General features: G+C 53.4%; 46 protein-coding genes and 2 tRNA genes (2 of these 48 cut by a window edge). 35 read left to right on the plus strand and 13 right to left on the minus strand.

What is annotated here, in order from left to right; translation table 11 throughout:
• The 4 genes from AC1EKE_RS01470 to metK form a co-directional block, all read right to left on the minus strand.
• Positions 1-249: the 5' end (the start) of an adenylate kinase gene (locus tag AC1EKE_RS01470; protein ID WP_480307742.1), read on the minus strand. The gene continues 327 nt to the left of window position 1, outside the view; 249 of the gene's 576 nt are visible here — the first part of the coding sequence; it begins with the start codon at positions 247-249; its stop codon lies off the left edge, out of view.
• Positions 250-253: 4 nt separating this feature from the next.
• Complete coding sequence (locus AC1EKE_RS01475; protein WP_296160452.1) at positions 254-829, minus strand: phosphoribosyltransferase; 576 nt, start codon at positions 827-829, stop codon at positions 254-256.
• A gap of 65 nt (positions 830-894) precedes the next feature.
• The gene (locus AC1EKE_RS01480) at positions 895-1,623 is read right to left on the minus strand and encodes a tRNA1(Val) (adenine(37)-N6)-methyltransferase (RefSeq protein ID WP_480307743.1); all 729 of its coding nucleotides are present in this window, start codon (positions 1,621-1,623) and stop codon (positions 895-897) included.
• Positions 1,624-1,644: 21 nt separating this feature from the next.
• On the minus strand, positions 1,645-2,943 hold the full coding sequence (gene metK / locus AC1EKE_RS01485) for a methionine adenosyltransferase (protein WP_297126612.1): 1,299 nt from the start codon (positions 2,941-2,943) through the stop codon (positions 1,645-1,647).
• Positions 2,944-3,482: 539 nt separating this feature from the next.
• Here metK and bamJ point away from each other — a divergent pair.
• The 3 genes from bamJ to AC1EKE_RS01500 all read left to right on the plus strand — a co-directional run bounded on the left by bamJ (position 3,483) and on the right by AC1EKE_RS01500 (position 6,506).
• Positions 3,483-4,073, plus strand: coding sequence for a BamJ family beta-barrel-assembly machinery protein (gene bamJ / locus AC1EKE_RS01490; protein ID WP_480307745.1), 591 nt, complete (start codon positions 3,483-3,485; stop codon positions 4,071-4,073).
• Between the two features lie 64 nt (positions 4,074-4,137).
• Positions 4,138-5,013 carry an FKBP-type peptidyl-prolyl cis-trans isomerase gene (locus AC1EKE_RS01495; protein ID WP_297126609.1) on the plus strand — a complete coding sequence of 292 codons (876 nt, stop codon included), beginning with the start codon at positions 4,138-4,140 and terminating at the stop codon, positions 5,011-5,013.
• 179 nt (positions 5,014-5,192) lie between these two features.
• The gene (locus AC1EKE_RS01500; protein WP_296164840.1) at positions 5,193-6,506 is read left to right on the plus strand and encodes a hypothetical protein; all 1,314 of its coding nucleotides are present in this window, start codon (positions 5,193-5,195) and stop codon (positions 6,504-6,506) included.
• A 76-nt stretch (positions 6,507-6,582) separates the two neighbouring features.
• Here the strand turns inward: AC1EKE_RS01500 and AC1EKE_RS01505 are convergent, their stop codons facing one another.
• Both AC1EKE_RS01505 and AC1EKE_RS01510 read right to left on the minus strand, forming a co-directional pair.
• Positions 6,583-7,095 carry a hypothetical protein gene (locus tag AC1EKE_RS01505; RefSeq protein WP_480307747.1) on the minus strand — a complete coding sequence of 171 codons (513 nt, stop codon included), beginning with the start codon at positions 7,093-7,095 and terminating at the stop codon, positions 6,583-6,585.
• Between the two features lie 123 nt (positions 7,096-7,218).
• Positions 7,219-7,289 (minus strand) — tRNA-Cys (locus AC1EKE_RS01510).
• Positions 7,290-7,474: 185 nt separating this feature from the next.
• On the opposite strand from AC1EKE_RS01510, the gene AC1EKE_RS01515 reads away from it, so the two are divergent.
• The 3 genes from AC1EKE_RS01515 to AC1EKE_RS01525 are packed head-to-tail and all read left to right on the plus strand — an operon-like array spanning position 7,475 to position 12,068.
• A complete protein-coding gene (locus tag AC1EKE_RS01515; protein ID WP_297126603.1) occupies positions 7,475-9,409 on the plus strand; it encodes an NAD(+) synthase in 1,935 nt (644 codons plus the stop codon).
• 38 nt (positions 9,410-9,447) lie between these two features.
• On the plus strand, positions 9,448-11,091 hold the full coding sequence (locus tag AC1EKE_RS01520; RefSeq protein ID WP_480307749.1) for an ABC-F family ATP-binding cassette domain-containing protein: 1,644 nt from the start codon (positions 9,448-9,450) through the stop codon (positions 11,089-11,091).
• Positions 11,088-12,068, plus strand: coding sequence for a hypothetical protein (locus AC1EKE_RS01525; RefSeq protein WP_297126598.1), 981 nt, complete (start codon positions 11,088-11,090; stop codon positions 12,066-12,068). Before AC1EKE_RS01520 ends, AC1EKE_RS01525 begins: the two co-directional genes overlap by 4 nt.
• Positions 12,069-12,089: 21 nt before the next feature.
• Here the strand turns inward: AC1EKE_RS01525 and AC1EKE_RS01530 are convergent, their stop codons facing one another.
• Positions 12,090-12,737 (minus strand): SprT-like domain-containing protein, encoded by a 648-nt coding sequence (locus AC1EKE_RS01530; protein WP_480307751.1) that lies wholly within the window; start codon positions 12,735-12,737, stop codon positions 12,090-12,092.
• 489 nt (positions 12,738-13,226) lie between these two features.
• On the opposite strand from AC1EKE_RS01530, the gene AC1EKE_RS01535 reads away from it, so the two are divergent.
• The gene (locus tag AC1EKE_RS01535; protein ID WP_480307753.1) at positions 13,227-14,018 is read left to right on the plus strand and encodes a GIN domain-containing protein; all 792 of its coding nucleotides are present in this window, start codon (positions 13,227-13,229) and stop codon (positions 14,016-14,018) included.
• 90 nt (positions 14,019-14,108) lie between these two features.
• On the opposite strand, the gene AC1EKE_RS01540 is transcribed toward AC1EKE_RS01535, so the two are convergent.
• Positions 14,109-16,673, minus strand: coding sequence for an adenosylcobalamin-dependent ribonucleoside-diphosphate reductase (locus AC1EKE_RS01540; protein ID WP_480307754.1), 2,565 nt, complete (start codon positions 16,671-16,673; stop codon positions 14,109-14,111).
• A gap of 234 nt (positions 16,674-16,907) precedes the next feature.
• On the opposite strand from AC1EKE_RS01540, the gene AC1EKE_RS01545 reads away from it, so the two are divergent.
• The 9 genes from AC1EKE_RS01545 (at position 16,908) to AC1EKE_RS01585 (ending at position 25,706) form a co-directional block, all read left to right on the plus strand.
• Entirely contained in the window at positions 16,908-17,420 is a 513-nt protein-coding gene (locus AC1EKE_RS01545; protein ID WP_480307756.1) for a hypothetical protein, read from the plus strand.
• A 2-nt stretch (positions 17,421-17,422) separates the two neighbouring features.
• Complete coding sequence (gene tgt / locus AC1EKE_RS01550; RefSeq protein ID WP_480307757.1) at positions 17,423-18,559, plus strand: tRNA guanosine(34) transglycosylase Tgt; 1,137 nt, start codon at positions 17,423-17,425, stop codon at positions 18,557-18,559.
• Positions 18,560-18,565: 6 nt separating this feature from the next.
• Positions 18,566-19,699 carry an LptF/LptG family permease gene (locus AC1EKE_RS01555; RefSeq protein ID WP_480307759.1) on the plus strand — a complete coding sequence of 378 codons (1,134 nt, stop codon included), beginning with the start codon at positions 18,566-18,568 and terminating at the stop codon, positions 19,697-19,699.
• A 1-nt stretch (position 19,700) separates the two neighbouring features.
• A complete protein-coding gene (locus AC1EKE_RS01560; RefSeq protein ID WP_480307760.1) occupies positions 19,701-22,067 on the plus strand; it encodes a primosomal protein N' family DNA-binding protein in 2,367 nt (788 codons plus the stop codon).
• A gap of 238 nt (positions 22,068-22,305) precedes the next feature.
• Positions 22,306-23,229, plus strand: coding sequence for a transcription antitermination protein NusB (locus tag AC1EKE_RS01565; RefSeq protein ID WP_480307762.1), 924 nt, complete (start codon positions 22,306-22,308; stop codon positions 23,227-23,229).
• A 35-nt stretch (positions 23,230-23,264) separates the two neighbouring features.
• On the plus strand, positions 23,265-23,591 hold the full coding sequence (gene yajC, locus AC1EKE_RS01570) for a preprotein translocase subunit YajC (protein WP_480307764.1): 327 nt from the start codon (positions 23,265-23,267) through the stop codon (positions 23,589-23,591).
• Positions 23,592-23,621: 30 nt separating this feature from the next.
• Positions 23,622-24,683 carry a YbbR-like domain-containing protein gene (locus AC1EKE_RS01575; RefSeq protein WP_480307766.1) on the plus strand — a complete coding sequence of 354 codons (1,062 nt, stop codon included), beginning with the start codon at positions 23,622-23,624 and terminating at the stop codon, positions 24,681-24,683.
• A gap of 1 nt (position 24,684) precedes the next feature.
• The gene (locus AC1EKE_RS01580) at positions 24,685-25,284 is read left to right on the plus strand and encodes a dephospho-CoA kinase (RefSeq protein WP_480307768.1); all 600 of its coding nucleotides are present in this window, start codon (positions 24,685-24,687) and stop codon (positions 25,282-25,284) included.
• A 2-nt stretch (positions 25,285-25,286) separates the two neighbouring features.
• Positions 25,287-25,706 carry a DUF5606 family protein gene (locus AC1EKE_RS01585; RefSeq protein WP_480307770.1) on the plus strand — a complete coding sequence of 140 codons (420 nt, stop codon included), beginning with the start codon at positions 25,287-25,289 and terminating at the stop codon, positions 25,704-25,706.
• A 67-nt stretch (positions 25,707-25,773) separates the two neighbouring features.
• On the opposite strand, the gene fmt is transcribed toward AC1EKE_RS01585, so the two are convergent.
• Genes fmt through alaS form a run of 5 tightly spaced genes read right to left on the minus strand, consistent with a single transcriptional unit; the run spans position 25,774 to position 32,849 of the window.
• Positions 25,774-26,754 carry a methionyl-tRNA formyltransferase gene (gene fmt / locus AC1EKE_RS01590; RefSeq protein WP_480307771.1) on the minus strand — a complete coding sequence of 327 codons (981 nt, stop codon included), beginning with the start codon at positions 26,752-26,754 and terminating at the stop codon, positions 25,774-25,776.
• Between the two features lie 4 nt (positions 26,755-26,758).
• Entirely contained in the window at positions 26,759-28,558 is a 1,800-nt protein-coding gene (locus tag AC1EKE_RS01595; protein ID WP_480307772.1) for a chloride channel protein, read from the minus strand.
• Positions 28,559-29,164, minus strand: coding sequence for an L-threonylcarbamoyladenylate synthase (locus tag AC1EKE_RS01600; RefSeq protein WP_297126566.1), 606 nt, complete (start codon positions 29,162-29,164; stop codon positions 28,559-28,561).
• A 2-nt stretch (positions 29,165-29,166) separates the two neighbouring features.
• Positions 29,167-30,207, minus strand: a complete 1,041-nt coding sequence (locus AC1EKE_RS01605) for a 3-dehydroquinate synthase (protein ID WP_480307774.1) — start codon at positions 30,205-30,207, stop codon at positions 29,167-29,169.
• Between the two features lie 5 nt (positions 30,208-30,212).
• Positions 30,213-32,849: an alanine--tRNA ligase gene (gene alaS, locus AC1EKE_RS01610; RefSeq protein ID WP_480307776.1), complete on the minus strand. Its 2,637-nt coding sequence runs from the start codon at positions 32,847-32,849 to the stop codon at positions 30,213-30,215.
• Between the two features lie 422 nt (positions 32,850-33,271).
• On the opposite strand from alaS, the gene AC1EKE_RS01615 reads away from it, so the two are divergent.
• From AC1EKE_RS01615 to AC1EKE_RS01705, 19 genes are all read left to right on the plus strand, one after another.
• A complete protein-coding gene (locus AC1EKE_RS01615; protein ID WP_480307778.1) occupies positions 33,272-35,155 on the plus strand; it encodes an amidophosphoribosyltransferase in 1,884 nt (627 codons plus the stop codon).
• A gap of 26 nt (positions 35,156-35,181) precedes the next feature.
• Positions 35,182-36,264, plus strand: a complete 1,083-nt coding sequence (carA, locus tag AC1EKE_RS01620; RefSeq protein ID WP_480307779.1) for a glutamine-hydrolyzing carbamoyl-phosphate synthase small subunit — start codon at positions 35,182-35,184, stop codon at positions 36,262-36,264.
• On the plus strand, positions 36,261-39,488 hold the full coding sequence (carB, locus tag AC1EKE_RS01625; protein ID WP_480307782.1) for a carbamoyl-phosphate synthase (glutamine-hydrolyzing) large subunit: 3,228 nt from the start codon (positions 36,261-36,263) through the stop codon (positions 39,486-39,488). Before carA ends, carB begins: the two co-directional genes overlap by 4 nt.
• A 269-nt stretch (positions 39,489-39,757) precedes the next feature.
• Positions 39,758-41,365, plus strand: a complete 1,608-nt coding sequence (gene pckA, locus AC1EKE_RS01630; RefSeq protein ID WP_480307784.1) for a phosphoenolpyruvate carboxykinase (ATP) — start codon at positions 39,758-39,760, stop codon at positions 41,363-41,365.
• A 276-nt stretch (positions 41,366-41,641) separates the two neighbouring features.
• Positions 41,642-41,714, plus strand: a tRNA-Pro gene (locus AC1EKE_RS01635).
• 375 nt (positions 41,715-42,089) lie between these two features.
• Positions 42,090-43,385: an L-serine ammonia-lyase, iron-sulfur-dependent, subunit alpha gene (locus AC1EKE_RS01640; protein WP_296164133.1), complete on the plus strand. Its 1,296-nt coding sequence runs from the start codon at positions 42,090-42,092 to the stop codon at positions 43,383-43,385.
• Between the two features lie 39 nt (positions 43,386-43,424).
• Entirely contained in the window at positions 43,425-44,999 is a 1,575-nt protein-coding gene (gene purH / locus AC1EKE_RS01645; protein ID WP_480307785.1) for a bifunctional phosphoribosylaminoimidazolecarboxamide formyltransferase/IMP cyclohydrolase, read from the plus strand.
• A 19-nt stretch (positions 45,000-45,018) separates the two neighbouring features.
• Positions 45,019-46,038 (plus strand): rod shape-determining protein, encoded by a 1,020-nt coding sequence (gene mreB, locus AC1EKE_RS01650; protein WP_296164137.1) that lies wholly within the window; start codon positions 45,019-45,021, stop codon positions 46,036-46,038.
• A 69-nt stretch (positions 46,039-46,107) separates the two neighbouring features.
• Positions 46,108-46,971 carry a rod shape-determining protein MreC gene (mreC, locus tag AC1EKE_RS01655; protein ID WP_480307788.1) on the plus strand — a complete coding sequence of 288 codons (864 nt, stop codon included), beginning with the start codon at positions 46,108-46,110 and terminating at the stop codon, positions 46,969-46,971.
• The gene (locus AC1EKE_RS01660; protein ID WP_296164501.1) at positions 46,968-47,495 is read left to right on the plus strand and encodes a rod shape-determining protein MreD; all 528 of its coding nucleotides are present in this window, start codon (positions 46,968-46,970) and stop codon (positions 47,493-47,495) included. The genes mreC and AC1EKE_RS01660 overlap by 4 nt, the downstream gene beginning before the upstream one ends.
• On the plus strand, positions 47,492-49,333 hold the full coding sequence (mrdA, locus tag AC1EKE_RS01665) for a penicillin-binding protein 2 (protein WP_480307790.1): 1,842 nt from the start codon (positions 47,492-47,494) through the stop codon (positions 49,331-49,333). Before AC1EKE_RS01660 ends, mrdA begins: the two co-directional genes overlap by 4 nt.
• 4 nt (positions 49,334-49,337) lie before the next feature.
• Complete coding sequence (gene rodA, locus AC1EKE_RS01670) at positions 49,338-50,816, plus strand: rod shape-determining protein RodA (RefSeq protein ID WP_480307792.1); 1,479 nt, start codon at positions 49,338-49,340, stop codon at positions 50,814-50,816.
• A gap of 1 nt (position 50,817) precedes the next feature.
• On the plus strand, positions 50,818-52,104 hold the full coding sequence (locus tag AC1EKE_RS01675) for an MFS transporter (protein ID WP_480307793.1): 1,287 nt from the start codon (positions 50,818-50,820) through the stop codon (positions 52,102-52,104).
• 6 nt (positions 52,105-52,110) lie between these two features.
• Positions 52,111-53,109: a glycoside hydrolase family 130 protein gene (locus tag AC1EKE_RS01680; protein ID WP_480307794.1), complete on the plus strand. Its 999-nt coding sequence runs from the start codon at positions 52,111-52,113 to the stop codon at positions 53,107-53,109.
• Positions 53,110-53,193: 84 nt separating this feature from the next.
• Positions 53,194-53,388, plus strand: coding sequence for a 30S ribosomal protein S21 (rpsU, locus tag AC1EKE_RS01685; protein WP_296165370.1), 195 nt, complete (start codon positions 53,194-53,196; stop codon positions 53,386-53,388).
• A gap of 347 nt (positions 53,389-53,735) precedes the next feature.
• Positions 53,736-54,350: a hypothetical protein gene (locus AC1EKE_RS01690; protein ID WP_480307795.1), complete on the plus strand. Its 615-nt coding sequence runs from the start codon at positions 53,736-53,738 to the stop codon at positions 54,348-54,350.
• Between the two features lie 6 nt (positions 54,351-54,356).
• Positions 54,357-55,271, plus strand: a complete 915-nt coding sequence (locus AC1EKE_RS01695; protein WP_297126534.1) for a DUF2764 family protein — start codon at positions 54,357-54,359, stop codon at positions 55,269-55,271.
• Positions 55,272-55,307: 36 nt separating this feature from the next.
• Positions 55,308-57,101 carry a V-type ATP synthase subunit A gene (locus tag AC1EKE_RS01700; protein ID WP_480307796.1) on the plus strand — a complete coding sequence of 598 codons (1,794 nt, stop codon included), beginning with the start codon at positions 55,308-55,310 and terminating at the stop codon, positions 57,099-57,101.
• Between the two features lie 13 nt (positions 57,102-57,114).
• A protein-coding gene (locus AC1EKE_RS01705; RefSeq protein WP_296161762.1) for a V-type ATP synthase subunit B crosses the window boundary here: on the plus strand, positions 57,115-57,671 show its 5' portion. The gene runs 799 nt beyond the window's last position; only the first 557 of its 1,356 coding nucleotides appear in the window; it begins with the start codon at positions 57,115-57,117; the stop codon falls past the right edge of the window.

Below are 57,671 nucleotides of genomic sequence, written 5' to 3' on the forward strand. Positions count from 1 at the left end.
GATGATCCCTGCATACTCACCGGGATCCTTGATATGCCCCTCCATGATACTCACGATGGTCTCATCGGGTACGAGGTGTCCCTCACTGATGAGCCCCTCCACCTTCTTCCCCAGGGGAGTACCCTTCTTGATCTCTGCACGCAGGAGATCCCCCGTGGAGATGTGGTTGAGATTGTAGTGCTCCTTGATGTGTGCACTCTGAGTACCTTTGCCGGAGCCGGGAGCCCCGAATATGATGATATTTAGCATGATATTATATATTGAGTGATTGATTCTTCTTCCGGAGAGACTCCTCATCGACCACGAAGATGTCATTGAGCATCCGACCGAAGCCATTGTAGTCCAGTCCGTGACCCACGATAAAGTCATCCGGGATTTCCTTCCCCACATAGTCCAGCACGAGTGATGCATCCTTGTGTGCATTGGGCTTATCCAGCATGACAGCGATGCGCACCTCCTCAGCGCCTCGGGAGAGATAGAGTTTCTTAATCTGTGTCAGGGTAAACCCGGTGTCCACGAGATCCTCTAGCACCACCACTATGCGTCCCTTGACATCGATCTGTGGAGCCATCACCTCCGTGAGCCGGCCCGTGGAGTGCATACCCGAGTATGAGCTGTACTTCGCAAAGGTCATCTCATAAGGCTTGTCCAGCAGATGAGCAATGTCAGAGCCAAACATAAATGCCCCATTGAGGATACAGACAAAGAGCGGATCTCTGTCTCCTACATCAGCGATGATCTCCTTAGCAACTCTCGCTATCTGAGGGTGCAGCTCCTCCTGTGACAGATAGGGCTTAAATGTCAGCCCACCCACCTCTATTGACTTCATGATTTACGTTCCTGAGATTAAAAAACAAATTTACCATAAAGTATGTGCTTATGCCACCTCTTTGATCAAAAGATCGTCAGAAAGTCTCGCATCAAGCCTGCATAGCGGTCGCTATACCCATCCCCTGTGGAGATGGTTAGTAGCTCCTCCGTGCAGTCGCTCTGTCCTCCACCGGTCCACAGTCCGATGACTCGCTTGCAAGCCTTTCCTGCTATGGTCTGTATGAGACAGCGGTGAACCATCTCCAGCCCGCAGGATAATGCTGCACGATCGTAGAGGGGTAGTGCGCTTGTCGGGAGGACCACCGCGATGTACCCACTCGGCGATAGCAGCTCTGTGGAGGTCCCGAAGAACACCTCCGGGGGCAACGTCCCGCTATGTCGGGCGATCTGTCGCCGCTCATCCCCGGGGAGATAGCTCCCATTGTGGTAGGGCGGGTTGCTAACGATCAGGTCGTACCCACGAGGCAAGGTACCAGAGCTTACTGAGCCGTAGTCCCCCTCCGTGAGGCTGAGTCGGGATGAGAATGGCGAACGAGCGAAATTGCGTCTCGCAGTCTCTGCAGCCCCGTGGTCAATCTCGATGGCAGTAACCTCTGCGGAGGAAAACATCTGAGCCATCATAAGTGCGATGACTCCCGTCCCGGTCCCCACATCAAGGATCTGCTGAGGCTGGATAAGACTCTTCCTCAGCCACTCGATGGTGTATGCACCCAGTAAGGTGCCATCGGTACCCACTTTCATGGCTGCTTTGCCCTGCTCGAGGTCAAAGCCCTTCATGCGGAAGACGGACATAAGCCTCCTTCAGATAGAAAATCAGAAGTGGAATGCGCCTCGGACCTTATCTACGAGATCCGTTTTCTCCCAAGCAAAGAGCTCCACCTCCTTAGTAAGCGTCCGGCCATTTCCGTCCGTGAAGGACTTCGTGGCTACTCGTGGTGTGCGGCCGATATGCCCATAGGCAGAGCTCTCCCGATAGATCGGTGCCTCCAAGTGAAGTGACTTGATGATGTGGTAGGGCCTGAGGTCAAAGAGAGAGGACAGCATCGAGGCGATCTCGCCATCCGTCTCGCGTACCCTGCTCCTGCCGTAGGTATCTACATAGATGCTCACCGGATCAGCCTGACCGATGGCATAGGCGACCTGGATCTTAATCTCATCGCTCACGCCGGCGGCTACCAAATTCTTGGCGAGGTACCGAGCTGCATAGGTAGCTGACCGATCCACCTTGCTTGGGTCCTTGCCGCTGAAAGCTCCGCCACCATGGGCAGCACGACCACCATAGGTATCTACGATGATCTTACGCCCTGTCAGACCGGTATCTCCGGCAGGTCCCCCGAGGACGAAGCGTCCGGTAGGATTGATCAGGTACTTTACCTGATCGTCGAGGAGGTTCTGGACCTTAGAGCTGTACTTCTCGATCAGCCTCGGGATCACAATACGCTGGACATCCTCCGAGATCTTCTCCTGCATCAGTCGATCAGCCTCCGCCTGGCTCATCCCATCGTGTGGCTTCACGAAGTCATCGTGCTGTGTGCTGAGGACAATAGTATTGACTCTCCTCGGTGTGCGATCGATATTGTACTCCAGAGTCACCTGTCCCTTGGCGTCCGGACGGAGGTAGGGCATCAGCTCCGGCTCCTCCTTCCGGATCTGCGAGAGGATCTGCAGCATCGAGTGAGCCAACTCAATCGGTAGAGGCATATAGTTGTCACTCTCGCAGGAGGCGTAGCCAAACATAATCCCCTGATCACCGGCGCCCTGATCCTCGTCTGCCTCGCGCACAACCCCCATATGGATGTCCGGGCTCTGCTCGTGTATGGCGCTGAGGATGCCGACCGACTGGGCATCAAAGCCATACTCTCCCTTTGTGTAGCCGATATCAGCGATCACTCCTCTCACGACAGACTGTAGGTCTACGTATGCGTCAGAGGTGATCTCGCCTGCTATGAGTACCTGACCTGCAGTCACCAGTGTCTCGCAAGCGACCTTACTCTTGGGGTCCTGGGCAAGGAAGTTGTCGAGGAGGGCGTCGGAGATCTGGTCGGCCACCTTATCGGGGTGTCCGTCGCTCACTGACTCGGAGCTGAAGAGATAGGTATCGGATGTTTTCATATATCAATGAACCAAATAGAATTGTATAGTGTCTGTAATCCGAGAAGAGACCTCACTCTGTCAGCACCCAATGCTCGAAGCCTCTCCCGGTCAGGTGCCACGGCTCGGGAGCGAGAGCTCCGACCGGTTCATTGACTCAAGAGTGCCTTTTAGCATTGTTTTAGCGTGGTTGCAAGCAGACACAAATCTCTCCACGTGATCTAATGTCGGTGCAAAGGTACGATATATTCTTGGCACAATGGGCTACTCGACTCATCGGTGTCCGGGATCCGAGAGAGATATGCGTTATGATCACCGTTTTAAGCCATCATTTCGGGGCAGAAGACAAGCTCAAACTAATATCGGTATTAGAGAAATCTATTACCGGTAATAGAGACGACTAATATCGGTATTAGATAAAACTCTTCATTAGGATACTTTTGCTATGATCCTCGAGCAACTTCCTGATGAGTTGGGGACGGTGTGAGAGTAGGGTGTTACCTTTTTTGTTATCTTTGTGGCGATTTTGACTATGCCAATTAATAATTATAACTCTACCAATGGATAAAGTAAGTTACTCGCTCGGACTGAGTCTCGGCAATAATCTCGTCAGTAGCGGCATCAAGGACCTCAGTGTCGAGGACTTTGTGCGCGGTCTCACTTGCGTCCTTGAGAGCGCTGAGCCGGAGATCACCTATGAGGAGGCTGAGGAGGAGCTGAAGAACTACTTCACCCGTCAGCAGGAGGAGCAGTTCCATAACAATAAGGCTGCCGGTCAGACCTATCTGGCTGAGAATGGAGCACGCGAGGGCGTGGTAACTCTCCCCTCAGGTGTCCAGTACGAGGTGCTTGTGGAGGGCAATGGTCCTAAGCCATCACCCACGGATACCGTTCGGTGCCACTACGAGGGATCTCGCACTGATGGCCAGATCTTCGATAGCTCTATTCGCCGAGGCGAGCCTGCGACCTTTCCGGTCAATGGCGTGATCAAGGGCTGGCAGGAGGTCCTGCCGATGATGCCTGTAGGCTCTAAGTGGAGAGTCGTGATCCCTGAGGAGCATGCCTACGGGAGCCACGGTGCTGGTCAGCTCATTGAGCCGTATATGGCGCTTATCTTTGAGATTGAGCTACTCGGCATAGGGGGGAAGTAAGTCCTTAATGGAGCTCTTTTATTGAGAAATAATTCAACTACACTTATTTATACACACAATCAACATGAAAAAGACCGTAGTAACGCTTCTCGTCGGCACGATTGCCGCTATGGGAGTGATGACGGGATGTGGCAATGGTCAGGGGACCGCTAAGCTGGTGACTCCTCAGGACTCTGCTGCATACTTCTTAGGTCTCTCGCAGACCATGCCCCTGCACGAGCAGTGGGATCAGTATCAGTATCAGGTGCCGGGTGACTCTGCGTCCAAGAAGGACCAGTTCATCAAGGGCTTCCGTGATGCACTCACCTCAGGCAGTGCCAAGGCAGCCTACTCCAATGGCTACCTTATGGGCTTCCAGCTCATCGACTCCTGGGAGGGCTTCAATGCCCGTATCCCCGGTGACTCTCTCGATAAGCAGAAGTTTATCGATGGTCTCATCGCAGGTCTCTCCGGCAAGGTAGATACTACCCTGACGATGGATGCCATCAATAACTATATGCAGGAGTACTTTGCCAAGGCGCAGAAGGTCGTCGAGGATCAGAATAAGAAGGCCGGTGCCGACTTCCTCGCTGCTAATAAGTCTAAGGAGGGTGTCGTGGAGCTGCCCAGCGGTCTGCAGTATCGTATCGACAAGCTCGGAGACGGCATCAAGCCCGCTGCTGAGGATACTGTAGTCGTTCACTACAAGGGGACCAAGCTCGATGGTACTGTTTTCGACTCCTCCTACGATCGTGGTGAGCCTGCGACCTTCCCCCTTACGGGAGTCATCCAAGGCTTCAGCGAGGGACTCCAGCAGGTGCCTGCCGGATCCAAGGTGACCCTCTGGATCCCCGGTGATCTTGCCTATGGTCAGCGTGGTTCGGGAGACAAGATTGGTCCGTTTGAGATGCTTACATTCGAGATGGAGCTTCAGGAGGTACGTCCCGCTGCTAAGAAATAAGCCGGGCATTTTGCCTTACTGATATGGCATTGTGTCTTTGATATAAGGGGTGTGTCGATTCGTTTCGGCACACTCCTTTTTGTCTTGTTGGTTTTTTTTACATTTGTGACGTGGTTATTGAGTTGCAATACAGGTTGCATAGATAGCCGATTATCTATCCTATTCGTTTCGTAAGTATTATGAAACAAGCATGTAATTTATCGATCCTGATGATCGGGCTTATGATGCTTCTCTCAGGCTGTGGCTTGATGAAGCTCTTCACATCGGAGCCCAGGGATGTCTACAAGGCGCAACTGGAGACCAAGGAAGGAGCCACCTATACCGGGTATCTCAGGATGCCAATGTCGGGGGACAAGGAGCTCAATCTCTTCGATGACCTTGCCCTCACCCAGTCAGCCGGCACCTTCAAGTCAGAGGATCTGAAAGGCATCGAGCTATGCAACCCCAAGAAATCGGACTCGAGCTATCGCTTTGAGTACAAGAAGTTCTCCGCCTTCCTGCGAAGCAATACCGCATGGATGGCTCTCGTAGATAGGGGACCTGAGCTTACGGCCTACCTCCTTGCCTCTTCGTACAAGATCGACGAGAATGGGGACATCTTCTTCATCGGTTACGAGCAGAGGACCATACGTAGTGGAGGAAGTATGTCTGTGGTAAAGCCCAGCTTCCCGCTATTCTTAGAGAAGCGTGGAGGCACCTTGAAAAAGGTCGCTCTGGTACACGGAGTCAACTATGAGGGATCTCAGTTTAGAGGCGGGGTGGTCAGATTCCTCGCTGATGATCCGGAGCTCTGTAGCTATGTGAGGGGACTGAAGTGGGAGTTTGAGGACATAGACAAGGTGGTGAAGTACTACGATCCTCATCGCAAGGGTGACCTGGTCATCAAGGATGACCGGGGTCAAGTCCTCGCTCTGCCACCACATAAGATGGTCACTGATGCGCTGTCGGGCGAGCTTATCTATACTGCGGATTTGGCTAAAAACCTAACGCCCCACTTTGGGATGGCCTCTTACCTCGGGCTCCGCTCATCACTCGGGACGTACTTCACCTATGGCGGGTCTGTAGGGTTCAATCAGCCCTGCCTCGTGGATGATACAGCTCTGATAACGGAGGATCCGAGCTTCTTGATGAAAGATCGCAAGGAAGTGGAGGTGCCTAAGGAGTTCATTAAGCGAGTGACCCTTTTTAGCTTCAATGCTTTTGCGGGTCTACAGGTACCGCTGGACCTGAAGTCTGTCTATGTCATTCCTTCCCTGAGTGGATGTGTTACCGGTGATCTTCACTCCGACTACAGCCTGATCAGTGTTGGACCACTCGTAAGGTGCGACTTTGGCATCCCCCTGAAGTATGGGAATATGCTCTTCTTCGGCGCCGGATACAAGTATGGCTTCCCCATCAAGGATGCAGATGAGATGGCGGCGGATAACTACAAGAATGTGACTCCTTATGGTCAGTCTCATACCGTCTTCCTGACCATCGGCTATATGTATTGACCCATAGATCTTAATTAATAAGGGCGCGAAAGAGTCTTCTCTTTTGCGCCCTTATTGTTTTTTGTTGACTACGGAATTAATGAAGACGGATGATAGCCGTATAAATCACAGCTTCAGGCTGACGGGAAGTAGGGTCGACCCTCTGTAGAGCCTCGGGAAGAGTCTCGACCCAGTCAATGAGGGGCACAATCCCCTCCTCTGTATAGCTCTCTCGAAGCCAGTCCTTTGCTCCGCTGAGGAGTAGGGTGATCATATCGTGTCTCAGCTCCTCTAGCACGCCATCGAGTCCCTCCATGACTAACCAGGCAGCCCCCTCGACAGTACCATCCTCTAAGTCAGCAAATCGAGTAAAGGTACCAATCCTGAGTCTTGGCTGTCGGTCAGGGGCCTGAGCCGTCCCTGCTTCTGTGATGAGATCGGAGTAGAGGCGGTCTGCCTCATCGTGCGCATAGGTCACCATCGGGAAGGACTCGCTGTAGCCCTTATGCCGAAAGAACTCTTCCCAGTTAGCTCGGTTGAGCAACCGTGCTGCCGACACATTATTAGCTGTCAGCTGAGTGTCTCCCCATTTGTCGTCTTTATCTATCATAGCTGTTGCTTCTCTTTGTGAGGGGACAATATACTTTATTTTGTGGAACTGTGCATTCTGACAGGATGGTCTGGATATGAAAAGAAAGGTCCCTAACGCTATGTTAGAGACCTTTCCTTAGAGAGGTGCCTGGCGGATTCGAACCGCCGTGAACGGATTTGCAGTCCGGTGCATAACCACTTTGCTAAGGCACCCTATTGTTCTTTGTGTTGCAAAGGTCACGAAAAAGTATGACATAGGCAAGTCATCAGCTCAGATGGAATGTTCCTCGAGGGCTTGGGAAAGTGAGAGTAAAGGGGTAACTTTGACGTGGAAGAGACCTACTATCACTCAGCTTAACCGATAGGTCTCACACACACAACTCACCTATATTAAGTTTATGAAATACGGATACATCAAGGTGGCTGCTGCCGCTCCCTTTGTGCGTGTCGCTGACTGCTTCTACAATATTGATCGGATCGAAGCTCTCGTCAGACGTGCTGTGGGTCAGAAGGTGGAGGTCCTTGGCTTCCCTGAGCTGTCGATCACCGGCTACACGGCCGGCGACCTCCTGCTACAACCCTTCCTGCTGGAGCAGGCGGAGGAGGCTGTGCTGGAGCTTGCCAATCGCACCGCCGACACAGACATCCTTTTCTTTGTCGGTATGCCTCTGAGGGCAGAGGAGAAGCTCTACAACGCTGCCGTCGGCATACAAGGAGGGCGTATCTTAGGTGCCATACCGAAGACTTTCCTGCCTAATTATAGGGAGTTTCAGGAGAAGCGCTGGTTCTCTAGCTCCTATGAGCTCGCCTACTCGACTATTGAGATCGGGGACCAAGAGGTGCCCATTGGTCACGACCTGATCTTCCGTCATAAGGACGTCGGTATCGGGGTGGAGATCTGCGAGGATATGTGGGCACCGATCACTCCCGGAGTCCGTCTTTCGCTCCATGGGGCTCACATCATCTTTAATCTCTCGGCAAGTAATGAGAATGCCGGGAAGAACTCCTACCTCCGTGCGCTGATCTCCGGGCTCTCCTCTCAGGCGATCAATGGATATGTCTATAGTAGTTGTGGTCATGGTGAGAGCTCGACAGACCTGGTTTACACCGGTAAGGCATTTATAGCGGAGAATGGTACGATCCTGAAGGAGATGGAGCGCTTTGACCTAAGCGAGAAGCTGATCGTCAGTGACATTGACATCGCTCGCATCAGAACTGAGCGGATGCTCAATAGCACCTTCCGCACTGCGGCTACGAAGTATGCGACAGAGAAGCTTATTGTCGTCCCCTTTGACCTCTCAGAGCAGGATGACGACTATGTGATGACGCGCCCTGTGGAGCGCAATCCTTTTATGCCAGGCACAGTGGACCTTGAGGAGCGTAGTGATGAGATATTTAAGATCCAAGTGACCGGTCTTATGCAGCGCCTTCGTCACCTCAATAACCCGAAGATGGTCATCGGCGTGAGTGGTGGGCTAGATAGTACGCTGGCACTGCTCGTCTGCTGTCGTGCCTGCAAGGTACTTGGGCTCTCAACTCGCCAGATCATTGGCGTGACAATGCCTGCTGAGGCAACGAGCGACCGCACGAAGTCCAATGCGGACAAGCTGATGGAGCTTTTGGATATCGATAGTCGCGAGATTCCTATCAGCGCAGCAGCTATGGATCACCTGCGGCTGATCGGTCATGATGCAGCGACACAGGACACTACCTACGAGAATGCTCAGGCACGCGAGCGGACTCAGATACTGATGGATTTGGCAAATATGGAGGGTGGCATCGTCATCGGTACCGGAGATCTCTCTGAGCTGGCTCTTGGCTGGTGTACCTACAATGGCGACCATATGAGTATGTATGGCGTCAATGCCTCGATCCCCAAGACCAGCGTACAGATGATAGTCACTCACCTCGCCGGGCAGCCGGATGTGTCCCCGGAGCTCAGGAGGGTCTTGCTTGATATTGTGGCCACTCCGGTCTCCCCAGAGCTTACCTCTACCTCCCCGGAGGAGGGGCGGATTACCCAGCGTACCGAGGATCTGATAGGGCCATACGAGGTGCACGACTTCTTTATCTTCCATATGATCTACAGCGCTTACTCTCCCGCTAAGATCCTCTACCTTGCTCAGAATGCCTTTGGTGATGACTACACGAAGGAGCAGCTCAAGGAGTGGATGAAGATCTTCGTGAAGCGCTTCATCTCCCAGCAATTCAAGCGCAACTGTAGCCCCGATGGACCAAAGGTTGGTGCGGTCTCTCTCTCCTCGAGAGGCTGCTGGCGTATGCCGAGCGATGCCTCGGCTGATATGTGGCTGAATGAAATAGACAAATTTTGATACCTTTGTCGCCCACGTTAATATTAGGATGATTAGGAATGATTGAAGTCAACGATCTCGCCATACAATTTGGAGGGAAGACCTTATTTAAGGACGTTAATCTGAAATTCCTCCCGGGGAATTGCTATGGTGTTATCGGTGCCAATGGAGCAGGAAAGTCTACCCTGCTCCGTATGATCAGCGGAGAGCTATCACCCACGAGAGGCACCATTACCTTTGGACCAAGTGAGCGACTCTCCGTGCTGTCGCAGGACCACTTCGCTTTTGACGACGAGACGGTGCTCAATACCGTTATGCAGGGACATAGTACCCTCTGGGCAGTGAAGGAGGAGAAGGATGCACTCTACGCTAAGGAGGACTTCTCTGACGCTGACGGCATCCGTGCGGCAGAGCTGGAGGAGAAGTTTGCCCTTATGGAGGGGTGGAATGCAGAGAGTGATGCGGCTCAGTTGCTGAGTGGACTCGGCATCCCGGAGGAGCTCCATGGCGAGCTGATGGCTAACCTCAATGGTAAGCAGAAGGTGCGGGTGCTACTTGCTCGCGCCCTCTTCGGCAAGCCGGACAACCTGCTCCTCGATGAGCCGACCAATGACCTTGATATCGATACGGTGGCATGGCTGGAGGACTACCTCCAGGACGTCGACAATACCGTCCTGATCGTCAGCCATGACCGACACTTCCTCAATGCAGTCTGCACCGACACCGTAGATATTGACTACGGCAAGGTGACTCTCTATCCGGGTAACTATGACTTCTGGTATGAGAGTAGTCAGCTGGCGTTGAAGCAGCTCCAGCAGCAAAATAAGAAGATGGAGGAGAAGAAGAAGGAGCTGGAGGAATTCATCCGTCGCTTCTCCGCCAACGTGGCCAAGAGTAAGCAGACCACCTCGCGTAAGAAGATGCTCGATAAGCTCAATGTCGAGGAGATCAAGCCCTCCACGAGACGCTACCCGGGGATCATCTTTACTCCTGATCGTGAGGTGGGGAATAAGATCCTGACCATAGAGGATCTGGCAGTGAAGGCTCCGACGATCGATGGATCGGGCGAGGAGTTGCTCTTCTCCCGGGTGAGCTTCAATGTTGAGAAGGATGATAAGGTCGTCTTCCTCTCCCGTGACCCGCGAGCGATGACCGCTTTCTTCGAGATCATCAATGGAAATCGCGAGCCCCTCGAGGGACACTACGAGTGGGGGCAGACGGTCACATCCGCCTACCTACCGCTGGAGAACGGAAAGTTCTTCGACTCAACGATGAACCTTGTGGACTGGCTGGCACAATTCTCTGCGGACACCAATGCGGTCTACCTCAAGGGGTACCTCGGTCGTATGCTCTTCCGCGGAGAGGAGCTGGAGAAGCAGGTGAAGGTCCTGAGCGGAGGAGAGAAGATGCGTTGTATGATCGCACGGATGATGCTCACCAATGCCAATGTCCTTATCCTCGACTCTCCCACCAATCACCTGGACCTGGAGAGCATTCAGGCATTTAATAACACGCTGATCAACTTCCCCGGAAATATCCTTTTGGCGAGCCACGATCACCAGTTTATACAGACAGTTGCCAATCGTGTCATTGAGCTTGGCCCCAATGGCATCATCGATAAGCGATCTGACTTTGATACCTATCTGCAAGACCCCGTCGTGGCAGAGCAGAGGGCAAAAATCTATAACGAGAGCAAGGCATGATAAATGTAGGTATAGTAGGCAGCGAAGGGTATACCGTCGCAGAGCTGTACAGCCTCGTGATCAAGCATCCGGATGTGGATCTCCGGATGATCTACTCCCCATGGCGCAGCGGGATGAATGTCTCGGAGCTCTATCATGATCTCCACAGTATGCGAACTCTTCGCTTCACCGATGAGGCGGACTTTGAGGGGCTTGATGTCCTCTTTATCTGTCTGCCGAGCGGGATGTCGCGCACATTCTTGGAGAATCACCCTATGCCCGAGGGCATACGCGTGATTGACTTTGGGCATGAGAACCGCCACTCCGTTGATGCGGACAAGACCTTTGTCTACGGCTTAGTCGAGGCCTATAAGGACGAGATCGTCGATGCTCAGTATGTCTCTGTCCCCGGCTCCTTTGCCGAGGCCGTGGAGCTTCCCCTTCTGCCTCTAGCGCGGGAGGGTCTCCTCCAGAGCGACCTGCATATCCACTGCGTCTCCGGTAAGACTCAGGCGTTTGCTCGTCCGGAGAAGGACAAGGGGCTATCCTACGAGGCAATCTTTGACCAAATGCACGTCTACTCTCCTTTCTCTCATCACCAGCAGGACGAGATCTACAGGACGCTATCTGACCTACAAGAGGGGGGATTCCACAAGGAGATCAGTATGATCCCGATGCGTGGTGGCTTCAATAGAGGGATGTACTCGACGATATACATGAACTCCCCCCTCACTGCTGAGGAGGCGGAGAAAATGTATACCGACTTCTTTGACCCCTCTGCCTTTGTCTACATTAGGGACGAGTACCCGGACGTGAGAGACACGCAGAATACGAATAACACCCTCATCCACCTCGCCAAGCTGGATGACAAGTTGCTCATTGTCTCATCGATGGACAATCTGATGAAGGGGGCTGCCGGGACTGCGATCCATATCATGAACACCATGTTCCGTCTCGTCGAGACGACCGGACTGGAGCTGAAGTTTACCAGTTACTGATCTGGCACAGTCGCTCTCGGCTTATCTCCGGAGGTTATCCGGTATGGGTGTGGCGTCTGAGAGCTCCCGCTCCAGTTCATCGCTGTCTATCAGGTGAGCCGTGAAGACCCCTGAGACCGGGTAACGATTGAAGTAGGGGTTTCGGGTCATAAAGAAACGGATCTCACTCACCTCCGGAGACTTGATGACGGCATCGTAGTAACGCCATATGCGTTGGGCGATCAGGGGCAACACCTTGACCATAGGACCTTGGGTGGTAGTTAGTACCGCAACCACATGCCAGTGAGGACGGCGATCGATGTGATCGGTCGTTCCTCTCGGGAGACTGTGAGAGATACTTATGTGACGACCGCCCTCCTTATTGATCCTCTCCATCATCTGCCTAAAGAGTGTCCCATGAGGTGCATCATCACGCTTGCCTGAGAAGTCGATCGCATAGTGGATCATCTCGTGGAGCAGAGTGTCCTCATATACTTCACAAGGAAGATCCATCCGGACATTGATCTTGATCTGACGGGTCACACCGGAGGTACGCCGACGATGCACATACATTCCTGCGTAGCTCTTGACATCACTCAGCAGGATGGGAATAGGGGGTAGGGCGTCCCCGAAGAAGGTCTGATTGAACTCTCCAAATCTTTCCTCCAGAAAGTCAGCTGTTGGTCTCATACTGCAAAGTTACCCAAAGGAAGCCCCTCTCGCATACTTTGCACATAGGGCTGACGCATTTGAGCTTTTACATAAGTCATTCAACTCATCGCAAAGAGTGGGGAATAAATCACCCCTCCGAGTTGCACCGCAGTTCGTCCGTTCCGGCCGACTCGTCCGACTCGCCCGATAAGATAGCGTAACTGACGGAGAGACGCTCAAAAAGGTGCGTTTCGCATGGCTGTACAGCTTAAATGCGTCATCCCTGGAGTTTCAACCCCTCGGAGCCGGAGTTTCCTCCTGCGGGACTGGAGTTTCATCCCCTCGGGACCGGAGTCTCTCCCACAAGAGACTGCCCTGTGACCCCGGACCAATAGCGGTAATAGAATTCACCGAACTGTATCCAGTCAGGTAAGATACAATACTTTCTTCAAGCCCCTAAGATTCTTTTTTGGGTATGCCATTTATTCGCTTATATTTGACCATTCAATAACCCTTACAAACATTGTTATGAAATCGATGACTTTACCTCTTGTGGCGATACTCGCCCTGCTGCTCAGTGCTCCGCTAACGCAAGCCGGTACACCAGACAAGACGGTGACGCTAGGCTTTACACCCCTTGAGATAGAGATAGAGGATGGTATCGTCGCCCGGGTCGCTCGTGGCAACGATGAGCGGGTGGAGATCTACAGCGATGAGCCCGACGAGATCATCTGCAAGAAAGACTCAAGGAGCGGATCACTGGAGCTGAAGCGCAAGTCAAGGAGTGGCGACTTCCTCGGTAACTTGCCAAGGCGTAAGTGCATCGCCATCATTGTGACCAAGGATCCTTCTGCCATCAGAGAGATCTCGTGTGACTCCGGTGCCTCCATCAAGATGGATGATAAGGGTCTTCGCTTCAGCTCACTGTCGCTCTCTGCCGACTCGGGAGGTGAGATTCGTATCGAGGGCGACTGCCCCAGGATCGACATAGAGGCTGATAGTGGAGGTCGGGTCAGCGTGTCGGGAGTTTTCGATCGGCTCACAGCCTCAGCGGACTCCGGTGCCTCAGTAGCGATCCGAGGCGAGATAAAGCGAGGAAGCTTCAGTGTCGACTCCGGCGCAAGAATAAGTGCCCGTGGGAGGGCAGGCTTTGCCAATGTGGAGTGTGACTCTGCGGGGGTCTTTGATGGCAAAGATCTTATCGCAGATGGGGCAGCCCTTGAGGCAGATTCCGGCGGGGTGATCCGCATCACCTGCAGAGGAGAGTACAGGAGCGAGAAGGACTCTGGCGGTGTGATCAAGGTATCACGTCCCAAGTGACTCCCGTATATCCCTTATAATATAGCCCGAGGGGGTGTCGATCAGCTAAGATCGACACCCCCTCGGGATTTACGGATTACAGAACTAGTGTCAGCCGCACCTTGAGGTGCCGCAGTCCTTGCAGATAAGGCACCCCTCCTGGTAGACTAGCTGGTGGGAGCCGCAGTTGGGACAGGTCTGACCATCTGCCACGGTCCCGGATGTAATGTACCGCCTGAGAGCTCGCTCGACACCATTCTTCCAGGTGTTGATGCTCTCATTTCCGAGGTCAAGTCCACGGACGAGATTGACTACTTGGTCGATCGGCATACCATAGCGGAGGACGCTGGAGATGAACTTCGCATAGTTCCAGAACTCAGGATTGAACTTCTCATCCAGTCCGGCGACCGTAGTGCGCAGTCCACGCTTATTGGAGAACTCGAAGTCGTAGTGCTTGGATCCATCCGGTTCGTAGACCTTGATGATCTTACCCTGAGTGACACGCTTGGGGATATAGAGTCCCTCGTCCTCGTCATCAATACCGGTGAAGATCTCGTAGGGACGGCCGTCGCGCATACCGATAAAGGCGATCCAACGCTCCTTATTATTCTGGAAGCGAATGATGTCCGCCTCCAGCTCATCAGGACGCTTCAGAGGCTCCATGCCATCTGCAGTGAATGTGAGCGTAGGCAGCTCGGGCTCCTTTTTCTCCTCCTTCTTCTTTGTGGAGAGGAGCACACCGTCCCGTGAGCCCTCACGGTAGATGGTGCAGCCCTTGCAACCAGCCTCCCAAGCTGTGAGGTAGAGGGTATTGACGAGCTCTTCGTCTACGTCATTGGGGAGATTGACGGTGACGCTGATGGAGTGGTCCACCCACTTCTGCATAGCACCCTGCATCTTGACCTTGGAGACCCAGTCCACATCGTTGGCGGTAGCCTTATGGTAGGGCGAGCGCTCAACGAGAGCGTCGATCTCCTCCTGCGTGTACTCCTTGTCAGTGGGGATCCCGCTCGCTCTCATCCAATCCCTAAACTTGGGGTGATAGACGATAAACTCCTCAAAGACATCCCCCGTCTCGTCGGTAAAGGTGGGATGAGTGCTGTCCGCTACCTCATTGCTATTTACCTTGCGCCGACGCTTGTAGACCGGCATAAACACCGGCTCGATGCCGGATGTAGTCTGGGTCATCAGGCTAGTAGATCCTGTGGGGGCGATGGTCAGGCAGGCAATATTACGACGACCGTACTTGACCATATCCTCATAGAGCTTGGGGTCAGCCTCCTTAATGCGGAGGATAAAGGGATTGTCCTCCTCGCGTTTGGGGTCATAGATCTCGAAGGCTCCGCGCTCCTGTGCCATCGTGACGGAGCTACGATAGGCACTGAGAGCAAGCGTCTGCTGAACCTTGACGGCAAAGTCGATCGCCTCCTTGGTCCCATAGCGGAGACCAAGAGCTGCCAGCATATCCCCCTCACCTGTGATCCCAAGTCCGGTACGGCGTCCCTTGAGCGTCTTCTCCCGGATTTTCTCCCAGAGGTGGTGCTCGACATACTTGATCTCGTCGCTCTCCGGGTCACTCTTGATCTTGGCGAGGATGGTATCGATCTTCTCCTTCTCAAGGTCAATAATATCGTCCATCAGTCGCTGAGCGTAGCCGATATGCTCTCTGAAGAGGTCGAAGTCAAAGGAAGCATGGTCTGTAAATGGATCCTTGACGTACCCATAGAGATTGACCGCCAGCAAGCGGCAACTGTCGTAAGGGCAGAGCGGGATCTCACCACAGGGATTGGTAGAGACGGTCTCAAAACCGAGGTCCGCATAGCAGTCGGGGATCGACTCCTTAAGGATAGTGTCCCAGAAGAGAACGCCCGGCTCAGCGCTCTTCCATGCATTATGGATGATCCTGCCCCAGAGCTCGCGTGCCTTGATAACCTTGGTGTACTTGGGATCTCCCTCGCTGTCGACCGGGAAGCGGAGGGTAAAGTCCTTGTCGTCCCGCACTGCCTCCATAAAGTCGTCTGTGATGCGGACGGAGACATTGGCGCCTGTCACGGCTCCCTCCTCCATCTTAGCATCGATGAAGTCAGCGACATCAGGGTGCTTGATAGAGCAGGAGAGCATAAGAGCGCCACGACGACCATCCTGTGCTACCTCGCGGGTAGAATTGGAGAAGCGCTTCATAAAGGGGACAAGCCCGGTAGAGGTGAGGGCCGAGTTGCGGACTAATGACCCCTTGGGGCGGATGCCGGACATATCATGTCCCACTCCGCCACGACGCTTCATCAGCTGCACCTGCTCCTCGTCAATCTTGAAGATCGCCCCATAGCTATCGGAGGGGCCGTCGAGACCGATCACAAAGCAATTGGAGAGAGAGGCAATCTGCAGATTGTTGCCGATACCGGTCATAGGGCTACCCTGTGGGACCAAGTATTGGAAGTGGTCCAGCAGATTTACTACCTGACTCTCGGTAAGTCCATTAGGATACTGTGCTTCGATCCTCGCTATCTCCCGAGCGATCCGGTGGTGCATGTCGAGAGGAGACTTCTCGTAGAGATTGCCGTCGGCATCCTTCAGCGCGTACTTCGTGGTCCACACCTTAGCTGCCAGCTGATCTCCTCCAAAGTACTCCAGAGTGGCTTCGTACGCCTCGTCGTACGAGTATGTTTTCTGAGTCATGAGTGAGACTTGACTTATAGGGTTGAGTAAAATTTTTCCTCACAAAGATACTCTATTTTTGTTCTAATGGAAGACTTATACTCTCCAGTTTTGGATAACTTTTTACTTCACATCGCTACAGAAGTTTACCACTTCGTGGCACTCAGTGTCATAACCCGCTTCCTCAAAATATCCGTTCCGAGAGGGAGGAGTTTTTAGTACCTTTGTGCTAGTAATAATAGCTCTGATCATCCTATGTGTCCAAATCATCCCACAGAGCAGTCGAGAGATATTGCTCCTGCTCTGAAGTATATCTGTGAGTCCTTGCACTGCGAGGCTAGGCTAATATCGAGACGGCTCCTGCTCAGCGATGCTGAGTGCGAAACGTTGACGTCCGGTCCTCAGGAGCAGCTTCCTGAGGGAGCTTCCGGAGCGTTACTCTCTGTCGCAGTGGAGTCCGATCGACTCCGGAGCTTAGTAGACAAGTCTCAGGACCCATACAACCTTCATCTCATCCCATACTCCTTCCGGAGCAGCGGGGATGCGACGCTCCGCTCGGCGCTCTCGTGTGCTGAGCTGATCGCTGCTATGGAGCAGGGAGAGCTGGACCCGAGGGACGAGGGAGTGATAAAGGAAGTGAAGGGCTCGCTGGACGCCCTACGGGAGACAGTGGCGGTGGCTTCGATGACCGGACTGCCGATGCCGGTGATGTCAGCTGCACTGCACTTCTTCCTACAGATAGCGTATCGAGAGGAGAGACAGAAGTAAGGATGAGTATTTCACTGGATCTGCAGGCTCAGGACACAGGATCAGACGCACGTGCCGGTGTACTGCACACGCCACACGGAGACATACACACACCGATATTTATGCCGGTGGGTACGGTCGGCTCCGTCAAGGCGGTCCATATGCGGGAGCTTAGAGAGGAAGTGGGTGCGGAGATTATCCTCGGCAATACCTATCACCTCTACCTGAGACCCGGGACGGATGTGCTGAGGGCTGCCGGAGGGCTACAGAAGTTTAATGGCTGGGGAGGACCGATACTGACGGATAGTGGAGGCTTCCAAGTCTTCTCGCTCACCGATACGAGGAAGATGACGGAGGAGGGTGTCACCTTCCGTAGCCACATTGATGGGAGCAAGCACCTCTTTACTCCCGAGCGGGTGATGGACATAGAGCGACTGATAGGGGGCGACATCATGATGGCCTTTGATGAGTGTCCTCCCGGGACTGCTGATCGTCGCTATGCCAAGGAGTCGCTGGATCGCACCTTGGGATGGCTGGAGCGATGCTTCCGCCGCTTCCGGAGTACTGAGCCGCTCTATGGCTATGGGCAGGCACTTTTCCCGATCGTGCAGGGGGTCGTATACCCCGAGCTAAGACGCGAGGCGGCAGAGCGCGTTATTGAGTACGATGCTGATGGGTATGCCATCGGTGGGCTGAGCGTAGGGGAGTCCAAGGACGATATGCGCGCCATGATTGAGGTGGTCAATGAGGTACTCCCCAAGGATCGCCCTCGCTACTTGATGGGCGTAGGTACACCGCAGGACATACTTGATGCCATCGAGCGGGGCATAGATATGATGGACTGTATCATGCCTACCCGGGATGGTCGCAATGCAAGGCTCTACACCTGGAAGGGGACTATGAATATGCGTAATGCGAAGTGGAAGGACGACTTCTCTCCACTTGACCCCTATGGCACCTCTTCCGTGGATAGAGATTACACCAAGGCTTACGTTCGTCATCTCTTTGCAGCTGACGAGCTGCTGGCCCTGCAGATAGCGAGCATACACAACCTCGCCTTTTACCTCGACCTCGTTCGGACAGCAAGGATGCATATCTTGCAAGGAGACTTCAGCAGCTGGAAGTCGAGCGTATACGAGGACTTAGATCGTCGGCTATAAGCATATATGGGACGCAAAACCCGTGATAGGAGTGCCTGGTACTCTTTCCTGTCCAGGATGGGGATCCTGAGGATCGATCGCTATATCATCTGGCGCTTCCTCTCTACCTTCCTCTTCACCCTCGCCCTCATTATGGCGATAATTGTCGTGGTGGACGTGCAGGAGAAGCTGGATAACTTTATGAATCCTCTCCTGACGATGCGTGAGATCGTCGTCTACTATATTGCGCTGATCCCGTACTTTGCCATTCTGCTGGCGCCGCTATTTATCTTCATTGCGTGTGTCTTCGTGACGAGTAAGCTGGCAGCCCGGTCGGAGATCATTGCGATGTCATCGGCGGGGATGAGCTTTAATAGGCTCCTTCGCCCCTATATGATTGCGGCGGCCATTTTGTCAGCCTGCTTCTTTATCCTCTCCAGTGAGGTGATCCCCTATCTCAATAGGACACGCATCGCCTTCACCAACCAGTGGGTGTACAATAAGGAAGTGAAGCAGGGGGACAATGTCCAACTGGCTGTCCAGCCTGGTGTAAACGCTTTCTTCAGCACCTACGACAAGGACAGCTATACCGGCTATAATTTCTCCCTCGAGCAATTTGAGGACAATACGCTCAGCAGTCGCTTGACCGCTCGACGCATCGAGTATAACCCTGACAGCGTCTATCACTGGACTGTCTACGACTATCATATAAGAGACTTCCATGGACTGGTAGAGAAGGATACAATGGGTGATCAGCTCGATACTCTGCTGATGATCACCCCGCAGGATATCCTCATCTCCCCTGAGGATGGGGAAAAGCTTACGACCGGTCAGCTCTATACTTATATCCAGGCGCAGGAGAAGAGGGGTATGGGGAATATCAAAAACTTTCAAGTCGAGTATCACAGGCGATTTGCCAGCATCCCAGCTGCATTCATCCTCACCCTCATCGGTGTCTGTCTCTCCGCACGTAAGGTGAAGGGGGGCATCGGACTCAACGTGGCCCTAGGACTTCTGATGGCCTTTGCCTACATCCTCTTCTACACCATATCTGCCTCTTACGCCATCAGCGGGGCTATGTCCCCCTTAATGGCCGCTTGGCTTCCCAACCTGATCTTTATCCCCATCGCAATCTTCCTCTACTGGCGCGCCCCGAGGTGAGATGAAAAAGAGCACCTACAGGTACTATGGGGTGCTGCTTGGGCTCCCTCTTGGCACACCGATATTTACCTATAGGTGTGAGGAAGATGGTGCGTCTCCGGACGAATTGCTCGGCAGAGTGGTCCTGGTACCGCTGGGGGCAGGGAAAATCGTCTCCGGTGTGGTCTGGAGCTATCAGGGTATGGTCTCTCCTCTTCCGACCGGCAAGGTAAAGAGTATCCGAAAGGTGCTCCCCCATCCGGCCATCCCCATGTCTGTGCGGAAGTTCTGGAGCTGGGTCGCTTCCTACTATATGTGCAGCCTTGGAGATGTGCTTCGGGCTGCCCTGCCGGCTCCCTTTCGACCAGAGGGAGGACAGCGCTATGTGCTGCTGGATAGTACCACAGGAGACGAAGCCGAAGTCGTGCGAAAGGAGCTGGGGCGGTCATGCTTCTCACTGAAGGAGCTCAAGCAACTCTTTCCTGACGACTATACCGATCTCTACTCTTTGTGGTCTGAGGAGGGAAGTGTGATCCCATACGATAAGGGCATCGCAGGAAGCGGAGCCCCTGTTAGCGAAAGAGGGTGGGGCGTCGGTCCTATTATCCATCAGCCCGAGACTTTAGAAGTGGTGAGGAAGTCGCTTAAGCGTAGTCCCCAAGTGCTTGAGGCACTCGATCGCTTAGGATCCGACCCAAATGGGAGCGATATCTTCTTCACTACTCTCGCTGAGGTCTCAGCCTATCTTGGGGTATCAGCGTATGTAGTCGGGAGGTTGAGAGAGTGGGGAGCCATTGAGGAGAAAGAGCGTGCTGAGGAGGTCTCCGGTGAGGCTCTTGGTAGGGGATCACACCGAGATGGGATAATGCCTGACCTGACGGGGCATCAGATCCTGCTGCTCCATATGCCTCACTCCAGAGCTTGTGAGCGAGTGCCACTACGCCATCTCCACGAGGAGGTCACTCAGTCGAGAGGGCAGGTGTTGCTCCTCTTCCCTACACTAGAGAGGCTAAGAGAGGTTGAGGGAGAGATAAAGGAGGTCTTTGGGGCATCTTACTTCCCTTACCACAGCGGAGTCTCTCAGTCGGCCAGACAGCGATCCTACTTGGCTGCATGGCGCCAGCGATCCGGGCTCTTTGTGGGACTGCGGTCGGCAGTCTGGCTCCCTCTGGGATCTCTTAGCGAGGTGGTGGTGATAGATAGCGAGCATCGGGGGTATAGGCAATGGGAGCCGGCACCACGCTTTACCGCCTCCGATGCGGTGCTGGTGCTTGCTGCTCTGTCCGGGGCTAAGTCCTTGATTGTCTCAGCTACACCCTCGGTGGAGTGTATGGCTCAGGTGCTGAGGGGAAAGTATGCCCTCCAGACGATAGCCCCCGAAGCAACCGGGGATAGGGTGTCGCTACAGACAGTCAGTATGAGGACCGCTTTTGATGACAATCAGGTCCAGGCCCGACTCCTCTCAGATGTGATGGTGAGCGCCATTAGGGAGACGATAGCAACGAGAGGGAAAGTACTCCTGCTCTATCAGCGCACAGGATATGCCCGATCCATCGAGTGCAGTCACTGTGGCGAGCAGATCCTCTGTCCTCGTTGCCACACTGCCTTAAGGTTGTCGTCAGATGCCAAGGTCATGGAGTGCCCTCTCTGCGGCTACAAGTCACCGCTCCCTATGAGCTGCCCTCACTGTGATCAACCCTCTCTCAGACCTATCGGGACAGGCATTGATCGACTGCAGGAGGCTGTGAGTCATTACTTCGCCGGAGTACAGGTCGCTATAGTGGAGTCGGGAGATAGGGTGTCGAGGGCAGATATTTTGCTCTGCCCCGACTACGATCCCCCTATCGGACTCCTGCACAAGGTCTCTATGGTGGGAGTGATCCAGCTTGATCTGCTACTTACTCTTCCGGATCATCGGGCTGCCGAGAGAGCCTACCGGATGCTGACCACCTGTAGGGATGAGCTGCAAGATCGGAGCAAGCTGATCATCCAGTACTTCTCCAAGTCCCCCGCACTGGATGCGTTCTTAGAGGACGACTACGAGACCTTTATGGAGCACGAGATGGAGGAGCGCCATCAGCTGCTCTTCCCTCCCTTCTGTCGCATCACGGACATTGTGCTTGAGTCAAGTAGTCAGGCTCTGATCAGCAGGTTTGCGGAGCGTGTGGCAAGGGAGCTGTCCCGACTGCTTCCTGATATCCAGATCTTAGGACCTACTCCGCTCCCGGTCAATAAGCAAGGAGTCTCTTTTGGCTGCCGGGTGACACTATTGATCCCCTTAGATGTTGCGCTGTCGCCTCTCCGCACCTTCCTGGGTAGCACTGTGGAGGGATGGGTAAGGTCCTCCGGCATCCGCTCCCTTCACTATTACTACGATGTAGATCCATAGTAGCTCATTTCTTTTACTGGTATTAGTGATCTCTAATACCGGTAAAAGAATTGACTAATATCGGTATTAGAGAAAGCTAATACCGATATTAGTTTCGAGACACTTTTGATCAGACCATCTTAGCGAAGGTCTTATAATAGTGAAAAGTGGTAACTTTGTCTCAATAAGAGATAGGACAAGAGATCGGAGGGGCCTCGCTTATCTCCCAGCTTGATTTTGGAACTAATAAGTTAGTGGAATGATCAATCGATCGCTCATTCGTGTCAAGGTACTACAGGTACTCTATAATTTTTATCATACGGAGTCGATGTCGATCTCGACTGCCCAGGAGACGCTGGAGGCTGCTATGGAGAGCGACTATAGGGTCTATCTCTACCTCTGCGGGTTACCACTGGACTTCTCAGACTTGGCTCGCAAGCTTATTGGGATTGAGGAGGGGAAGTTTTCCCCTGATCCGGCTCGTCTCGCCCTGCTGAGGGCATTAGAGGCAAATCCTGTGGTGGAGTACCTCGAGGGTGATCAAGACTTCGTCGTGCGACGGATGGCTACCTCTATCTTCCACAATCCCGATCTGAGTGAGCTCCATGAGATGGTGCTCTCAGAGACACTTGGCGAGCAGGCAGTGAGTGCTTCTCAGCTGGAGACCTTTGATGGAGCGCGCCAGTTCTATCGCGATCTGTATGGTACCAAGTATCGGCAGTCAGATAGAGTCTACGACATTCTGGAGACGACAGATGCCTTTGTCACCGATGCTGATCTGCCGGTGGTTTTCTCTTTCGTCACCAAGTTTTATAACGGACTGGATCCTGATAAGGAGGTCTCTAAGCTGCTGCGTCCTAAGTTTGCCTCCAAGAGCGATGGTGACTTTGGTCCGACTCTGCTGAGAGCTGCCATAGACAATAAAGAGCCCTACCGGGAGAAGATCAGTAAGTACTTCAAGGGCTGGGACGCCGAGCGGGTGAGCGAAGTGGACTACCTGCTTATGCAGATGGCAGTGGCTGAGGCCATCGCCTTCCCCACCATTGCCACGACGGTGACGATCAATGAGTATCTCAATCTTGCTCACTCCTTTAGCTCCGAAAACTCTTATGTCTTCATCAATGGCATCCTCTTTAAGCTCTTCACAGACCTAAAGGAAGAGGGTAAGATCATTGGAGACTAATGGCGGACTGTTTTTTAATCAATATATAGGATAATATGTTACAAGCAATACTTCTTCAGGCTCAAGCGCCTCAGGGAAATGCCTTTATGAGCATCATCATGATCGTTCTGATGATCGTGATCTTCTACTTCTTTATGATCCGCCCACAGACAAAGCGGCAGAAGGAGCTACAGAAAGCACGCGAGGCTATGAAGGCAGGCGACAAGGTGATCACTAGCGGAGGCATGTACGGCATCATCCGCGAGATCAATAAGCCCAGTGGTCAGGTCACCATCGAGGTGTGGGATGGTGTCAAGGTCAAGGTGGATATCAATAATATCTTCTCTCTCGAGGAGGTAGGTAAGGACAAAGACGCAAAGTAAAGCCCTACCGGTATCACTTAGTCACCGATCATGAGAGGACTTAGACGCAGGCTGAGAGAGGGGCGCTTCACCGCCTACTTTATGCGAGATAGGCGGTGGGTGGCACTCTCTATCTGTCTGCTCATCTCTGTCTTCTTCTGGATCGTTGCAGCGATCGATGACCCGAGAGGCTATACCAAGGAGGTTGCTGTCCAGCTGGATAAGCCTATCCTCCCTACGAACTACCGGATGACAGACCTCTCTCAGTATCCTGAGGTGGTCTATGTCAAGGTCCATGCTAAGGGTGGCGCTCTGCTGAGGTATACCATCAATCAGGTCGGTCGATCCTCCTATAGAGTGCGCCCTACTGTGGATACTACTCAGCTGCTACCTGAGGGCGGTCAGTATCGCCTGAGAGAGGCGGACCTCAAGCGGCTACTCCTGAGCAAGCCTCTACACGATATCTCACGGATGGATCTCAATACCGCGACTGACGTCACGATCTTCCCGGAGGACATCTACTTCTCGTACGAGCCTCTCAGTGAGGGTAAGGCAGAGGTGCTATTTGGCAGCCAGATCGACTTTGGTGGTCATCGGAATTTTAAGCTCGCTGACACCATCAGCCTTGTCCCCTCATCGGTACGGGTATTTGGTGTCAAGAGTGATCTTAAGGACTTTATGGCTGCTGGGGGTGTCCTCACGACGGATACGATCGGGCTGAGGATAGACAACCCCGGGCGTGATACTATACGTGTTGCCGTAGTGACGCCATCCGGTATCGATGCGCATCCCGACTCCGTCGACGTTATCCTGAAGACCAACGAGCTGGTTTACAACAGCTATACTACTTCCGACATCGAGATCCGCAATCTTCCATCCGGCTATGACCTGACTCTCCTTCCTATGCAGGTCACGGTGACCTATTTGGTGCCAAAGGACAAGGCGGGAGAGAAGACATTATTTGACCCAGGGCTCTATATCGATGCTCGCGATGCATTTGATGGAGCCAACAGAAAGTCCTTAGTGCTCCACGTCGACAAGGTCCCATCTCAGGTAGATATGATCCAGGTGGTACCTGACCGGCTCGACTTTATCCTCCGTGAGAGGAAGTGATATGAGTGAGCGACCTTTTGTCATAGGCGTCTGTGGTGGTATAGGCTCCGGTAAGAGCGTGGTGAGGAGAGTGCTGGGACTGCTCCAGGGTGCTCCCACCTACGACTGCGACGCCCGCGCCAAAGCACTCTACAGAGACCCCGTGGTCCGGTCTGAGATCACCTCACTTCTGCATGAGGACCCCATTGATCAGAGTGGCAAGCTCAATAAGGAGCTCCTCTCACAAGCTCTCCATAGCGAGTATCTCAGACCACTCCTTGAGTCAATCGTTCATGAGGCTGTCAAGGACGACTTTGCCCACTGGCTTAGACAGTCCGCGGAGCCTTATGCGGTACTGGAGTCGGGGATCCTTTTCTCCTCAGGACTGGATCAGAGTGTGGACTGCTCTATCGAGGTGGCTGCTGACGAATCCTTGCGGTCCATGCGAACCCGTCTCAGGGACCGGGACAATGGTGCCACTCAGTACAAGTCTATGAATAGTCTGCAGCATAAGGAAGCTGATCTCAGAAGCCGTCTGGCAGACTACACAATCTATAACAATGGATCTGACTCGCTAATCCATCAGTGCGAGCGGATCCTCACAGAAATCAATCATCGTTAGATATGAAACTATCAGAAATCGTCTCTATCTCAGGCAAACCCGGACTTTTCCTCTTCATCAATAGCTCCCGAGTGCCCTACACTGTGGAGGAACTGGAGACCGGACGTCGGATGCCTGTCTTTGGCCGGGAAAAGATGAGCCTGCTCAGCAATATCTCAATGTACACCACCGAGGGGGAGAAGCCGCTGGCAGAGGTGATGCAGGGGATGTACGAGACCTTTGGGGAGGAGATACCGGATGCACAGACAGTCTCTGAGAGTGCTGAGACACTCAAGACCTTTATGGACAAAGCTCTCCCTAATTGGGATCAGGAGCGGATCCATCAGAGCGATATCAAGAAACTGGCTAAGTGGTACCAGATCCTGCGGCAGAAGGGTATGGACTCCTTCCTGCTCGCTGAGGAGGAAGAGAAAGAGGACTGAAGTACCTCTACATCGTTATACAAAAAAAGCGGAGCACTTATCAGAAGCGCTCCGCTTTTTTGTATAACTATAGGAAAGTCCCGTGGGGGAAAGGCGAGTGGCCGAGGAGGAAAGCGCGTGTGGGCATCACCTTGCTGGAGGGCCACTGTAGCTCGAGTAGCTCTATGGTCCCCTTAGCGGTGCCTACAAATAGTCTCTTGCCGTCTGTCTCGAGGGGATCACCAGGTGCGAGATCACGGCTAATCTGCCTCTCACAGATAGGGCTCACGCTTAAGATCTTGATCTCTACCTCTTCATCGGAGGTCTCATCGTGGAAGAGGGCTACAGCCTTGGGGTAGGGCGCCATAGCCCTCACACGCCTGTCGATCTCCTCAGCAGACATCGTGGTGAAGCGGATGGTCTGCTCCTCCTTAAATATCTTCGGAGCCATCGGCAGATGAGAGACATCCTCCGGCTGTGGCCGACCGAGCTGCTCCTTTGGCTCTCCAGACTGCTCTATTAGGTCGATCGTCTCCTCAATCACCTTTGCTCCTACGACCATAAGCCTGTCATGCAGGGTCCCGCCTGTCTCATCTGCTGATATTGGTACACGCTCCTGGAGAAGTACTCGTCCCGTGTCGATCTCCTTATCAAGTAGAAATGTGGTGACCCCGGTCTCATGCTCGCCATTGATCAGCGCCCACTGGATCGGTGCTGCTCCACGGTACTTAGGCAGGAGGGCAGCGTGGAGATTGATTGTCCCACGCGAGGGCATATCCCAAACCTCCTCGGGGAGCATCCTAAAGGCGACGACAATAAATAGGTCAGCGTCAATCTCTCGTAGGCGCTCTAGAAACTCCCCGTCGCGCAGCCGCTCCGGCTGGAGGATTGGTACCTCGGGCAAGAGCTCCTGAGCAGTACGCTTAACGTCTGAGGGCTGGAGCTTATGACCTCGCCCCTTGGGCTTATCGGGCATCGTGACTACAGCAACCACTTCTCGATGATGCTCTACCAGCGATCGGAGAGAGTATGCGGCAAATTCGGGTGTTCCGAAAAATACGATTTTCATTTTCTTAGTCGTCACCAAAGTTGAGGTTAAGAACCCTCCGATAGACGTTGAGGATAGCCGACTTAGAGATGAAGCCGACATACTTACCCTCTGGGGTCTCCACCGGGAGATTCCATAGTCCGGAGTCGTCAAAGATGGTCATCACATCCTCCATCTGCATATTCGTTTTGATTCGGATCCTTGGCTCTACCATAAACTTCTTCACACGGAGCCTCTCGTATAGGTCGGGGCGGAACATGATATTTCGGATGTTGTCGAGCATCACAATGCCCACTAAGTGGTCGTCATCGTCCAGCACCGGGAAGATATTGCGTTGGCTCTCCGTGAAGGTCTTCACCGTCTCACCGAGAGTCTCTTCCGGATGCAAGGTCTTGAATTTCTTCTCTACCACATCCTCCACATCCATCAGTGTCAGCACTGCTCGGTCTTTCTCATGCGTAACCAGCTGCCCCTCTTCACCCAGTCGCATCGCGTAGATATTGTACTTCGTGAAGATCCGCATAAAGCCGTAGGAGATTAGCGACACCACCAAGAGTGGGAGGAAGAGATTGTACTGCCCTGAGAGCTCCGCAATGAGGAAGGTCCCGGTCAGCGGAGCATGCATCACGCCCGCCATCAGTCCCGCCATACCCATAAGGGTGAAGTTTTGGTGGGGAAGGTAGGTCTCTATGCCGAGCTCACCGCATAGGTAGGAGAAGAAGAAGCCAAGGAAAGCACCCACAAAGAGGGTAGGGGCAAAGGTTCCCCCGCACCCGCCACCGGAATTGGTAGCCACTGTGGCGAAGATCTTCAGCAGCATAGCTGCTAGGAGGAAGAGGATAAAGCTCCGATGAGATGGGTCGGAGACATTCTCCAGCAGTGACCCCTCCAAGATACTCTCCGGATTATCGCTCATCAGCATCGAGATGATGTCGTACCCCTCCCCATAGAGAGGTGGGAGGAGGAAGATGAGGCTACTCAGGATCAGAGACGCAATCACAAAGCGGACGCTCCAGGTACTGATACCGCCAAGCTTACGCTCCAGCCAGGAGGAGCATCGAGTAAAGTAGAGTGATAGACCACCGCAACACAGCCCGAGCAGAACCACGTATGGTAGTCTATCGAGGGTAAATGCCTCCTCCGCCATCACCGGGAAGAGGGCACCCATACCGAAGATCAGGTAGCTAACCGTCGCCGCTGTCACGGATGAGATCATCAGAGGCATCACGCTGGTGAGGGTGAAGTCCATCATCAACACCTCGATGACAAATAGTAGCCCTGTGATCGGAGCTTTGAAGATCCCCGCAATCGCTCCAGCAGCACCGCACCCCACGAGGAGCATAAGGTTTCTGTGCTCCAGATGGAAGAGCCGACCTATATTGCTCCCTATGGCGGCCCCGGTAAGCACGATCGGTGCCTCAGCTCCCACAGAGCCTCCAAGCCCGATGGTGATAGACGAGGCAACGACAGAGGTCCAAGTGTTGTGGGGCTTCAGTCTACTCTGACGTCGGCTGATCGCATAGAGCACTCTCGTGATCCCATGTGAGATATTGTCTCTGACGATGTACTTCACGAAGAGGCCACAGAGGAAGATCCCCACCACGGGTGTGATGAGGTAGGAGAGATAAAGGTCGGTATGGGTATTCAGCCCGATCACAAAGTGCTGTATCGTGCTGACAAACCACTTCAGCAGCGCTGAGACGAGTGCACAAGCGACACCGGTAAGCAGCGCCAATGCTGTCACCGGCATACCCCCAGGGAGATGCTTATGGAGCCAGTCGGAGAATGGCTTGCTTGGTCGTGACTTTACCTCTGTCGCCTGCATTTACCGGATCACCTTTACCTCGCCTCTCAGTCCCAGCTTGATGATGTTGGAGGCTACATGCTTCGTCTGCTCCTCCTGGCGATACCTCACGACATAGTCCACACCATTGCGCACTTCGTCACTGATATCCGCGAAGGCAGTAGGCGATGGCTCGCCAGAGATATTTGCCGAAGTGCTTACGATGGGTCCACCAAGCCGCTCACACATTTTCTTACAGAAGGGATCTCCCACCACTCGGATACCGGCGCTGCCATCCTCAGCGAGGAGGTTAGGAGCGAGACCAACAGCATCGGGATAGATGATCGTCAGAGGCTTCGTCGCCGTATCCATCATATCGTAGGCAATGTCCGGGATGGTCCGGACCACTTGCGCCAGCATCCCATCGCTTGACACGATAGAGAGGAGTGCCTTAGCATCATCTCTCTGCTTGAGGGCAAAGATACGGCTCACAGCCTCAGCATTGGTCGCATCGCAACCAATACCCCAGATGGTGTCTGTGGGGTAAAGGATCAGACCACCGCGCTTCAGCGTGGCGACTGCCTCACTCAGGTCCTCCAGATCCCAGCGGGGCATTTCTTCTTGCTCTTCGTCTATTCTCTTCTTCATATCTATATCTGCATAAAGTCTCTGTAAAAGTCGATCGCCTCATCTAGCTCCTTTGGTGTAAAAAGCTCTGCGGGCGCAGGCTTACCGATGCCATCCAGCATCACCACCGGCACCCCATCCTCAGCTGAGCGGAGCTTCTTGTCCTGACGGGCAAGGGTGTGGATCTGCTCGTACTCTGTACAGAGGACGGAGACGGGAGGGAAGTGGTCTCGCACAACTCTCGCCAGCTGCATCAGCTCATCCTGGGGCAGCCGCTCCCTACGGAGCGATAGGTACCCCTCCATCACCAGACCAGCAGCCACGGCAATGCCATGAGGCACCGGCTCGCTCTTGCTTAGATGAAGCGCCTCCAGAGCATGCCCGAGGGTGTGTCCGAGGTTGAGGAACTGTCGTCTGCCACCCTTGTCCAGCGGGTCCGAGGCGACCACCTCTGTCTTGTAGTCTATACAGCGTCGGATGAGCGACGGGGCTACCTCAGCTGTCCCCAACAAGTCATCATTCACGGAGAAGCCCGCCAGCATAGAATACTTTAGGATCTCGCCCCACCCGGAGAGCAGCTCCAGCTCAGGTAGTGTGGAGAGAAAAGCTGGCGCTATCAGTACCTCCTCGGGAATGTAAAAGGTCCCGATGCCATTCTTCACGCCCTCAAAGTCTATCGCCGTCTTACCGCCAATAGAGGCATCCACATCTGCCAGCAGGGTGGTCGGGACATAGACCAGCCCCATCCCCCGCTTGTAGGTCGCAGCGGAGAGTCCCGCCACATCCAGCAGGGCTCCACCACCGAGCGCTATCATCAGATCTCCTCGGGTCGCACCCAGGTCTGTAAGTCCACTCCATAGTCGGAGCAGTTGCTCGGTCGTCTTCGCTTCCTCTCCGGGAGGAAGCTCAATGTCAGCAGGCGCTATCCCGATCCGATCAAGGCAAAGGTCGGCACAATTGCTCTCGGTTACCCAGATCGCTCGACGACCTGACGTCAGTGACCGAAGACGGCTGCGAAGCTCCTCAAGACTGTCGAAGAGTGTATGGTGGAGCGGAGACTCCATCGCATTTACTTCTTCTTAAGTCCCAGTTCTACTAGGACAAAGTCAACCGCCTCAGGCAGTCCCTCAGGTCTCTTCCCTCCCGCCGTAGCGAGGGAGGGCTGACCACCGCCACCTCCTTGGATAAATTGACCGGCAGCCTTGACCAACTTACCGGCGTTGTATCCCTTCTTCACGAGGCCATCACTGATCAGCACGGTAAGGAGTGCCTTGCCCTCATCCTTGGACCCGCTCACGAAGACATAGTCGCCATCCAGCACCTGCTTGAGCCCGAAGGCAATGTCCTTCGCAAGAGCAGACGGGATTGACACGTCTGGGCGGATTACCTTCACGCCGTCCACCAGCTCGTAGTGCTCCCGCAGACGACTGATCAGGCTCCCCTTCTCCCGATCGTAGGCCTGCTTCACCTCAGCAGAGAGGGTGTGATTCTCCTCCAGCACCTTCTTGATGGCCGAGATCAGATTGCCCCCACCGAAGTAGCTCTTCACGCTCTCGATCGTGTCCTCCAGCTCATGCACATAGTCGAGGGCAGCGGGGCCGGTGACAGCAAAGATACGACGTACTCCAGCTGCCACGGAGGTCTCCTGTGTGATGTGGAAGCTCCCCAGTACACCGGTCGACGGGGCGTGGCAGCCACCACAGAGCTCGATACTGTCGCCGAATTGCATTACCCGGACGTACTCTCCGTATTTCTCTCCGAAGAGGGCAATGGCTCCCATCTCCTTTGCCTTAGAGATCGGCACATCGCGATGCTCAATCCGCTTGTAGTCTGCTTGGATCGCCTCATTGACCATCCGCTCCACCTCTCGGATCTCCTCCTTCGTCATCTTCTCAAAGTGGGCAAAGTCGTACCGGAGTACACGATCGCTCACGAGGGAGCCCTTCTGCTCCGTCGTGTCGCCAAAGAGTGTCCTCAGTGCATGGTCCAGTAGGTGGGTGGCAGTGTGGTTGCGCTCAATATTATACCTACGCCCGCTGTCAATAGAGGCAAGGAAGTCCTGATGTGGATCGGAAGGCAGCTTGTCCACGAGGAGCATCGGCAGGTTATTCTCCTGGATCGTGTCGAGGACTTTGATCCTCTCCTGATCCTCCTCCCCGATGAGAGTACCGGTGTCGCCCACCTGACCACCCATCTCAGCGTAGAAGGGAGTTGTCTCGAGGACCACCTGATAGCTCTTCTTCCCATTCTGAGTCACTTGGCGGTAGCGGACAATCCGAGTCTGCGCCTCGTGCATCTCGTAGCCGACGAAGGTGGTCTCGGTCTCCTGGTCACCGATCCACTGCCAGTCTCCGGTCTCGGTATGCTGAGCCTTACGGGCGCGCTCTTTCTGCTTCGCCATCTCGCTGTCGAAGCCCTTTAGGTCGGCCTCCATACCCTGCTCCTCGAGGATTAGCTCCGTGAGGTCTGCAGGGAAGCCATAAGTGTCGTAGAGCTCGAAGATGATCTCGCCGGGTAGCGTCTTCTCTCCCTTCTTCTTCGACTCATCGATATGAGACTGGAGCATCTCGATACCAGTGGAGAGGGTCCTAAGGAAGGCGCTCTCCTCCTGCTTCGTTACACGGGTGATCAGCTCTTGCTGAGCCACCAGCTCGGTGTAGTGTCCACCCATGCTCTCCACGAGGGTGGGGATGAGGCGGTACATAAAGGGCTCCTTAAGATTGAGGAAAGTGTAGCCGTACCGAACTGCGCGCCTGAGGATCCTTCGGATGACGTATCCTGCTCTGGTACTTGAGGGCAGCTGCCCGTCAGTAATGGCAAAAGCTATCGCCCTTATGTGGTCAGCAATCACGCGCATAGCCACATCGGTTTTCTCCGACGAGCCGTAGGCCACACCGGAGATCTCTGCCACCTTGCCGATTAGAGGCTGGAAGACATCGGTGTCGTAATTGGACTTCTTCCCCTGCATAGCCATACAGAGACGCTCCAGTCCCATACCGGTATCGATGACGTGGTGGGGAAGAGCCTCGAGGTGACCATCTGCCATACGATTGTACTGCATGAAGACGAGATTCCAGATCTCGATCACGAGTGGGTCGTCCTGATTGACGAGGTCCCTGCCGGGGATGCGAGCGATCTCTTCCTCGCTACGCAGGTCGATATGGATCTCTGAGCAGGGACCGCAGGGACCGGTCTCGCCCATCTCCCAGAAGTTGTCGTGCTTGTCCCCATTGAGGATCCTCTCCTCCGGCAGTAGCTTTGCCCAAGCATCATATGCCTCTTGATCCCGCTCCAGACCCTCCTGAGGCGCTCCCTCAAAGATGGTGACATAGAGCCGATCTTTAGGAAGCTGGTACACCTCCGTCAGTAGTTCCCACGCCCAGGGGATGATCTCCTGCTTGAAGTAATCCCCGAAGGACCAGTTCCCCAGCATCTCAAACATAGTGTGGTGATAGGTGTCGTGTCCCACAGCGGAGAGGTCGTTGTGCTTACCGCTCACGCGCAAGCACTTCTGAGAGTCGGTTACTCGCGGATACTTCCTCGGTGCATTCCCGAGGATGATGTCCTTGAATTGGTTCATCCCCGCATTGGTAAACATAAGGGTCGGATCCCCCTGCAGGACCATCGGAGCGGAGGGAACGATATGATGTCCTCGCTCTGCAAAGAAGTCAAGGTACATCTGACGGATTTCATTAACCGTTTTCATATCTACTAAGAAGTGTATCGGTGAGACCCCGTTCTTTACATTGGGGTCATTAGTTTCTATCTCACAAAGGTACTAATGAAAACGGACGCAAAGAAATGCACGACCCACGTCCTGGGCCTGCAGACCATATGAGCGTTCATTTTCATAATAATAAGCCCCTCATAAGCCCTGAAAGACTGGATTAAATTCTTACAAAGAGTGATATGGATTTCCTTGGTCTCGGATTGCTCTCAACATTGGGTGGATCCACTCCCATACCTAAAGGTGTATATGTGAAAATTGCAGCAGGTCCTTAGGTGTGCAAACTCATGTGCTAGACTTTGGAGAATAGAGGTATTAAACCAGCACAATGGCATTATTTTCTCTACCTTTGCAGCGTAATCAGTAATCTAAAATAATCAAGCGCCTCACATATAGTAGGTATGGAGCAACTAAAGCACGAGTGTGGAGTAGTACTAATCCGACTTCGAAAGCCTCTCGAGTATTATTGGGAAAAATATGGCACCAGACGCTATGGTCTCAATAAGCTCTACCTGATGATGGAGAAGCAGCACAATCGTGGACAGGATGGGGCTGGCGTTGCCTGTGTCAAGCTTCAAGCTCCTGTAGGTACAGAATACCTCTACAGAGAGCGCGCCCTCGGATCAGGCGCCATTGCTGAGATCTTCAATACCATCCATCACTCCATCGATGAGGCAGTCGCTAATGAAGAGGCTGACGACCGTTTCTATGCTGAGTCGGCTCCCTATATTGGTGAGTGCTATATGGGGCATCTCCGCTACTCCACGACTGGGAAGTCCGGCTTACAGTATCTCCAGCCGGCGCTGAGACGTAATAACTGGCGGGCTAAGACGCTCGCCATGTGCGGGAATTTTAATCTCACCACTGTCAAAGATATATTCAAGTACATTACCGCCCGCGGACAGCATCCTCGTGACACCTCTGATACGCGAGTGCTGATGGAGCTCCTCGGCCACCGCCTCGATCGTGAGGTGGAGCGGCGCTATGCGGATAGTAAGGCGAAGGGGCTCGAGGGGATGGATATCACGGAGGATATCGAGGATCATATCGACGCTCTGCAGCCTCTCAGGGAGTGCGGACCAATGTTTGACGGAGGCTACGTCCTCTGCGGGATGACCGGTAGTGGCGAGATGTACGCATTTCGTGACCCCTGGGGCATCCGTCCTGCCTACTACTACTACGATGATGAGATCTTCGTGGTTGCCTCTGAGCGACCGGTGATCCAGACGACACTCAACCTCACCTTCGACAAGGTGCATCAGCTTCAGAGAGGGCAAGCCATTGCTATTGACCGGAGCGGGGAGACTGTCCATCTGGAGCAGGTGCTTGAGCCGGAGGAGAATAAAGCCTGCTCCTTTGAACGGATCTACTTCTCCCGCGGAAGTGACATCGACATCTACCATGAGCGAAAGGCTCTCGGTAGCTATGTGGTGCCGGAGATCCTCAAGAAGGTGGATTACGACCTGGACAATACCGTCTTCTCCTTTATCCCCAATACGGCAGAGGTGGCTTACCAAGGGATGCTTCAGGGACTCGAGGACTACCTCGACCGGCGGAAGCAAGAGCTGCTGGAGATGCCGGAGAATAGGAGCTCGGAGAGGATCCACGACATACTCCGGAAGCGTATACGCTCGGAGAAAGTGGCGATCAAGGACATCAAGATGCGGACCTTCATCACCGAGGGAGCATCACGCAATGAGCTGGCGGCTCACGTGTACGATGTCACCTACGGGTCTATACGCAGGGGTGAAGACAATCTCGTCGTGATTGATGATAGCATCGTCCGGGGTACGACTCTCAAGGAGAGTGTCATCCGCATCCTCAATCGACTCGGTCCGCGTAAGATGGTGATCGTCAGCTCGGCTCCCCAGATACGCTACCCAGACTGGTATGGTATCGCTATGAGCCGGATGGATGAGTTTGTCGCTTTCCGCGCCGCCATATCACTCCTTAAGGAGCGGGGTATGGAGGATCGGATCACCGAGCTCTATGAGAGGATTAAGTCCCTTATGGGGAGCGAGGAGGTACGACGAACCAATTTTGTTAAGGAGATCTACGAGCCCTTCACTGTCGAGGAGCTCAATCAGCAGATGATTAAGCTGATGAGACCCGCCGAGGTCACTTGCCCGATAGAGATTGTCTTCCAGAGCATCGAGGGTCTCCACAAGGCGATTCCTGATAATCCGGGTGACTGGTATTTTACCGGAGACTACCCGACACCGGGCGGTATGCGCTTAGTTAATCAAGCCTTCATCGACTATTACGAAGAGGACTACAGAAAATAAGAGATACACGAAACCATATAGCGACCATGAAAAAGAAAGGTAAGCTCATCTTACAGGACGGGACCTGCTACGAGGGGACACTCTTCGGCGCCACTAATAAGAGTGTCAGCGGAGAGGTTGTCTTCAATACCAGTATGACTGGCTACCCCGAGGCCCTGACGGATCCCTCATATATGGGTCAGATGCTTGTCTGTACATACCCGATCATAGGCAATTACGGATTCCCTCCAGAGGATGTAGACCCCGCCACCAATCTGGCTCTCTACCTCGAGAGCCGGGAGCTCCATCCACTCGCACTTATCGTGCACGACTATACCGATGACTACTCTCACTGGAATGCCGCAGAATCTCTCTCAGAGGCTCTCGATCGCCATGGCGTGGTCGGACTCTCCGGTGTTGACACGCGGGAGCTTACTAAGGATATCCGTGATCATGGTCCGCTCATCGGTAAGCTGGTGGTGGACGAACAGGATATAGACTTCTTCCAGACCGACGAGGTAAACCTCGTCGCTGAGGTCTCCACACCGGAGGTGATCCACTTACCTAAGAGTGGTGCCAAGCGAGTGGTCCTCGTGGACTGTGGCGCGAAGGAGAATATTGTCCGGATGCTCCTCGACCGCGATGTTGACCTCACGATCGTCCCCTGGGACTACGACTTTACCGAGATGGATTATGATGGTCTCTTCATCAGTAACGGTCCGGGTAATCCGATGCAGTGCACCGCCCTCATTGATCATATACGACAGGTCATTGAGAGCGGTGCAAAGCCTATAGGAGGGATCTGTATGGGAAATCAGATCATGGCTCTTGCCATTGGTGCCAAGGTGAAAAAGATGAAGTTTGGTCACCGCTCAGCAAATCAGCCAGTACGTCTCTGTGGCACAGATAAGTGCTTTATTACCAGCCAAAATCACGGATTTGCCGTTGATAGTGACACTCTCCCTGCCGGCTGGCGTCCCTACTTCGAGAATCTCAATGATGGCTCCAACGAAGGTATCATCCACGAGTCAGGGAGGTACTTCGCAGTCCAGTTCCACCCCGAGTGCCACGGAGGCCCGATGGATACCGAATTCTTTTTTGATGACTTTATTAAGCTCCTAAACTCGTGAACGTAAAGAAATACAAGAAGATCCTCCTCCTCGGATCCGGTGCCCTCAAGATCGGTGAGGCGGGCGAATTTGATTACTCAGGATCTCAAGCCCTCAAGGCTCTCAAGGAAGAGGGAATACACACCGTCCTCGTCAACCCCAATATCGCCACAGTACAGACGTCTGAGGGTATTGCTGATACGATCTACTTCCTCCCCGTCACCCCGTACTTTATTGAGCGAGTGATCAAGAAGGAGCGCCCCGATGGCATTATGCTCTCATTCGGAGGACAGACTGCCCTCAACTGTGGTGTCGCCCTCTACGAGAAAGGGGTTCTCCGGGACTATAATATAGAGGTCCTCGGGACTCCCGTCCAGGCCATTATGGATACCGAGGACAGGGAGCTCTTCAGCGAGCGTATGCACGAGATCGGGGTCCACACCATCTCCAGTGAGGCATGTGAGGATATAGATCATGCCCGCGAGGCAGCTAAGGAGCTCGGCTATCCTGTCATCATCCGTGCGGCCTACGCCCTCGGTGGTATGGGGAGTGGCTTTTGCGACAACGAGGAGGAGCTAAATGCTCTCTGCGAGCGAGCTTTCTCCTTCTCCCCTCAGGTACTGGTCGAGAAGAGTCTCAAGGGGTGGAAAGAGATTGAGTACGAGGTCGTGCGCGATAAGTATGACAATTGCATAACGGTCTGCAATATGGAGAACTTCGATCCGCTCGGCATCCATACCGGTGAGAGTATCGTCGTCGCTCCCTCTCAGACCTTGACTAACTCGGAGTTTCAGAAGCTCCGCGACATCGCCATCCGTATCGTCCGCCACATAGGCATTGTGGGGGAATGCAATGTCCAGTACGCCTTGGACACCCAGAGCGAGGACTATCGTGTCATCGAGGTCAATGCTCGTCTGAGCCGCTCCTCAGCACTCGCCTCCAAGGCCACCGGCTATCCGCTCGCCTTTGTGGCTGCCAAGCTCGGTATGGGATATGGTCTTCATGAGCTGAAGAATAGCGTCACTCAGACCACTTCTGCCTTCTTTGAGCCGGCACTCGATTACGTCGTCTGCAAGATCCCCAGATGGGATCTCAGCAAGTTTGCCGGTGTATCGCGTGAGATCGGCTCCAGCATGAAGTCTGTAGGCGAGATTATGGCCATCGGTCGCACCATTGAGGAGGCTATACAGAAGGGGCTCCGGATGATCGGCCAGGGAATGCACGGCTTCGTCGAGAATAAGGAGCTGGTCATCTCGGATATAGATAAGTCTCTACGGGAGCCTACCGACAACCGCATTTTTGTCATCAGTAAGGCTTTCCGAGCAGGGTATACGATCGATCAGATCCACGATCTGACAAAGATCGACAAATTCTTCCTCCACAAACTGCACAATATCATCGATACGGCTGAGGAGCTGGAGACCCTGTCACAGATCAGCGACATCTCGCCTGAGCTGATGAGGAGGGCAAAGGTACAGGGCTTCTCCGACTTCCAGATCGCCCGCGCGGTGCTCAAGCACACGATCAAGGATATGGATGCGGCTCAGCTGGAGGTCCGAGAGCTTCGAAAGAGTATGGGTATCACTCCGGTGGTGCGCCAGATAGATACTCTTGCTGCAGAGTACCCTGCCAAGACCAATTACCTCTACCTGACCTACGATGGTCATCGTCACGATGTCTCCTTTGAGGATGGGGACAAGAGTGTGATCGTGCTTGGCTCAGGGGCGTACCACATCGGTAGCTCGGTCGAGTTTGACTGGTGTGGCGTCTCTGCCCTCAATACAATCAAGGAGGAGGGCTACCACTCCATCATGATCAATTACAACCCCGAGACCGTCAGCACCGACTACGACATGTCGGATAGGCTTTACTTTGATGAGCTGACTCTGGAGCGGGTGCTTGACATCATTGACCTGGAGCAGCCTCATGGCACGATCCTATCCACTGGTGGTCAGATCCCCAATAACCTCGCTATGAGGCTCCACCGCTGTGGCTGCAAGGTCCTCGGCACTCAGCCGGAGGATGTCGACCATGCGGAGGATAGATACAAGTTCTCCGAGATGTGCGACAGCTTGGGCATTGATCAGCCTGCATGGAGCGAGCTCACCTCATTTGACGATGTCAAGAGCTTTGTCGATAAAGTGGGCTATCCGGTGCTAGTGCGTCCCTCCTATGTCCTCAGTGGTGCAGCGATGAATGTCTGCTCCAACGAGGAGGAGCTTCAGCGCTTCCTCCGTCTTGCCTCGGATGTCTCCCAGGAGCACCCAGTGGTGATCTCCGCCTTTATGGAGAATACGAAGGAGATCGAGATGGATGCCGTTGCAGACAAGGGCGAGCTGGTCGCCTATGCGATCAGTGAGCATATAGAGTTTGCCGGTGTGCACTCCGGAGACGCCACTATCCAATTCCCTGGACAGAAGATCTACATCGAGACAGTGCGCCGCATCAAGCGCATCACCCGTCAGATCGCCAAGGCACTTAATATCTCCGGACCATTCAACGTACAGTACCTCGCCCGTGGAAATGAGATCAAGGTGATCGAGTGCAACCTCCGAGCCTCGCGCTCATTCCCCTTCGTCTCCAAGGTGCTCAAGAAGAATCTCATCACTCTGGCAACGAAGATCATGCTGGGCAAGCCGTACGACAAGCCTGAGAAGAGTGTCTTTGATCTCGACTTTGTCGGTGTCAAGGCATCTCAATTCTCCTTCTCTCGTCTCCAGAGGGCTGATCCTGTCCTAGGAGTGGATATGATGTCCACAGGAGAGGTAGGCTGTATCTCCTACAGCCCCTCAGAGGCACTCCTCGAGTCAATGCTGGCTGTAGGGCAGAAGATCCCCGAAAGAGGCGTGCTGATGTCCACCGGTGGAGCTAAGCAAAAGGTCGATCTCCTCGAACCGGCTCGCCTACTGATCAAGCGTGGACTCAAGATCTACGCCACCGAGGGCACCTGCCGCTTCCTTAATGAGAATAGTGTCCCTGCTGAGCTCTGCCACTGGCCAAGCGAGGAAGGGAAGGAGCCACAGGCCCTTGATCTGGTGCGAGATCACAAGGTAGATCTGGTGGTGAATATCAATAAAAACCTCACCCCGAGAGAGCTGACCAACGGCTACAAGCTACGTCGTGCAGCCATCGACCACAATATCTCCTTGGTGACCAACGCCCGTCTCGCTGCTTCCTTCATCGAGGCATTCTGTGCCAAGGACGTGGACGACATCGAGATTATGAGCTGGGACGAATTTAAGTAATTCAAGATCTAGAATACTGATTGCAAAGGGCATCTAATCGCTGATTAGTGCCCTTTGCCACGTATGGAGACGGAGGTAATAAAAGAGTAAATTAAATGCAACAGGGTTGTATTGATGAAATAATTCGCTAAATCCTTGGTTAAGCTACTATTTTAGATTACCTTTGTCGTGCAATAAGGTGATGCGAGTGGAGTGCCAGTTGCTCCCCCTGCTGCTACCAATAGAGTGTAAGAAAGAAGATAAACTTTATACGAACACAACATTAAATTATGGCAAACATCGACTTAAGCAAGTACGGCATCAAGGGTGTCAAGGAGATCATCCACAACCCATCATATGACCGTCTCTTCAAGGATGAGACTGATCCGTCTCTCGAGGGTTACGAGAAGGGACAGGTGAGCGAGCTGGGCGCTGTCAACGTCATGACAGGCATCTACACCGGTCGCTCTCCTAAGGATAAGTTCTTCGTCGTAGACGAGACCTCCAAGGATACTATCTGGTGGGACAGCGAGGAGTATCACAATGACAACCACCCCTGCTCTAAGGAGACTTGGGATGTAGTGCGCAAGCTTGCCACCGATGAGCTCTCAGACAAGAAGCTCTACGTCGTGGACGCTTTCTGCGGTGCCAATGAGGACACCCGCGTCAAGATCCGCTTCATCGTCGAGGTGGCTTGGCAGGCACACTTTGTCACCAATATGTTCATCCGTCCCTCCAAGGAGGAGCTGGAGAACTTTGGTGAGCCGGACTTCGTAGTCTACAATGCATCCAAGGCAAAGGTGGACAACTGGAAGGAGCTCGGCCTCCACTCCGAGACCGCTGTTGTCTTCAACCTCACCAGCCGCGAGCAGGTGATCCTCAACACCTGGTATGGTGGTGAGATGAAGAAGGGTATGTTCAGCTACATGAATTACCTCAACCCCCGTCGTGGTATGGCCTCGATGCACTCCTCTGCCAATACTGATCTGAATGGCGAGCATACCGCCATCTTCTTCGGTCTCTCCGGTACCGGTAAGACCACCCTCTCCGCTGACCCCAAGCGTCTCCTGATCGGTGATGATGAGCACGGATGGGATGACGATGGTGTCTTCAATTACGAGGGTGGCTGCTACGCCAAGGTGATCAACCTGAGCAAGGAGGGTGAGCCTGCTATCTATGGCGCCATCCGTCGTGATGCACTCCTCGAGAACGTCGCTGTAGACAAGGAGGGTAAGATCGACTTCGCAGACAAGTCTGTCACTGAGAACACTCGTGTCTCTTACCCGATCTACCACATCGACAACATCGTGAAGCCGGTCTCCAAGGCTGGTCACGCTGAGCGCGTCATCTTCCTGACCGCTGATGCCTTCGGTGTACTGCCTCCTGTATCTCTCCTTGATGACGCTCAGACTCAGTATTACTTCCTCAGCGGATTTACCGCTAAGCTCGCTGGTACAGAGCGTGGCATCACCGAGCCCACCCCCACCTTCTCAGCATGCTTCGGCGCAGCCTTCCTGACTCTGCACCCAACCAAGTACGCTCAGGAGCTGGTCAAGAAGATGAAGGCTCACAATACCAAGGCCTATCTCGTCAATACGGGATGGAATGGTACCGGTAAGCGTATCTCTCTGAAGCAGACCCGTGCAATGGTAGACGCTATCCTCGATGGCTCTATCGAGAATGCACCCACGAAGAAGATCCCTTACTTCAATCTTACGATCCCCACAGAGCTGCCCAACGTAGACTCTAATATCCTCGATCCGCGCAGCACCTACGATAGTGAGGCTGCATGGGAGGAGAAGGCTAAGGACCTCGCTGCTCGCTTCATTAAGAACTTCAAGAAGTTTGAGACCAACGACCACGGTAAGTCCCTCGTACCTGCCGGTCCGCAGCTCTAAGCAGCATGCATCAATAGCCTGAGACGCTACATCATCGCGTCTCTCGCCTAAGTACTGAGAGATCCCAGCACCATATATCGGTGCCGGGATCTCTTTTTTTATACCACACTAGCCTAAGGCGACACCCGCAGTGTCCTTACGATTTCAGACCGTGCCCGTTATCCCAGAGAGAGTGGGGCAGTAGGGTGGGCGAAATCGGGAAACTCAGGCTGAAATAGACAGCTTGGGGCTTGAAGTATGAGGAAAAAAGTGTATCTTTGCCACCACTTAAGAGTACGGGATGTAGCACAGTTGGTAGCGCGCCACGTTCGGGACGTGGAGGTCGACAGTTCGAGTCTGTTCATCCCGACAGATTTCTTGGTCGAGAAAGTATGTCCGCACACTTTCTCGACCTTTGTTTTCTTGACCCTATCCCTTCAGAGAGAAGTCTAATACCGATATTAGTTCGACCTAATACCGGTATTAGACTTCTCTAATATCGGTATTAGTGATGAGGGTAAGCTCTGAGAGGTGAGACAGGTGCTTTATGGACCTTCTTCTTATTGGCAACCAGTCTATTAATGCTGTAAATAACCAGCTCCTTTGCGAAGGCAGGATTATTATGGTCGGACTTGATGCATACAGCTAGATTATGTATCACAGCTGATCCATTAAGTCGTTTAATTGGGCTATCTTTGTAAGGTCATAGAGGGTGTAATCCTTCTCTCATAAGCAACTATCACTCATGGAGACAATTAAATCAATATATAAGATAGGTAAAGGTCCCTCGAGCAGCCACACAATGGGCCCGAGACGGGCTGCGCTGATGTTCCTAGATCGCCTGAGTGGAGGCACGCCGGCGAGGTTTAGGGTCACTCTCTACGGATCCCTTGCAGCCACAGGTAAGGGGCATATGACAGATGTAGCCATCCTCGAGGTGCTGGAGCCCGTTGCCCCTACCGAGATCGTATGGGAGCCACAGACGGTTAAGCGCTTCCACACGAATGGTATGTACTATGAGGCGCTGGATAAGGAGGATAAGCTCATCGACTCTTGGACTGTCTACAGTGTCGGCGGTGGAGACTTGGCTAATGAGGAGTTTGATGAGAGTAGGGCGAGTGAGGTCTACCCCCACAACCGTATGACGGATATCCTGGCTTACTGCTTCGATGAGCACTTGTCACTCTGGGAGTATGTGGAGCGCTTTGAGGACTCATCGATATGGGATCACTTGGGGGAGGCTTGGCAGGTGATGCGATCTGCAGTAGAGCGGGGTCTCGACAATGACAGCATCCTCCCCGGAGGACTCAATCTCCGCCGTAAGGCCGGCGAGTACTATGTGCAGGCCAATAACTACAGCTACTCTACCAAGTCCCGCGGACTAGTGTACGCCTACGCCCTGGCTGCAAGTGAGGAGAATGCGGGTGGTGGTCAGGTATGCACCGGTCCCACCTGTGGCTCCTCGGGGGTGATGCCGGGAGTACTCTATCACCTCAAGGTATCCAAGGAGATACCGGACAAGATGATCCTGCGGGCAATGGCTACAGCGGGGCTCTTCGGTGCTATCTGTCGCACGAATGCCTCTATCTCCGGAGCTGAGGTGGGCTGCCAAGGTGAGGTGGGCGTTGCCTGCTCGATGGCTGCTGCCGCTGCCAATCAGCTCTTTGGAGGCAGTCTCAATCAGGTAGAGTATGCAGCCGAGATGGGGCTTGAGCACCACTTGGGACTGACCTGTGATCCCATCTGTGGTCTCGTGCAGATCCCCTGCATCGAGCGTAACGCCTTTGCAGCGGCAAGAGCACTGGATGCGAATGTCTACGCTTCGTTCTCCAATGGATTTCACCGAGTGTCTTTTGACCAAGTGGTAGAGGTGATGCGACAGACGGGTCACGACCTCCCGAGCCTCTACAAGGAGACCTCCACCGGCGGTCTCGCTACCAGCTACAGAAATCCCATCGCTCGGCTCGGCAAGGAGATATCGTACAATAGAGAGGAGGCGGAGAAGTCAGAGGAGGGCCCAAAGTTGTCCTTTTTTATGTAAGTTTGTCTGCTTCTGAGAAAGAATAATCACTATCCACATATGACGAGATCATCAGAGAATCGCAAGCCTATCCGCAGAGCGCTTGTATCGGTATACCATAAAGAGGGGCTGGAGAAACTCCTTAGACAACTGGGGCAGAGTGGGGTGGAGATCCTCTCCACAGGTGGCACCTATGACTATGTCACCAGCCTTGACCTCCCTTGCACCAAGGTGGAGGACCGCACCGGTCTCCCCTCCATCCTTGGCGGGAGAGTCAAGACCCTCCATCCGGTGGTCTTTGGCGGGATCCTTACTCGCCGAGGTAACGAGCAGGATGATAAGGACTGTCATCGCTTTGACATTGATCCGATAGACCTTGTGATCGTCGATCTGTACCCCTTTGAGGCTACTGTCGCCTCTGGTGCTTCTCATGAGGATATCATAGAGAAGATCGATATCGGTGGCATCTCTCTGATCCGTGCAGCCGCCAAGAATTACTCCGATGTGGTGATCATCCCCTCAGCTAAGTATTACGATGAGCTCACTGTCATACTCAGCGAGCAGGTCGGTGAGACAACGCTGGAGCAGAGGCGACACTTTGCACGTGCTGCCTTTGAGGAGTCCTCATCCTACGACACTGCGATCCATAATTACTTCCTCTCGATGGACGATCCGGCAGAAGAGTCAGAGGATCTGCTCCCAGAGGAGCGTTTCTCTCTCTCTATGGAGGGATGTCAGCCGATGAGGTATGGTGAAAACCCTCATCAGCGAGCTGCTTACTATGGTAAGGGCTTTGAGGAGCGCTTCGACTACCTCCACGGCAAGCAGATCAGCTACAATAACCTGCTGGATGTGGATGCTGCAGTGCATATGATCGAGGAGATGGATGAGCCCGCATGTGGCATCGTCAAGCACAATACGCCCTGTGGACTGGCAGTCAGAGAGACCATACGTGACGCCTACTTGGCTGCTCTTGCGTGTGACACTGAGTCGGCCTTTGGTGGCATCGTAGTGCTCAATAGACCGGTCGATATGGAGACTGCGGAGGAGCTACATAAGCTCTTCATCGAAGTCCTCATTGCTCCCGAGTATAGCAGGGAGGCACTGGAGCTACTGACACAAAAGAAAAATAGGATCATCCTGAGAGACAAGATCGGCAAGGACAAGTATCCTCTCCAGTACCGATCTGCCCTGGGTGGCGTACTGGTGCAGGAGCGCGATACGCTTGTGGACCAAGCTAAGGATCTCACTGTGGTCACTCGTACGTCTCCCTCCGAGAGCGAGACGAAAGATCTCCTCTTTGCGATGCAGGCGGTAAAGTACTGCAAGAGCAACGCTATAGTCCTCGCCAAGGATCGTCAGATCTTGGGTGCCGGCTACGGTCAAACCTCTCGGGTGGAGGCGCTGAGGCAAGCGATCAGCAAGGCAGCAGCGATGGGCTTCTCTCTCGAGGGATCCGTCATGGCTTCTGATGCTTTCTTCCCCTTCCCCGACTGCGTAGAGATAGCTTATGAGGCGGGCGTGGTGTCCGTCATCCAGCCGGGCGGGTCTATACGCGATCAGGAGAGTATAAGTTATTGCGATGAGCACGGTATGTCCATGGTGACCACCGGTCATCGTCATTTTAGACACTAACTTTTTTACTAGATACAGGATGGGCTTTTTCTCACTGACAAGGAAATTAGCCGTAGACTTAGGTACTGCTAATACGGTCATCATAGAGGATGGCAAGATCATCATTGATCAGCCAAGCTATGTGACGCTCAATAAGAAGACTGACAAGGTAGAGTGGGTCGGTGCTGAGGCGTATCGTCGCTTCGAGAAGGAGAATAATGATCTCTCCACTGTCCGTCCACTTAAGGATGGCGTGGTCGCTGACCTGGATGCCTGCGAGTATATGATCCGCGGGATGATCCGGATGGCTACGACTAAGAAGCACTTCTTCCCCACCTCACTGAAGGTTGTTGTCTGTGTTCCCTCTGGTAGCACGGATGTAGAGATACGTGCCGTGCGCGATGCGGCTGAGAAGGCCGGGGCCAACGAGGTGTACCTCATCCATGAGCCAATGGCTGCAGCGATCGGTATTGGCATCGATGTGATGGAGCCTACCGGCAACGTGATCGTAGATATCGGTGGTGGCACGACGGAGATCGCTGTGATCTCACTGGGTGGCATTGTCAACAATAAGTCGATCAAGGTGGCGGGAGACGAATTCACCAACGATATCGTCGACTATATGAAGGTCGAGCATAGTATCCGCATCGGTGAGCGCACCGCTGAGGAGATCAAGAAAAATGTCGGCTCTGCTCTCGATCAACTGGACAATGAGCCTGATCCCTATACAGTCGTAGGGCAGGACTTGGCGAGCATCCTGCCTAAGACAGTGGATGTCAATTACCATGAGATCTCTACCTGCCTCGATAAGTCGATCACCAAGATCGAGACAGCTATAGGAAACGCTCTTGACGACACTGCCCCCGAGCTGTATGCAGATATTTTCAATAACGGCATCTACCTTGCTGGGGGAGGTGCACAGCTGAAGGGGCTTGATAAGAGACTTCAGGCTAAGTTTCAGATCCCCTTCAAGATCGCTGATGACCCCTTATACTCCGTCGCCAACGGCACTTTCATTGCTCTTCAGAACTCAGATAAGTACACTCTGCTCTTTAAGTAACTCATACGGCACCTCCCTGACTAATAGATTAGGTAGGGTGGGTTGCCTCTCAAGCCGTGCATCGTCTTAATGGATCGCCTCGTCGAATTTCTCCGGTCCAAGAGACATCTCCTGATTTTCCTACTCCTTGAGGTGGTTGCCTTGGCACTCCTCTTTAGTGGCAGTAGTTACCGGTCTAGTGTCATGCTGAGCTCTGCCAATGACCTTACTGGTAGGGTGATGGAGACGGCACAGACTGTCCGTGCTTACACCGGACTTGAGGAGGCAAATGTGGAGCTGCTCCATAGGAATGCGATACTGGAGCGGGAGGTACTCCGGTTGCACAACCAGCTGGAGCGTCTCTCCGTCGACTCCCTCTCCTGGCAGCGCCTGGGGCGTGACACACTGGAGAGACCCTTTCCTTACCACTACATAGTAGGCAGGGTTGTGGGGATGGTGCTCTTTGACAAGAGCAATTATCTGACCTTGGACATCGGAAAGCAGGATGGCGTAGCAGTAGATATGGGGGTCGTAAGCACAGATGGAGTGGTCGGTATCGTGCAGGCGGTGAGCGACCATTACTCGAGAGTGGTACCGGTGATCAATAGTACCTTTGGGATCAGCTGCAAGGTGGATGGCTCTGACCTTGTGAGTGTACTGAAGTGGGATGGACAGGATATCAATCACTCTCTGCTGACTAATATCCCCAAGCATCAGTCGCTGGAGCCGGGGAGATCGGTCTTTACGAGTGGGTACTCTGCTTCTTTCCCCTCCGGCTTGTCTGTAGGGACAGTGGTAGGTCCGGGGAAGTCACCTGACGATAGTTTCTTTGCTTACCGAGTGGAGCTATCCACGCACTTTGCCTCTCTGAAGTACGTCTATGTGCTACAGTATGAGAATCGTCAGGAGAGAAATGTGGTCGAAGATCCAGTCACAGATAGACGATCTCTATGAGTAAGTACACCCTACGACTTGGTATCCTCTCCCTCGTGCTGATACTCTTGCAGGTGGTACTCTTTAACCACCTGCTACTCTTCCAGTACTTCTTGCCGATCCTATACCTCTACCCTCTTATCAAGATGCCGTACCGGTCGGAGCCGTGGGTACTGACTCTCCTTGCCGCTTGCATAGGACTATTTATTGACCTGATGATGAATACACCGGGACTCAATATGGCCTCCTCCGCACTAACGCTCTACCTTCGCCCTAAGCTGCTGGGGGCGCTGGTGGATAAGGACGATCTTGACAATTCGGACGAGGAGAATCCGCTAATCACTCCCCGCCTGATGGGAGCAGGAGCTTACCTACTCTTTATCCTGACCCTCACACTGGTGCAGATCAGCTCGATATTCCTCCTTGAGTTTTTCTCCACCGGACTCTTGGTGCACACATTACCCTACATTGGCGGATCCGTTGTGATAACGGTGCTGCTTTTTATGATCTTTGATGCACTCTTGATGCCGCGTAGGAGGGGATGAGACCATCACATAGTAGGTATAGTGAGCGTAGCTTTATCATCGTAGGGGTGATGACGCTGGTGGTTATTGTCTATGTGGCGAGACTCTTCTATGTCCAGGTGCTCTCTCCGGAGTATAAGCTAGCAGCGGAGAATATTGCCTTTTACCACCGAACCCTCTATCCGTCACGCGGTCTGATGCGTGATCGCAACGACAGTCTCGTCGTCTATAATACTGCAACGGCAGATGCCAAGGTCATTATGCGACAGATGGAGGACTTCGATAGTCTTGCCTTTTGCCATATCCTGGACATAGATATCCAAGACCTACGTGAGCGTCTGGAGCAGGTGAAGGATCGGGAGTCCAATAAAGGGTACTCTCCCTTTGTACCGCAGACTATTTTCTCCCAGATAACCTCAGTGGAGGCAGGACTATTAGAGGAGCAGCTATACAAGTTTCCCGGTCTACTCATCGAGCACCATACCTCTCGGGCGTATACATACTCTGCAGGGGCTCTTCTGCTGGGCAATATCGGTGAAGTCGGTCCGAGTGACATAAAGCGAGATCCCTATTACACGCCCGGAGACTACGCCGGCACGACCGGTCTGGAGAAGAGCTATGAGCGATTCTTGAGAGGAAATAAAGGGACCTCTATCCTCCTCAGGGATGTCCATGGTCGGGTGCAGGGTCAGTACGAGGAGGGAAAGTATGATCAGGAGCTCACCTCCGGGCATAATCTCAAGTTGAGCATTGACATTAAGCTGCAGGCCTATGGTGAGCAGCTGATGCAAGGCAAGAGTGGAGCGATCGTCATGATAGAGCCGAGTACGGGGGAGGTATTGGCTTTGGTCTCCTCTCCTACCTTTGATCCCTCTCGCTTAGTGGGAAAGGAGCGGGGAAAGAACTACCAGTCTCTCGCCACTGATCCTCTCAAGCCTCTTTACAATAGAGCCATTCAGGCTGCCTATCCCCCCGGATCGACCTTCAAGACTGTGCAGTCAGCAGCCTATCTGCAGGAGGGATGCATTACGCCGGGTACTATGTACTCCTGTCATCGTGGCTACCCACTGCTCGGGGGGCGCCCCCGATGTCATGGCCACGGATCTCCACTGGATCTCAGGCACGCCATTGCCACCTCTTGCAATGCCTATTTTTGCTGGGGTCTGAGGGCATTCTTAGACGACAGATCCCGCTACGCTACCGTGGAGGAGGCTTTTGATCACTGGCGAGACTATATCGTCAAGATGGGATTCGGGCATAAGACCGGTGTGGATCTGCCGGGAGAGAGCCGTGGCTATATCCCAAGCTCTGCCGTATACAATAAGCTCCATAATGGGCGCTGGACATCGAGCTCAATAGTCTCCATAGCGATCGGTCAGGGGGAGATCCTTGCTACACCGTTACAGATAGCCAACTTCGGTGCTGTGGTAGCTAATAGGGGTCACTACTATACACCTCACTTGGTGAAGGAGATAGATGGGATGCCTCAGGACTCGCTCTATATCGAGCGTATGGAGACAGGGATCCGACCTGAGTATTTCCAAGTGATCGCTGAGGGAATGCGTATGGCGGTGATAGGCGGGACCTGTCGGAAGGCAAATCTATCCGACTTTGCCATCTGTGGTAAAACCGGTACGGCTGAGAACCCTCACGGCAAAGACCACTCCCTCTTCCTTGGCTTTGGTCCCATGGAGGAGCCCAAGGTCTCCATCGCTGTCATGGTGGAGAATGGAGGCTTCGGTGCCACCTATGCTGTTCCGATCGGTAGACTTATGCTCGATTACTATCTCCATGGTGACTCTATTACTCCTTCGTCGATCAGCTACGAGAAGGCGATATTGTCCTCAGTAATTAGATGAGCGTATGACTAAGAGACTATCCTCCGGGACTTCGATGGGACTGAGGCATCGGGCTGACTGGTTGGCTATATTGCTTTACCTAACCTTAGTAGTGATCGGATGGCTCACCATCTATGCAGCCGATGGCACTTATACCATCACCGATACTTCCTTTAGTATTGAGGGTAGGGCACTGTCTCAACTGATATGGATCGGGATCTCTGCCGGCGCAGCGATTGCCATACTGCTTATAGACACCTTCTTCCTGAAGCAGTCTGCCCCTGTACTCTACTTCGCCATGATCGGTCTCTTGATCGTGACAATCTTCATCGCTCCGGACATCAAGGGATCACGGTCGTGGTTGGTGATCACCGACTCTGTGAGGCTACAGCCGGCGGAGTTCTCTAAGCTCACCACCGCCCTAATGCTGGCATGGTGGATGTCGAAGTATAACTTTAGCCTCGAGCGCACCCGTGATCTGGCGATCGCTTTTGCCATCATCATTGCCCCGATGCTGATCATCGTACTTCAGTCAGAGACAGGATCAGCATTGGTCTACGCTGCATTCATCATCATCCTCTACAGAGAGGGGCTGAGTAGTGCTGTCCCGCTCTTTGGCGTTTTCTGCGCTCTGCTTTTCGTGCTGGAGCTCAGGTTTGCCGAGTCGGTTTGGGGCGTTACCCCGGCCGGGCGATTGGTTATCCCGCTACTGATCTATCTCGGGGTGGTCCTCTCAGCTCAGGCTTACTGCGAGCTTGACCGAGCTTGGTTGGTCGGCTTAGTAATTGCCCCCTCGCTGATGACAGTGGCTGCAATCCTCTCACTGTGGATGAGTGTCGACTTCTCGATCTTTGCCATCCTTGCGCTGGTGCTTCTGCTGGTATGGGTGGTCTTACAGGCTTATGGTCATAGAGGTCGACATATCGGTCGGCTGATCACCTTTGCCGGGGTGAGTGTGGCTATGTACACCGGGGTGGGATACTTTTTTGACAATATCCTCCAGCCGCACCAGCAGACTCGTATTCTTGTCTCACTGGGGCTTAAGGACGATCCCGCCGGTGCCGGCTACAATGTGCATCAGAGTCTCATCGCGATCGGCTCCGGTGGTCTGCTCGGCAAGGGGTATTTGCAGGGGACGCAGACTAAGCTCTCCTACGTACCTGAGCAGACGACGGACTTCATATTCTGTACTATCGGGGAGGAGGAGGGCTTCATCGGCTGCTTAGTCGTGCTGCTCCTCTTCCTCGCCCTGATCTCCCGTATCATTTACATTGCAGAGCGCCAGCCGGAGACCTTTGCTCGTGTATACGGCTATGCGGTGGCATCCATACTCTTCTTCCACCTCTTGGTGAATGTGGGGATGGTGATCGGTCTCGTCCCAGTGATCGGCATCCCGCTCCCCTACATCAGCTATGGCGGATCATCGTTGCTAAGCTTTACCCTGCTCTTATTTGTACTCTTGAGACTGGATGCCTCGCGTATGCCGGTCTCCACTCTCCGATAATATGAGGAAAACGGACACCAAACTCAATCCTATCTCGTGGGTCTCCACAGTCTACTTCGCCATGGGGCTCCCGATGGTCATGCTCTCGGACGTCTCGCTGCTGCTCTTCAAGGACATGGGCATCCCGGATAAGGAAATCACCTTCTGGGCTTCACTTCTGATCCTTCCGTGGAGCCTAAAGCCTTTCTTCAGCCCGGTGATGGAGCTCTTCGGGAGTAAGCGGCAGTACGTCTTTATCTCTGAGATTATCTCCGCTCTTATGCTCGGTCTGATCGCAGCATCGCTTGGCTTAGAGGAGTCTTTTCCGCTACTGCTCCTCCTGATGGCAGTGATGGCACTCTCAGGGTCGGTGCATGATATTGCCGGGGATGGGATCTATATGGAAGCGCTCACGCCTACGCTTCAGAGCAAGTTTGTCGGGTGGCAGGGTGCCTTCTACAACATCGCCAAGGTGCTGGCCAAGGGCGGACTGGTCTATCTCGTTGGCTACCTCACTACCTCTCTTGGGATTGTCCGCTCTTGGCAGAGTATGGTACTGGTGGCAGGCGGACTGATGCTGCTACTCGGTGTGTGGCATATGGCAGTATTACCCCATAGTGAAGCCCCTGTAACGGATGAGAAGCGATCTCTCAGGGCGACTCTGCAAGGGGTATGGGAGATCTTCGTCAGTTTCTTTGAGAAGAAGCACATCTGGTTTTACTTGCTATTTATTTTCCTCTACCGCTTTACAGAGGGGCTGGCCATTAAGGTGGCGCCTCTCTTCCTGAAGGCCGGCACCGAGCTCGGAGGACTGGGACTGACAAATAAGGACTTTGGACTCATATACGGGACGCTGGGGACGATAGCCTTTATAGGAGGAAGCATATTGGCCGGGTACTACATAGGTCACTATGGTCTACGGAAGGTACTTTTCACTCTGGCAGTGATCTTCAATCTCCCCTTCATCATCTTTTTCCTCCTTGCGTTCTTCCACCCGACCAATCTAGTATGGCCAGCGGTGGGGATCGTTGTGGAGCAATTTGGCTATGGTTTCGGATTCGTCGGTCTAACGCTCTTTATGATGCAGCAGGTGGCACCGGGACCACATCGCATGGCACACTATGCCATTGCCAATAGCCTGATGAACCTCAGCTATATGATCCCCGGTCTGGTCAGTGGCACCATCAGCGATGCGGTTGGGTACAGCTCCTTCTTCCTCATTGCGGTCCTAGTGTCCATACCTGGGCTGATATGCGCAAAAATAGTACCTTTCTCCTACGATGGAGATGGGAATAAACTCACTAAATAAATGAATATGGATAATATCAAAATCACCGGGAGGTCTCTCCCCAATATGCCTTGGGAGGATCGCCCTCAAGGATGTCATGCTCCACTCTGGAGATACAGCAAAAACCCCATCATCGGTAGGCATGAGACACCGACAAGTAACAGCATATTCAATAGTGCAGTCGTCCCATTCAAGGACGGTTATGCCGGGGTCTTCCGCTGCGATGACACCAATCGAAGGATGCGTCTCCACGTGGGATTTAGTCAGGATGGTCTCTCCTGGAATATCTCCCCGGATAAGATTGTTTTCGACTGTGATATCCCGGAGGTGGGAGAGTGGGTCTATGGATATGACCCTCGGGTGACAGAGATCGATGGTCGCTACTTTGTCTCGTGGTGCAATGGCTATCATGGACCCACCATCGGGGTGGCTTGGACGGACGACTTCCGGACCTTCCATCAGCTGGAGAATGCATTTCTGCCATTCAATCGCAATGGCGTCTTCTTCCCACGTAAGATCAATGGCCGCTATGCTATGCTCAGCCGGCCGAGCGACAATGGTCATACCGCCTTCGGGGACATATTCTACAGCGAGTCACCGGATCTGGAGTTTTGGGGACACCACCGCCATGTGATGTCACCGGCTGCCTTTGAGGTAAGCGCATGGCAGTGTCTCAAGATCGGAGCTGGACCAATCCCTATCGAGACTTCGGAGGGATGGTTGCTCATATACCATGGTGTGCTCAGGAGCGCCAATGGGTATGTGTACGCCTTCGGCTCAGCACTCCTTGATAAGGATCAGCCCTGGAAGGTGACTGCACGGAGTGGGGCATACCTTTTCTCTCCACAGGAGCTGTATGAGTGTGTCGGGGATGTACCCAACGTCTGCTTCCCCTGTGCTGCACTCCACGATCCGGATAGCGGACGCATAGCCATCTACTATGGATGCGCCGACTCTGTCACCGGCATCGCCTTTGGGTATATCCCTGAGATAATCGATTTTACGCGGAGGACAAACATCCTATAGTATTGGGAATACCAATTAAATAGGTTACCTTTGCAGGCGAAGCGGGGACATATGGATCCTCGTGGACATTGATAATATTACTATATGATCATTGTACCGGTAAGCCAGGGCGAAAATATCGAGCGTGCCCTGAAGAGATTCAAGAGGAAGTTTGACCGCACAGGCACTATGCGTCGTCTGCGCGATAATCGCAACTTCCGTAAGCCCTCCGATATTCGCCGTCGTAAGATGGAGAAGGCTCGCTACGTAGAGAATATGCGTAGGGAGATGACGGAGTGATACTCTCTGTCGACAGACAAGGAGAGTAGACCATGTAGAATACATATAACACTGAGGAGGTGTAAATACATAGAGAGGCAACGGCTATTTTCCGTTGTCTCTCTTTTTATTGCATCTTATCTCGATAAGCACTGTAGAAAAACCTGCAAGACTGGGCATTCATCTTTTCCACGCCCTTTGCAAAGTGGCTAAAGACTGGAATTCTGTGCAAAGTCGCATCAATAAGATAAAACGAGGGTAGCTATCATAGGAATTATTTGTAGGTTTGCCGATATTATGCGTGAAGTCGTTCACGTGTAGTCATAAAGTAGGATAATAAGATTAGCAACTATATCGAGTGAGTTCGTATGGACGACAAAGTACAAGAACTGGCGAGTAAGATCTACAAGGATGGTATCGCCAAGGCTGACTCTCGCGCAGAGGAGATCGTAGCAGCAGCAGAGGAGAAGAGAGACAAGATCCTTGCTGAGGCTGAGGCAAAGGCTAAGGAGATTTTATCCAGAGCAGACAGCGAAGTAGCCGGGCTACGTGAGCGCTCCCTTAGGGAGCTTCAGCTCTCGGCTGATCGTGCCTCGGATGCACTGAGGACGGAGATCGGTGATATGATCAATGATCGTGCTGTCAGCGAGGGTGTTGACCAAGCATTTGCCGACCCTGAGAGGCTCTACGATGTAGTACTCAGGCTATGCCAAAAGCTTTTTGACGAGGGGAGCAATAGCGTCACTGTCTCTACCGAGGATGGTGAGGCTCTCAGGAAGTACTTTATGAACCATGCCTCCGGGATCCTTGCGAAAGGACTTGACATCAAAAGTGTCCAGGGTAGGGCGGCATCATTTGCCATCTCACCAGCCGATAAGGGCTACGAGGTCGTGGTAAGCAAGGAGGCCCTGACGGAGTACTTCAAGGACTTTATGCGGCCTCAGCTTCGGGAGGCTCTCTTCACGGCACCCGACAAAGAGTGACCCTCTATGGCTGAGTATTATGCCTTAGGAGCAGGTCTGCCGACACTGAGACCGGAGATAGGGAAGAATCCTCCACTCACTCTGAGGGAGTTTGTGGAGACTCTTCGCGGGCAGCTTACCCGCCGAGATGGTCAGCTCCTGGACCTGTTGCTCCTCAGTGAGGACAACAGAGCGCTCGTGGCTCTACTCTATGATCGACCGATCCCCGAGCCGCAGGTCCCATACGTAGTAGGGCCCGACAGGCTACGCAAGTTGGTCGCTGCTGCAGAGAGAGGTATGATTACCTCAGAGATGGTGGGAGAGGAGCTACACTTTGATCCGAAGACCTATCCCTCCTATCTGGTGGACTTCATGTACGAGTATCGCCACGATCAAGAGATTGACCGTCCAGCAGAGCATTTCTATGAGGATATCTTAGATAATTATTACTTCCGCTACGTTATGAAGCGGGGGGATGAGTTTGTCCGCACCTGGGTTAGCTTTGATCGCTCCATACGCCTTGTGTTGGCAGCTATTACGATCAAGCGCCACGACCTTGACGCTCGTAGGCTGATCGTCGGTGATAGTGAGCTGGTGCGGCTCCTCAGGAGTGGCAACTGGCATGATATAAGCTTCCTCGAGGAGGGAGAGGTGGTGCAGAAGGTGCTACAGATCTCCGAGGAGGAGGATCTCTCCGTCAGGGAGCATCGCATTGATCAGCTGAAGTGGGATTACTTGGACAGTCTCACCTTTGCTGACACTTTCTCCATCGATACCATGCTGGCCTACCTGCTTAAGCTGCAGATGCTGAGCCGCTGGAGCTCTCTCGATGCAGAGATAGGCAAGAGTCGCTTCAGAGAGATCATCGATCAGCTCAATCACGAGAGCCGGTCAGACCTTGAGAAGTTTCGGGCAGAGGCCAAGAGACATAACCGCCTCTAAGCTTAGGGATAGACAACAATATAAAACGATATACAGATGAAAACTACAGGTAAGGTGGTAGGGTTGGTCTCCAACCTAGTGACTGTAGAGGTAAATGGTCCTGTCGCACAAAACGAGATCTGCTTTGTCATCCTCGATGATGGCTCAGAACTGATGTCTGAGGTCATCAAGATCGAGGGGATCTTGGTGGATGTGCAGGTCTATGAGAGTACTCGCGGACTAAAGATCGGCGACCAGGTCCGGTTTGAGCAACATATGCTTGAGGTGACCCTCGGTCCGGGACTGCTCTCTAAGAACTTTGATGGTCTCCAGAATGATCTGGATAAAATGACTGGGCTCTTCCTCAAGCGTGGGGAGTATACCGATCCTCTCGATCGGGACAAGAAGTGGGACTATGAGCCGACTGCTAAGGTAGGCGACACTGTCGAGGCTGGATCCTGGATAGGTCTTGTGGAGGAGAATCATCAGCCACACCGGATCATGGTTCCCTTTACATTCAAGGGGATGTATACGGTGAAGAAGCTTACCCCGAAGGGGCAGTACACCGTGGACGATGAGATGGCTGTGCTGACGGATGAGAGTGGGGTGGATCACTCCATCACCATGACTCAGAAGTGGCCCGTCCGCCAGGCGGTGCCCTGCTATGCCGACAAGCCGAGACCCTTTAAGCTGCTTGAGACAGGGATCCGTTGCATCGATATCTCCAATCCTATGGTAGAGGGGGGGACTGGGTTCATCCCGGGAGCCTTTGGTACAGGTAAGACGGTCCTCCAGCATGCGATCTCAGAGCAGGCTGAGGCGGACATCGTGATCATGGCTGCGTGCGGTGAGCGAGCCAATGAGGTGGTTGAGATCTTTAAGGAATTCCCTGAGCTCGAGGATCCTCACACAGGTCGCAAGCTGATGGAGCGCACGATCATCATTGCCAATACCTCCAATATGCCGGTATCGGCTCGTGAGGCGTCAGTGTACACCGCTATGACGATCGCTGAGTACTACCGGACTATGGGACTGAAGGTGCTCCTGATGGCAGACTCCACATCTCGCTGGGCTCAGGCACTCCGTGAGATGTCCAATCGCATGGAGGAGCTACCTGGACCGGATGCTTTCCCGATGGACCTCTCGGCTACTATTTCGGCCTTCTATGCACGTGCCGGTTATGTCCATCTGAAGAATGGGGAGACTGGGTCGATCACCTTCATCGGTACTGTTTCCCCTGCCGGTGGTAACCTCAAGGAGCCGGTGACCGAGAATACCCAAAAGGTGGCACGCTGCTTCTACGCCCTCCAACAGGATCGCGCAGATAAGAAGCGCTACCCGGCAGTCAATCCTATCGACTCCTACTCGAAGTATCTGGAGTATCCGGAGTTTCAGAAGTACGTCGCTGAGGCTGCTTCGCCCGACTGGCTGGAAATGGTCGGTCAAGTCAAGCACCGTATGCGTCAGGGACTGGAGATCGCTGAGCAGATCAATATCCTCGGTGATGATGGTGTCCCGGTAGACTACCATGTCACATTCTGGAAGTCTGAGCTGATCGATTTCGTCATCCTCCAGCAGGATGCCTTCGACGCCATCGATGCTATGTGCCCTCTGGAGCGCCAGCAAGAGATGCTAGCTCTCGTAATCAATATCTGTGAGAGCGACCTTACGTTTGAGGACTTCAACGAAGTCTCCGTCTTCTTCAAGGAACTGATCAACGAGCTGAGGCAGATGAATTACTCCGAATTCCGTAGCGAGGACTACAATAAGTACCGTGAGCGGGCTAAGATGATGGTCGAGACACGCCGTGTGGACAAGTCTCACGTAGTAGAGGAAATGGCTAACGCCTAAGGGTAGACTGATTATGACTAAGAAAGCATTCCAAAAGATATACACCCACATCTCCGACATCACCAAGGCAACCTGCTCTCTGCGTGCTACGGGTGTGGGTAATGATGAGCTTGCTCTCATCGACGGTCGTGTGGCTCAGGTCGTCCGACTGGAGGACGATGTGGTGACACTGCAGGTCTTCTCCGGGACGGAGGGCATCCCGACCAATGCCGAGGTGACCTTCCTCGGCAAGGCTCCTGCCCTAAAGGTGGGTGACTCTCTCACCGGACGCTTCATGAATGCCTACGGAGAGCCCATCGATGATGGTCCGATCATCGAGGGCAAGGATGTGGAGATCGGAGGCCCGTCAGTCAATCCTGTCCGTCGTGAGCAGCCCTCAGAGCTGATTACAACCGGTATCTCCGGCATCGACCTCAATAATACCCTCGTCACGGGACAGAAGATCCCCTTCTTCGCTGACCCGGATCAGCCATACAATGAGGTGATGGCAACCGTGGCGATGCGCGCTGAGTCCGACAAGATCATCCTTGGCGGTATGGGACTGACGAATGACGACTACCTCTACTTCCG

Source organism: Porphyromonas sp. C0041D3, from assembly GCF_056590575.1.

What these genes read in the sequence shown, in the direction of transcription:
- AC1EKE_RS01690 (WP_480307795.1), top strand. Translation starts at nt 53,736, where the DNA reads ATGGACGACAAAGTACAAGAACTGGCGAGTAAGATCTACAAGGATGGT.
- AC1EKE_RS01585 (WP_480307770.1), top strand. Translation starts at nt 25,287, where the DNA reads ATGAAACTATCAGAAATCGTCTCTATCTCAGGCAAACCCGGACTTTTC.
- mreB (WP_296164137.1), top strand. Translation starts at nt 45,019, where the DNA reads ATGGGCTTTTTCTCACTGACAAGGAAATTAGCCGTAGACTTAGGTACT.
- AC1EKE_RS01475 (WP_296160452.1), bottom strand. Translation starts at nt 829, where the DNA reads ATGAAGTCAATAGAGGTGGGTGGGCTGACATTTAAGCCCTATCTGTCA.
- AC1EKE_RS01565 (WP_480307762.1), top strand. Translation starts at nt 22,306, where the DNA reads ATGATCAATCGATCGCTCATTCGTGTCAAGGTACTACAGGTACTCTAT.
- AC1EKE_RS01600 (WP_297126566.1), bottom strand. Translation starts at nt 29,164, where the DNA reads ATGAAGAAGAGAATAGACGAAGAGCAAGAAGAAATGCCCCGCTGGGAT.
- AC1EKE_RS01615 (WP_480307778.1), top strand. Translation starts at nt 33,272, where the DNA reads ATGGAGCAACTAAAGCACGAGTGTGGAGTAGTACTAATCCGACTTCGA.
- carA (WP_480307779.1), top strand. Translation starts at nt 35,182, where the DNA reads ATGAAAAAGAAAGGTAAGCTCATCTTACAGGACGGGACCTGCTACGAG.
- AC1EKE_RS01540 (WP_480307754.1), bottom strand. Translation starts at nt 16,673, where the DNA reads ATGACTCAGAAAACATACTCGTACGACGAGGCGTACGAAGCCACTCTG.
- AC1EKE_RS01520 (WP_480307749.1), top strand. Translation starts at nt 9,448, where the DNA reads ATGATTGAAGTCAACGATCTCGCCATACAATTTGGAGGGAAGACCTTA.
- AC1EKE_RS01515 (WP_297126603.1), top strand. Translation starts at nt 7,475, where the DNA reads ATGAAATACGGATACATCAAGGTGGCTGCTGCCGCTCCCTTTGTGCGT.
- fmt (WP_480307771.1), bottom strand. Translation starts at nt 26,754, where the DNA reads ATGAAAATCGTATTTTTCGGAACACCCGAATTTGCCGCATACTCTCTC.
- AC1EKE_RS01525 (WP_297126598.1), top strand. Translation starts at nt 11,088, where the DNA reads ATGATAAATGTAGGTATAGTAGGCAGCGAAGGGTATACCGTCGCAGAG.
- yajC (WP_480307764.1), top strand. Translation starts at nt 23,265, where the DNA reads ATGTTACAAGCAATACTTCTTCAGGCTCAAGCGCCTCAGGGAAATGCC.
- AC1EKE_RS01700 (WP_480307796.1), top strand. Translation starts at nt 55,308, where the DNA reads ATGAAAACTACAGGTAAGGTGGTAGGGTTGGTCTCCAACCTAGTGACT.
- AC1EKE_RS01695 (WP_297126534.1), top strand. Translation starts at nt 54,357, where the DNA reads ATGGCTGAGTATTATGCCTTAGGAGCAGGTCTGCCGACACTGAGACCG.
- AC1EKE_RS01535 (WP_480307753.1), top strand. Translation starts at nt 13,227, where the DNA reads ATGAAATCGATGACTTTACCTCTTGTGGCGATACTCGCCCTGCTGCTC.
- AC1EKE_RS01680 (WP_480307794.1), top strand. Translation starts at nt 52,111, where the DNA reads ATGGATAATATCAAAATCACCGGGAGGTCTCTCCCCAATATGCCTTGG.
- AC1EKE_RS01480 (WP_480307743.1), bottom strand. Translation starts at nt 1,623, where the DNA reads ATGTCCGTCTTCCGCATGAAGGGCTTTGACCTCGAGCAGGGCAAAGCA.
- AC1EKE_RS01675 (WP_480307793.1), top strand. Translation starts at nt 50,818, where the DNA reads ATGAGGAAAACGGACACCAAACTCAATCCTATCTCGTGGGTCTCCACA.
- AC1EKE_RS01505 (WP_480307747.1), bottom strand. Translation starts at nt 7,095, where the DNA reads ATGATAGATAAAGACGACAAATGGGGAGACACTCAGCTGACAGCTAAT.
- AC1EKE_RS01605 (WP_480307774.1), bottom strand. Translation starts at nt 30,207, where the DNA reads ATGGAGTCTCCGCTCCACCATACACTCTTCGACAGTCTTGAGGAGCTT.
- AC1EKE_RS01555 (WP_480307759.1), top strand. Translation starts at nt 18,566, where the DNA reads ATGGGACGCAAAACCCGTGATAGGAGTGCCTGGTACTCTTTCCTGTCC.
- mreC (WP_480307788.1), top strand. Translation starts at nt 46,108, where the DNA reads ATGGATCGCCTCGTCGAATTTCTCCGGTCCAAGAGACATCTCCTGATT.
- AC1EKE_RS01580 (WP_480307768.1), top strand. Translation starts at nt 24,685, where the DNA reads ATGAGTGAGCGACCTTTTGTCATAGGCGTCTGTGGTGGTATAGGCTCC.
- pckA (WP_480307784.1), top strand. Translation starts at nt 39,758, where the DNA reads ATGGCAAACATCGACTTAAGCAAGTACGGCATCAAGGGTGTCAAGGAG.
- AC1EKE_RS01660 (WP_296164501.1), top strand. Translation starts at nt 46,968, where the DNA reads ATGAGTAAGTACACCCTACGACTTGGTATCCTCTCCCTCGTGCTGATA.
- rpsU (WP_296165370.1), top strand. Translation starts at nt 53,194, where the DNA reads ATGATCATTGTACCGGTAAGCCAGGGCGAAAATATCGAGCGTGCCCTG.
- AC1EKE_RS01640 (WP_296164133.1), top strand. Translation starts at nt 42,090, where the DNA reads ATGGAGACAATTAAATCAATATATAAGATAGGTAAAGGTCCCTCGAGC.
- AC1EKE_RS01575 (WP_480307766.1), top strand. Translation starts at nt 23,622, where the DNA reads ATGAGAGGACTTAGACGCAGGCTGAGAGAGGGGCGCTTCACCGCCTAC.
- alaS (WP_480307776.1), bottom strand. Translation starts at nt 32,849, where the DNA reads ATGAAAACGGTTAATGAAATCCGTCAGATGTACCTTGACTTCTTTGCA.
- AC1EKE_RS01500 (WP_296164840.1), top strand. Translation starts at nt 5,193, where the DNA reads ATGAAACAAGCATGTAATTTATCGATCCTGATGATCGGGCTTATGATG.
- AC1EKE_RS01530 (WP_480307751.1), bottom strand. Translation starts at nt 12,737, where the DNA reads ATGAGACCAACAGCTGACTTTCTGGAGGAAAGATTTGGAGAGTTCAAT.
- AC1EKE_RS01495 (WP_297126609.1), top strand. Translation starts at nt 4,138, where the DNA reads ATGAAAAAGACCGTAGTAACGCTTCTCGTCGGCACGATTGCCGCTATG.
- metK (WP_297126612.1), bottom strand. Translation starts at nt 2,943, where the DNA reads ATGAAAACATCCGATACCTATCTCTTCAGCTCCGAGTCAGTGAGCGAC.
- rodA (WP_480307792.1), top strand. Translation starts at nt 49,338, where the DNA reads ATGACTAAGAGACTATCCTCCGGGACTTCGATGGGACTGAGGCATCGG.
- AC1EKE_RS01545 (WP_480307756.1), top strand. Translation starts at nt 16,908, where the DNA reads ATGTGTCCAAATCATCCCACAGAGCAGTCGAGAGATATTGCTCCTGCT.
- AC1EKE_RS01595 (WP_480307772.1), bottom strand. Translation starts at nt 28,558, where the DNA reads ATGCAGGCGACAGAGGTAAAGTCACGACCAAGCAAGCCATTCTCCGAC.
- mrdA (WP_480307790.1), top strand. Translation starts at nt 47,492, where the DNA reads ATGAGACCATCACATAGTAGGTATAGTGAGCGTAGCTTTATCATCGTA.
- purH (WP_480307785.1), top strand. Translation starts at nt 43,425, where the DNA reads ATGACGAGATCATCAGAGAATCGCAAGCCTATCCGCAGAGCGCTTGTA.
- bamJ (WP_480307745.1), top strand. Translation starts at nt 3,483, where the DNA reads ATGGATAAAGTAAGTTACTCGCTCGGACTGAGTCTCGGCAATAATCTC.
- AC1EKE_RS01560 (WP_480307760.1), top strand. Translation starts at nt 19,701, where the DNA reads ATGAAAAAGAGCACCTACAGGTACTATGGGGTGCTGCTTGGGCTCCCT.
- tgt (WP_480307757.1), top strand. Translation starts at nt 17,423, where the DNA reads ATGAGTATTTCACTGGATCTGCAGGCTCAGGACACAGGATCAGACGCA.